At 67.5% G+C, this 54,024-nt stretch carries 59 protein-coding genes and 2 tRNA genes (2 of these 61 running past the window's edge); 25 read left to right on the forward strand and 36 right to left on the reverse strand.

Going from position 1 to position 54,024, the window contains the following annotated elements:
- The 5 genes from QP045_RS09100 to QP045_RS09120 form a co-directional block, all read right to left on the reverse strand.
- A protein-coding gene (locus QP045_RS09100; RefSeq protein ID WP_422514668.1) for a fimbria/pilus outer membrane usher protein crosses the window boundary here: on the reverse strand, positions 1 to 1,338 show its 5' portion. The gene continues 1,095 nt to the left of window position 1, outside the view; only the first 1,338 of its 2,433 coding nucleotides appear in the window; the start codon lies at positions 1,336 to 1,338; its stop codon lies off the left edge, out of view.
- Positions 1,301 to 2,029: a molecular chaperone gene (locus QP045_RS09105; protein ID WP_422514669.1), complete on the reverse strand. Its 729-nt coding sequence runs from the start codon at positions 2,027 to 2,029 to the stop codon at positions 1,301 to 1,303. The genes QP045_RS09100 and QP045_RS09105 overlap by 38 nt, the downstream gene beginning before the upstream one ends.
- 11 nt (positions 2,030 to 2,040) lie before the next feature.
- Positions 2,041 to 2,556, reverse strand: a complete 516-nt coding sequence (locus QP045_RS09110) for a spore coat U domain-containing protein (protein WP_422514670.1) — start codon at positions 2,554 to 2,556, stop codon at positions 2,041 to 2,043.
- A 355-nt stretch (positions 2,557 to 2,911) separates the two neighbouring features.
- Positions 2,912 to 2,987, reverse strand: a tRNA-Ala gene (locus tag QP045_RS09115).
- A 150-nt stretch (positions 2,988 to 3,137) separates the two neighbouring features.
- Complete coding sequence (locus QP045_RS09120; RefSeq protein WP_422514671.1) at positions 3,138 to 3,458, reverse strand: FYDLN acid domain-containing protein; 321 nt, start codon at positions 3,456 to 3,458, stop codon at positions 3,138 to 3,140.
- A gap of 214 nt (positions 3,459 to 3,672) precedes the next feature.
- Between QP045_RS09120 and QP045_RS09125 the strand changes: the two genes are divergently transcribed.
- The 6 genes from QP045_RS09125 (at position 3,673) to QP045_RS09150 (ending at position 8,798) form a co-directional block, all read left to right on the forward strand.
- A complete protein-coding gene (locus QP045_RS09125; RefSeq protein ID WP_422514672.1) occupies positions 3,673 to 4,296 on the forward strand; it encodes a (d)CMP kinase in 624 nt (207 codons plus the stop codon).
- A gap of 265 nt (positions 4,297 to 4,561) precedes the next feature.
- Positions 4,562 to 6,271: a 30S ribosomal protein S1 gene (rpsA, locus tag QP045_RS09130; protein WP_422514673.1), complete on the forward strand. Its 1,710-nt coding sequence runs from the start codon at positions 4,562 to 4,564 to the stop codon at positions 6,269 to 6,271.
- A gap of 138 nt (positions 6,272 to 6,409) precedes the next feature.
- Positions 6,410 to 6,688, forward strand: coding sequence for an integration host factor subunit beta (locus QP045_RS09135; RefSeq protein ID WP_422514674.1), 279 nt, complete (start codon positions 6,410 to 6,412; stop codon positions 6,686 to 6,688).
- 69 nt (positions 6,689 to 6,757) lie between these two features.
- Positions 6,758 to 6,843, forward strand: a tRNA-Leu gene (locus QP045_RS09140).
- 39 nt (positions 6,844 to 6,882) lie between these two features.
- Positions 6,883 to 8,358, forward strand: coding sequence for an ABC transporter substrate-binding protein (locus QP045_RS09145; RefSeq protein WP_422514675.1), 1,476 nt, complete (start codon positions 6,883 to 6,885; stop codon positions 8,356 to 8,358).
- 5 nt (positions 8,359 to 8,363) lie between these two features.
- On the forward strand, positions 8,364 to 8,798 hold the full coding sequence (locus tag QP045_RS09150; RefSeq protein ID WP_422514676.1) for a DUF4112 domain-containing protein: 435 nt from the start codon (positions 8,364 to 8,366) through the stop codon (positions 8,796 to 8,798).
- 22 nt (positions 8,799 to 8,820) lie between these two features.
- Here the strand turns inward: QP045_RS09150 and QP045_RS09155 are convergent, their stop codons facing one another.
- From QP045_RS09155 to QP045_RS09170, 4 genes are all read right to left on the reverse strand, one after another.
- On the reverse strand, positions 8,821 to 9,549 hold the full coding sequence (locus QP045_RS09155; protein ID WP_422514677.1) for a ribonuclease T2 family protein: 729 nt from the start codon (positions 9,547 to 9,549) through the stop codon (positions 8,821 to 8,823).
- Entirely contained in the window at positions 9,546 to 9,980 is a 435-nt protein-coding gene (locus QP045_RS09160) for a hypothetical protein (RefSeq protein ID WP_422514678.1), read from the reverse strand. Before QP045_RS09160 ends, QP045_RS09155 begins: the two co-directional genes overlap by 4 nt.
- Positions 9,981 to 10,042: 62 nt before the next feature.
- Positions 10,043 to 10,888, reverse strand: coding sequence for a carboxylating nicotinate-nucleotide diphosphorylase (gene nadC / locus QP045_RS09165; protein ID WP_422514679.1), 846 nt, complete (start codon positions 10,886 to 10,888; stop codon positions 10,043 to 10,045).
- 329 nt (positions 10,889 to 11,217) lie between these two features.
- On the reverse strand, positions 11,218 to 11,880 hold the full coding sequence (locus QP045_RS09170; protein WP_422514680.1) for a murein L,D-transpeptidase catalytic domain-containing protein: 663 nt from the start codon (positions 11,878 to 11,880) through the stop codon (positions 11,218 to 11,220).
- A gap of 287 nt (positions 11,881 to 12,167) precedes the next feature.
- Here QP045_RS09170 and QP045_RS09175 point away from each other — a divergent pair, with 287 nt between their 5' ends.
- Positions 12,168 to 12,800, forward strand: a complete 633-nt coding sequence (locus QP045_RS09175) for a L,D-transpeptidase family protein (RefSeq protein ID WP_422514681.1) — start codon at positions 12,168 to 12,170, stop codon at positions 12,798 to 12,800.
- A 143-nt stretch (positions 12,801 to 12,943) separates the two neighbouring features.
- Here QP045_RS09175 and QP045_RS09180 read toward each other — a convergent pair whose 3' ends face one another.
- From QP045_RS09180 to QP045_RS09195, 4 genes are all read right to left on the reverse strand, one after another.
- Positions 12,944 to 14,656 (reverse strand): DEAD/DEAH box helicase, encoded by a 1,713-nt coding sequence (locus QP045_RS09180; protein ID WP_422514682.1) that lies wholly within the window; start codon positions 14,654 to 14,656, stop codon positions 12,944 to 12,946.
- A gap of 120 nt (positions 14,657 to 14,776) precedes the next feature.
- Positions 14,777 to 15,787, reverse strand: a complete 1,011-nt coding sequence (gene nadA / locus QP045_RS09185; protein ID WP_422514683.1) for a quinolinate synthase NadA — start codon at positions 15,785 to 15,787, stop codon at positions 14,777 to 14,779.
- Positions 15,788 to 15,909: 122 nt separating this feature from the next.
- Positions 15,910 to 16,383, reverse strand: a complete 474-nt coding sequence (locus QP045_RS09190) for an AtaL-like protein (RefSeq protein WP_422514684.1) — start codon at positions 16,381 to 16,383, stop codon at positions 15,910 to 15,912.
- A gap of 21 nt (positions 16,384 to 16,404) precedes the next feature.
- Complete coding sequence (locus QP045_RS09195; RefSeq protein ID WP_422514685.1) at positions 16,405 to 17,268, reverse strand: SDR family oxidoreductase; 864 nt, start codon at positions 17,266 to 17,268, stop codon at positions 16,405 to 16,407.
- Between the two features lie 100 nt (positions 17,269 to 17,368).
- Here QP045_RS09195 and QP045_RS09200 point away from each other — a divergent pair, with 100 nt between their 5' ends.
- Positions 17,369 to 18,262: a LysR family transcriptional regulator gene (locus QP045_RS09200; RefSeq protein WP_422514686.1), complete on the forward strand. Its 894-nt coding sequence runs from the start codon at positions 17,369 to 17,371 to the stop codon at positions 18,260 to 18,262.
- Here the strand turns inward: QP045_RS09200 and QP045_RS09205 are convergent.
- The 3 genes from QP045_RS09205 to QP045_RS09215 all read right to left on the reverse strand — a co-directional run bounded on the left by QP045_RS09205 (position 18,259) and on the right by QP045_RS09215 (position 20,316).
- Positions 18,259 to 18,972, reverse strand: a complete 714-nt coding sequence (locus tag QP045_RS09205; RefSeq protein ID WP_422514687.1) for a DUF4230 domain-containing protein — start codon at positions 18,970 to 18,972, stop codon at positions 18,259 to 18,261. The genes QP045_RS09200 and QP045_RS09205 overlap by 4 nt on opposite strands.
- The gene (locus tag QP045_RS09210) at positions 18,957 to 19,811 is read right to left on the reverse strand and encodes an MBL fold metallo-hydrolase (RefSeq protein ID WP_422514688.1); all 855 of its coding nucleotides are present in this window, start codon (positions 19,809 to 19,811) and stop codon (positions 18,957 to 18,959) included. Before QP045_RS09210 ends, QP045_RS09205 begins: the two co-directional genes overlap by 16 nt.
- A 106-nt stretch (positions 19,812 to 19,917) precedes the next feature.
- Positions 19,918 to 20,316 (reverse strand): RidA family protein, encoded by a 399-nt coding sequence (locus QP045_RS09215; protein ID WP_422514689.1) that lies wholly within the window; start codon positions 20,314 to 20,316, stop codon positions 19,918 to 19,920.
- Between the two features lie 123 nt (positions 20,317 to 20,439).
- On the opposite strand from QP045_RS09215, the gene QP045_RS09220 reads away from it, so the two are divergent.
- The gene (locus tag QP045_RS09220; RefSeq protein WP_422514690.1) at positions 20,440 to 21,393 is read left to right on the forward strand and encodes a LysR substrate-binding domain-containing protein; all 954 of its coding nucleotides are present in this window, start codon (positions 20,440 to 20,442) and stop codon (positions 21,391 to 21,393) included.
- A 122-nt stretch (positions 21,394 to 21,515) separates the two neighbouring features.
- Here the strand turns inward: QP045_RS09220 and QP045_RS09225 are convergent, their stop codons facing one another.
- Entirely contained in the window at positions 21,516 to 21,863 is a 348-nt protein-coding gene (locus QP045_RS09225; RefSeq protein WP_422514691.1) for a hypothetical protein, read from the reverse strand.
- A 121-nt stretch (positions 21,864 to 21,984) separates the two neighbouring features.
- Here QP045_RS09225 and QP045_RS09230 point away from each other — a divergent pair, with 121 nt between their 5' ends.
- Positions 21,985 to 22,644 carry an adenosylcobinamide amidohydrolase gene (locus QP045_RS09230; RefSeq protein ID WP_422514692.1) on the forward strand — a complete coding sequence of 220 codons (660 nt, stop codon included), beginning with the start codon at positions 21,985 to 21,987 and terminating at the stop codon, positions 22,642 to 22,644.
- Positions 22,645 to 22,688: 44 nt separating this feature from the next.
- Here QP045_RS09230 and QP045_RS09235 read toward each other — a convergent pair whose 3' ends face one another.
- The 7 genes from QP045_RS09235 to leuC form a co-directional block, all read right to left on the reverse strand.
- The gene (locus tag QP045_RS09235) at positions 22,689 to 24,209 is read right to left on the reverse strand and encodes a M56 family metallopeptidase (RefSeq protein ID WP_422514693.1); all 1,521 of its coding nucleotides are present in this window, start codon (positions 24,207 to 24,209) and stop codon (positions 22,689 to 22,691) included.
- Positions 24,206 to 24,574, reverse strand: coding sequence for a BlaI/MecI/CopY family transcriptional regulator (locus tag QP045_RS09240; protein ID WP_422514694.1), 369 nt, complete (start codon positions 24,572 to 24,574; stop codon positions 24,206 to 24,208). The genes QP045_RS09235 and QP045_RS09240 overlap by 4 nt, the downstream gene beginning before the upstream one ends.
- A gap of 479 nt (positions 24,575 to 25,053) precedes the next feature.
- The gene (grxD, locus tag QP045_RS09245; RefSeq protein WP_422514695.1) at positions 25,054 to 25,383 is read right to left on the reverse strand and encodes a Grx4 family monothiol glutaredoxin; all 330 of its coding nucleotides are present in this window, start codon (positions 25,381 to 25,383) and stop codon (positions 25,054 to 25,056) included.
- Positions 25,384 to 25,388: 5 nt separating this feature from the next.
- Positions 25,389 to 25,628, reverse strand: a complete 240-nt coding sequence (locus QP045_RS09250; protein WP_416461192.1) for a BolA family protein — start codon at positions 25,626 to 25,628, stop codon at positions 25,389 to 25,391.
- A gap of 3 nt (positions 25,629 to 25,631) precedes the next feature.
- A complete protein-coding gene (locus tag QP045_RS09255) occupies positions 25,632 to 25,955 on the reverse strand; it encodes a DUF1476 domain-containing protein (RefSeq protein ID WP_422514696.1) in 324 nt (107 codons plus the stop codon).
- Positions 25,956 to 26,150: 195 nt separating this feature from the next.
- Positions 26,151 to 26,768, reverse strand: a complete 618-nt coding sequence (gene leuD / locus QP045_RS09260; protein ID WP_422514697.1) for a 3-isopropylmalate dehydratase small subunit — start codon at positions 26,766 to 26,768, stop codon at positions 26,151 to 26,153.
- 150 nt (positions 26,769 to 26,918) lie between these two features.
- On the reverse strand, positions 26,919 to 28,355 hold the full coding sequence (gene leuC, locus QP045_RS09265; RefSeq protein WP_422514698.1) for a 3-isopropylmalate dehydratase large subunit: 1,437 nt from the start codon (positions 28,353 to 28,355) through the stop codon (positions 26,919 to 26,921).
- A 152-nt stretch (positions 28,356 to 28,507) separates the two neighbouring features.
- On the opposite strand from leuC, the gene QP045_RS09270 reads away from it, so the two are divergent.
- Positions 28,508 to 29,407 (forward strand): HNH endonuclease, encoded by a 900-nt coding sequence (locus QP045_RS09270; protein ID WP_422514699.1) that lies wholly within the window; start codon positions 28,508 to 28,510, stop codon positions 29,405 to 29,407.
- Between the two features lie 63 nt (positions 29,408 to 29,470).
- Here QP045_RS09270 and QP045_RS09275 read toward each other — a convergent pair whose 3' ends face one another.
- Genes QP045_RS09275 through QP045_RS09285 form a run of 3 tightly spaced genes read right to left on the reverse strand, consistent with a single transcriptional unit; the run spans position 29,471 to position 32,002 of the window.
- Positions 29,471 to 30,106, reverse strand: coding sequence for a CoA transferase subunit B (locus tag QP045_RS09275; RefSeq protein WP_422514700.1), 636 nt, complete (start codon positions 30,104 to 30,106; stop codon positions 29,471 to 29,473).
- 4 nt (positions 30,107 to 30,110) lie between these two features.
- Positions 30,111 to 31,295 carry a 5'-nucleotidase, lipoprotein e(P4) family gene (locus QP045_RS09280; RefSeq protein ID WP_422514701.1) on the reverse strand — a complete coding sequence of 395 codons (1,185 nt, stop codon included), beginning with the start codon at positions 31,293 to 31,295 and terminating at the stop codon, positions 30,111 to 30,113.
- Positions 31,295 to 32,002 carry a CoA transferase subunit A gene (locus tag QP045_RS09285; protein WP_422514702.1) on the reverse strand — a complete coding sequence of 236 codons (708 nt, stop codon included), beginning with the start codon at positions 32,000 to 32,002 and terminating at the stop codon, positions 31,295 to 31,297. Before QP045_RS09285 ends, QP045_RS09280 begins: the two co-directional genes overlap by 1 nt.
- Positions 32,003 to 32,167: 165 nt before the next feature.
- Between QP045_RS09285 and QP045_RS09290 the strand changes: the two genes are divergently transcribed.
- Positions 32,168 to 33,967: a diguanylate cyclase gene (locus tag QP045_RS09290; protein WP_422514703.1), complete on the forward strand. Its 1,800-nt coding sequence runs from the start codon at positions 32,168 to 32,170 to the stop codon at positions 33,965 to 33,967.
- Positions 33,968 to 34,072: 105 nt separating this feature from the next.
- On the opposite strand, the gene QP045_RS09295 is transcribed toward QP045_RS09290, so the two are convergent.
- Both QP045_RS09295 and thiS read right to left on the reverse strand, forming a co-directional pair.
- Positions 34,073 to 34,243, reverse strand: a complete 171-nt coding sequence (locus QP045_RS09295; RefSeq protein ID WP_422514704.1) for a CsbD family protein — start codon at positions 34,241 to 34,243, stop codon at positions 34,073 to 34,075.
- Between the two features lie 111 nt (positions 34,244 to 34,354).
- A complete protein-coding gene (gene thiS / locus QP045_RS09300) occupies positions 34,355 to 35,359 on the reverse strand; it encodes a sulfur carrier protein ThiS (protein ID WP_422514705.1) in 1,005 nt (334 codons plus the stop codon).
- A gap of 118 nt (positions 35,360 to 35,477) precedes the next feature.
- On the opposite strand from thiS, the gene aroQ reads away from it, so the two are divergent.
- From aroQ to QP045_RS09325, 5 genes are all read left to right on the forward strand, one after another.
- A complete protein-coding gene (aroQ, locus tag QP045_RS09305) occupies positions 35,478 to 35,912 on the forward strand; it encodes a type II 3-dehydroquinate dehydratase (protein ID WP_422514706.1) in 435 nt (144 codons plus the stop codon).
- Between the two features lie 30 nt (positions 35,913 to 35,942).
- Positions 35,943 to 36,446: an acetyl-CoA carboxylase biotin carboxyl carrier protein gene (gene accB / locus QP045_RS09310; RefSeq protein ID WP_422514707.1), complete on the forward strand. Its 504-nt coding sequence runs from the start codon at positions 35,943 to 35,945 to the stop codon at positions 36,444 to 36,446.
- A 4-nt stretch (positions 36,447 to 36,450) separates the two neighbouring features.
- Positions 36,451 to 37,806 carry an acetyl-CoA carboxylase biotin carboxylase subunit gene (gene accC, locus QP045_RS09315; RefSeq protein ID WP_422514708.1) on the forward strand — a complete coding sequence of 452 codons (1,356 nt, stop codon included), beginning with the start codon at positions 36,451 to 36,453 and terminating at the stop codon, positions 37,804 to 37,806.
- Positions 37,807 to 37,890: 84 nt separating this feature from the next.
- Complete coding sequence (gene arsC / locus QP045_RS09320) at positions 37,891 to 38,235, forward strand: arsenate reductase (glutaredoxin) (RefSeq protein WP_422514709.1); 345 nt, start codon at positions 37,891 to 37,893, stop codon at positions 38,233 to 38,235.
- A gap of 3 nt (positions 38,236 to 38,238) precedes the next feature.
- Entirely contained in the window at positions 38,239 to 39,813 is a 1,575-nt protein-coding gene (locus tag QP045_RS09325) for a phospholipase D-like domain-containing protein (RefSeq protein ID WP_422514710.1), read from the forward strand.
- Positions 39,814 to 39,842: 29 nt separating this feature from the next.
- Here the strand turns inward: QP045_RS09325 and QP045_RS09330 are convergent, their stop codons facing one another.
- Both QP045_RS09330 and QP045_RS09335 read right to left on the reverse strand, forming a co-directional pair.
- Entirely contained in the window at positions 39,843 to 41,243 is a 1,401-nt protein-coding gene (locus QP045_RS09330; protein WP_422514711.1) for a hypothetical protein, read from the reverse strand.
- Positions 41,244 to 41,572: 329 nt separating this feature from the next.
- Positions 41,573 to 42,100 carry a hypothetical protein gene (locus QP045_RS09335; protein ID WP_422514712.1) on the reverse strand — a complete coding sequence of 176 codons (528 nt, stop codon included), beginning with the start codon at positions 42,098 to 42,100 and terminating at the stop codon, positions 41,573 to 41,575.
- A 202-nt stretch (positions 42,101 to 42,302) separates the two neighbouring features.
- Between QP045_RS09335 and purL the strand changes: the two genes are divergently transcribed.
- The 8 genes from purL to QP045_RS09375 all read left to right on the forward strand — a co-directional run bounded on the left by purL (position 42,303) and on the right by QP045_RS09375 (position 50,155).
- Complete coding sequence (gene purL, locus QP045_RS09340; protein ID WP_422514713.1) at positions 42,303 to 44,522, forward strand: phosphoribosylformylglycinamidine synthase subunit PurL; 2,220 nt, start codon at positions 42,303 to 42,305, stop codon at positions 44,520 to 44,522.
- A gap of 56 nt (positions 44,523 to 44,578) precedes the next feature.
- Positions 44,579 to 44,977, forward strand: a complete 399-nt coding sequence (locus QP045_RS09345; RefSeq protein WP_422514714.1) for a hypothetical protein — start codon at positions 44,579 to 44,581, stop codon at positions 44,975 to 44,977.
- 76 nt (positions 44,978 to 45,053) lie between these two features.
- Positions 45,054 to 46,310: a DUF418 domain-containing protein gene (locus tag QP045_RS09350; protein WP_422514715.1), complete on the forward strand. Its 1,257-nt coding sequence runs from the start codon at positions 45,054 to 45,056 to the stop codon at positions 46,308 to 46,310.
- Positions 46,311 to 46,385: 75 nt separating this feature from the next.
- A complete protein-coding gene (locus tag QP045_RS09355) occupies positions 46,386 to 46,556 on the forward strand; it encodes a (2Fe-2S)-binding protein (RefSeq protein WP_422514716.1) in 171 nt (56 codons plus the stop codon).
- Positions 46,557 to 46,661: 105 nt separating this feature from the next.
- A complete protein-coding gene (bfr, locus tag QP045_RS09360) occupies positions 46,662 to 47,153 on the forward strand; it encodes a bacterioferritin (RefSeq protein WP_422514717.1) in 492 nt (163 codons plus the stop codon).
- Positions 47,154 to 47,429: 276 nt separating this feature from the next.
- Positions 47,430 to 48,296, forward strand: a complete 867-nt coding sequence (locus QP045_RS09365) for a CDP-alcohol phosphatidyltransferase family protein (protein ID WP_422514718.1) — start codon at positions 47,430 to 47,432, stop codon at positions 48,294 to 48,296.
- A gap of 7 nt (positions 48,297 to 48,303) precedes the next feature.
- Positions 48,304 to 49,392 carry an inositol-3-phosphate synthase gene (locus tag QP045_RS09370; protein WP_422514719.1) on the forward strand — a complete coding sequence of 363 codons (1,089 nt, stop codon included), beginning with the start codon at positions 48,304 to 48,306 and terminating at the stop codon, positions 49,390 to 49,392.
- Position 49,393: 1 nt separating this feature from the next.
- A complete protein-coding gene (locus tag QP045_RS09375) occupies positions 49,394 to 50,155 on the forward strand; it encodes an NTP transferase domain-containing protein (RefSeq protein WP_422514720.1) in 762 nt (253 codons plus the stop codon).
- A 47-nt stretch (positions 50,156 to 50,202) separates the two neighbouring features.
- On the opposite strand, the gene QP045_RS09380 is transcribed toward QP045_RS09375, so the two are convergent.
- The 5 genes from QP045_RS09380 to panB all read right to left on the reverse strand — a co-directional run.
- Complete coding sequence (locus QP045_RS09380; protein WP_422514721.1) at positions 50,203 to 50,397, reverse strand: sulfurtransferase TusA family protein; 195 nt, start codon at positions 50,395 to 50,397, stop codon at positions 50,203 to 50,205.
- The gene (gene der, locus QP045_RS09385; protein ID WP_422514722.1) at positions 50,394 to 51,752 is read right to left on the reverse strand and encodes a ribosome biogenesis GTPase Der; all 1,359 of its coding nucleotides are present in this window, start codon (positions 51,750 to 51,752) and stop codon (positions 50,394 to 50,396) included. The genes QP045_RS09380 and der overlap by 4 nt, the downstream gene beginning before the upstream one ends.
- An 18-nt stretch (positions 51,753 to 51,770) precedes the next feature.
- The gene (locus QP045_RS09390) at positions 51,771 to 53,105 is read right to left on the reverse strand and encodes a PQQ-binding-like beta-propeller repeat protein (RefSeq protein WP_422514723.1); all 1,335 of its coding nucleotides are present in this window, start codon (positions 53,103 to 53,105) and stop codon (positions 51,771 to 51,773) included.
- A complete protein-coding gene (locus tag QP045_RS09395; RefSeq protein ID WP_422514724.1) occupies positions 53,102 to 53,824 on the reverse strand; it encodes a tetratricopeptide repeat protein in 723 nt (240 codons plus the stop codon). Before QP045_RS09395 ends, QP045_RS09390 begins: the two co-directional genes overlap by 4 nt.
- A 68-nt stretch (positions 53,825 to 53,892) precedes the next feature.
- A protein-coding gene (panB, locus tag QP045_RS09400; RefSeq protein WP_422514725.1) for a 3-methyl-2-oxobutanoate hydroxymethyltransferase crosses the window boundary here: on the reverse strand, positions 53,893 to 54,024 show its 3' portion. Its footprint extends 729 nt past the window's final position; the window shows 132 of its 861 coding nt (coding positions 730-861); its start codon lies beyond the right edge, outside the window — the gene reads right to left on this strand; it ends in the stop codon at positions 53,893 to 53,895.

The raw sequence follows: 54,024 nt of genomic DNA on the forward strand, positions 1-54,024 counted from the left end.
GGCGATGTCCTGATAGCGATTGCTGGTATCCTCGACCCCGGCAAACAGGTTGACCCCGGCAACGCGGGCCTGGACGTCGAACCGCCGACGTATGCCCGTTCTGCCAAGAAATCGGCTGAGAGCGATACCGGCGGTTAGCGAGCCCCAGTCCCCGAGCCTGGTGGTGCCGCCGACGCTCGCGTTCCAGAGATCGCGGGTGGTTTCAGCATGGCCCACCAGCGTGAGACGGTTGGAGACGCCGTAGGCGATTGTGCCGGACGCCGCGAAATCGGGATAATAGTCGAAGGAACGCAGGCCGTAGTTTCGCCTGGGGAAGCCCGCTTCGAAGGAGAAGCCCAGACGCCCTTTCGGAAACAGGTTGGGAACGAAGAAGATCGGCTTGGTGATCCTGGTTTCGCGGCCGCTGGGATCGGTCAGGACGATGGTTGCGGTCGCTCCACCGCCCAGGTTGGGGAGCGAGCGGAATTCGAACGGGCCCCGTCCGACTTGGCCTGAAAAATAGCGCAGCCCGTTCAGGTACAGGTCGACGCTGGACGGCACGGCGGCAGACGCGGTCAGGATCGGCAACGCCGTAGCAACGAGGTCGGCACGCTCGTTGTAATTGCGGCGGATCTGCACGCCCGCGAAGCGATAGGCGGTGGCGAGCCGCCCCCCGTCCGCAATCGTGTCGCCCAGGGTCATCGACAGCACCCGCCGCACGTCGACATAGCGCCACTGCGTATCGAGCCGCACATGGTCGAATCCGCCCTGGCTGCGCGGTCGCCAGTTCGCAAAACCCGTGGTCTGTCCAACACCATAGGGGCTGATGAAGCGCAGGTCGTACTGGGCGGAAGCACGGACCCCCGCGCGCGACGCGTCGACGAAGAGGCCATAGTTCAGAAGCGCGCCGGTACTGGTTTCGACCGTATCGGGGTTGATCGGCGTCGGCGGCGAACTGTCATCGAGCACGACGGGGATCAGCGCCGCGTCCGCCGCCTCGAACGCCAGCGACTGCGTGGCCTCCGTGTATCGGAACCGCACCCCGGGGAGATCGGAGAGCCTCACGAGCATGTCCCCTGGCCTGATGCCAAGACGGCGAAGGTCAAAGCCGAGCAGCCTCAGTCGTTCGGCGGTCATCGCGAGCGAACCGTCGGGAAGCAGCGTTACCTGCCACAACAAAGGCGAAGCCCTGCCGTTCACGCTCACTGCAAGGATCAACTCGACATCCTGCCTCCCCGGAGCTTCCTGTCCTGCGCGGGCAGTGGCCGGAACCACGATCAGGCAGACAGCAACCGCGACCTCGATCCGGAAGACGAACCGCTTACCGGGCGGCGATCGTGGTCGCTTGCCTGATCTCACGACCGCCCACTCCCGCCATGACCGTCACATTGGCATTCGCGGCGGGAAGCGGTGCGCCGGTCGGGGCCACCCAGCGCCGGGTGGCCCCGGGCAGGACATAGCCGTTGAGCCCTCTCCCGAAGCTGACGGTGCCCTGCCCGTCTTCGAGGCGGAGGCCTTCGACACGGGCGTGCCCGGCTCCACTGTTGGTTGCCTCGACGACGAGCTGGCCGCCGCTGCGATAGGCGCGCCAGTTTAGGCTGGACTGCGGGTCTCCGGCCCGGAAGAAGGCGGGCAGGTCGTAGCGTAGTCGGACGTCGACCTCGCCACCGCCCGCCGGCATCGACCGGGCCGGCGGCGGGAGTTCATCGATCCACAGCCGGTAGCTCTTTTCCCCCGATGTAACCGCGCCCGCGGTGCGGGCTAGCCGGATCGTATAGCTCTGCCCGGGCGGGATCGTCATGGCAGGCGGGCTGGCGACGACGTCGGTCGTGGGCACCACCTGATCCTGACCATTGGCCTGCGACCAGTCGAAGACACGGACCTGCAGGGTCATCGGGCGGGGCCCGCGATTTTGCAAGTTGATGGCCGAAGCCTGTGAGGGGGACGTTACCTCCACCGTCAGCGGCTGCACTCGAAGCGCGGTCTGCGCGAGCACGGGCGCGGGGAAAGCGGCAATCGCGAGGAGCAAGGTCGCCGATAGCGGACGCATAGTCATTCCCCTCAAAAGGTCACGGTCACGGTAACGACGTCGCGATAGGTACCGGGCGTCGGCGCCGCCTGGGGCGGGACGCGGCCGAACACCTGGATCGCCTCTGGCGTCCCGGTGCCGACGCCCGTCAGCGTCGAGAGGACGTTGGCACGCGCGGCGTCCGAATAAATCTGGTAGCGGACAAGCTCTGTTCCGCCCTCCAGCTGCATCGCGCGATCGGCAATCGTGGAGGCATGCTGCCCGGCGTCGAAAGCGACCGAATAGCTGACGCCCGGATTGCACAGCACTTCAAGCGCATTGACGCCCGATGTACCGGTGTCCGCGTCGATCGCTGCGAGCAGCAAGTCCGTGGAGCCGAAATCGAGCAGCGCGGTGCCGATACCTCCGGTCGACGAACCCGACACTTCACACGAAGCGGTGACGAGCAGCTTGACCTGAAGCTCTCCAGTCACCGTCCCCCTCACCTGCGCTTCCGCGGTTCCGCACCAGAACAGGGCTGGCGCCGCGAGCAGAGCATATCTGAACATTCTCCGATCCTCCTGCCGCCGGCATCGCCCAGCGCCGATGTTCTCGCCGGCAACGCCGTGAGCGAGGCCATGCGAAGGAGCGGGTGTCGGGATTTCAGAGAGGCTCTGCGATACGCAGTTTACCGAAGGGTCAGGTGCCAAGGTCTCTGCGAGGGCTTCTCGGCGGCCTGCTTGGCTGCTTGGATGTCGACGCGATACGCGGGACTAACGGGCAGCAAGCCGCCGAAAGCGGCGACAGGATCAGCCGCCCGCCGTCTTCAGGTGACACGCGCTCGCCCGCAATGGCGGAAAGGCCACAATCGCAGATCGACTAGTTCAGATTTAAGAGTGAGTGCCCCCAAAGAGGGACTTGAAATGGTGGAGCCGAGGGGGATCGAACCCCTGACCTTCGCAATGCCATTGCGACGCTCTCCCAGCTGAGCTACGGCCCCACGCCGTTTTTCCGATCCGTTTCCGGTCCGGTTCCGGGATCCCCTCATCGGGGAAGGCGCCCTCTAATCGGGCCCTTTTGGTTTGGCAAGCGCCTATTCGACGCTTGCCGCACCTTTTTTCAGAACACCGGCTGAAAGCCGGCGCGAGGATCAATTCTCCTCGTCTTCGTCCTTGGTGTTGACCCCCAGATCGTCGTCGCCGCCGAGATCGACGTCATCGTCGGCCGAAGGCTCGTCCTCACCGTCGATGTCCAGATCCTCGTCGCCGAGATCGGAGTCCTTGTCCGCCTCCTTCTCGCTGACGGGCTTGGCAACTTCGAACGGAAGCGGCTGCTTGGACTTCAGTATCGGCTCGGGGTTCCACGTCACGCCGCACTCGATGCAGGTGACGGGATCTTCCTTGCCAAGATCGTAGAAGCGCGTCGCGCATTTCGGGCACGTCCGCTTCGTGCCCCATTCCGGCTTCACCATGTGCCGCTCTTGCCTTTCGGTGTGGGATTTTGGGTATCGGGAGTGGTCCCGAGAAGTGGCGGGCGCATTGCCATAGCGCAAGGGCGCTGTCAAAATCCGCGACCATTTCCGACTTCTTGGCTGTGCTGCGAGGCGACCCGGATCTGCGACCTGCCGTGCGCGCCCTTCCCGTCCGCGGCTTGACGCCCCGCATGGTTGCGGCAAGGGGTCGGCCATGATCATCGCCGTCGACGGACCCGCCGCATCGGGCAAGGGCACCATCGCCCGGGCGCTCTCGCGCCACTATAATCTTCCGCACCTCGACACCGGGCTGCTGTATCGCGCCGTCGCCGCAACGGTGCTGCGGGATGCCTTGACGCCTGAACGGGAGGCCGACGCAATCGCAGCCTGCGGGTTCGAGGATCACCTTCTGGAAGATCCCTGGCTGCGCACCGACGAGGTCGGCAAGGTTGCCTCTATCGTATCCGCGCATGCGCTTGTGCGTGCCGCCCTGCTGCAGCGGCAGCGTCGATTCGCCGCGCAGCCGGGGGGCGCCGTCCTCGACGGCCGCGACATCGGGACCGTCATCGCGCCCGACGCCGACGCCAAGCTGTTCGTGAAGGCGACGCCCGCCATCCGCGCACGCCGCCGCCACCTGGAGCTCCAGCGGCAGGGTTCGTCGACGACCTACGACCGCGTGCTCGCCGACATCCGCGCACGCGACGAACGCGACGCGAGCCGGGCGAATGCGCCCATGATGATGGCCGCCGATGCCGCCCCGCTCGACACCAGCTTCCTCTCGGTCGAGGCAGCGGTGCAGAGGGCGATCGAGCTCGTCGACGCCCAGGTCGCGGCCTGAACCACGCGGGCGGAGCGGCCCCCTGCGCCAGCTTGCGGTCTCCCTTGCCCTGCGGTATATATGGATGGTTCGACGAGCGTTGCTCGCGGGGCCCGGCGCGGAGGTGATTCCTCACGCGCCCTTTTTCGCATCTCCAATGTGAAGGCTCTTGCTAGTGCCGCGCGCCGAATGCCGCGACCGGCATCCGGCCGCCGCGGCAACGCCGGTCAAAGACCGCCGGACCCAACCGGCCGGCCGGAAAAACGTACAGGAACCAGGAACTCTAATGGCCTCTTTGGCAAACCCGAGCCGCGACGACTTCGCGGCAATGCTTGACCAGACCCTGGGTCAGGCAGACAGCTTCGAAGGCCGTGTGGTCATCGGGACCGTCACCGGCATCGAGAACGACCTCGCGGTCATCGACGTAGGTCTGAAGTCCGAAGGCCGCGTGCCGCTGCGCGAGTTCGCAGCGCCGGGCCAGAAGGCGGACCTGAAGGTCGGCGACGAAGTCGAGGTCTATGTCGACCGCGTCGAGAACGCGAACGGCGAAGCGATGCTCAGCCGCGACCGCGCCCGCCGCGAAGCCGCCTGGGACAAGCTGGAAACCGAGTTCGCCAAGACCGCACGCGTCGAGGGTGTGATCTTCGGCCGCGTCAAGGGCGGCTTCACCGTCGACCTGTCGGGCGCCGTGGCGTTCCTGCCGGGTTCGCAGGTCGATATCCGTCCGGTGCGCGACGTCACGCCGCTGATGGACATCCCGCAGCCGTTCCAGATCCTGAAGATGGACCGCAAGCGCGGCAACATCGTCGTGTCGCGTCGCGCAGTCCTGGAAGAGACCCGCGCCGAGCAGCGTTCGGGCCTGATCCAGTCGCTGGCCGAGGGCCAGGTGATCGACGGCGTCGTCAAGAACATCACCGATTACGGCGCGTTCGTCGACCTCGGCGGCATCGACGGCCTGCTGCACGTCACCGACCTGAGCTACAAGCGCGTCGGCCATCCGTCCGAGATGCTCAACATCGGCGACACCGTGCGCGTGCAGATCATCCGCATCAACCGCGACACGCAGCGTATCTCGCTGGGCATGAAGCAGCTTGAGAGCGATCCTTGGGATGGCGCATCGGTCAAGTATCCGGTCGGCGCGAAGCTGACCGGCCGCGTGACCAACATCACCGAATATGGTGCGTTCGTCGAGCTGGAAGCAGGCATCGAAGGCCTGGTTCACGTCTCGGAGATGAGCTGGACCAAGAAGAACGTCCACCCGGGCAAGATCGTGTCGACCAGCCAGGAGGTCGAGGTCATCGTCCTCGAGGTCGATCAGGAAAAGCGCCGCATCTCGCTGGGCCTCAAGCAGGCACAGGCGAATCCGTGGGAGCGTTTTGCCGAGCAGCACCCGGTCGGCTCGACCGTCGAGGGCGAAGTCAAGAACGCCACCGAGTTCGGTCTGTTCGTTGGCCTGGACGGCGACGTCGACGGCATGGTCCACATGTCCGACATCGCTTGGGGCATCTCGGGCGAGGACGCCCTCAACCTGCACCGCAAGGGCGAGATGGTTCAGGCCGTCGTGCTCGCAGTGGAGCCGGACAAGGAGCGTATCAGCCTTGGCATGAAGCAGCTCGAGCGCGGTGCACCCGCGGTTGGCGTTGCGACCTCGGGCGATCGCCTGAACAAGAACGCGATTGTCACGGTCACCGTGCTTGAGGTCCGCGACGCGGGTCTCGAAGTGCAGGCTGGCGACGATGGCGCGACCGGCTTCATCAAGCGCACCGACCTTGGCCGCGACCGCGACGAGCAGCGTCCGGAGCGTTTCCAGGTCGGTCAAAAGTTCGACGCGATGGTGTCGGGCTTCGATCGCTCCAAGAAGCCGACCTTCTCGATCAAGGCGATGCAGATCTCCGAAGAGAAGCAGGCCGTTGCGCAGTATGGCTCGTCCGACTCGGGCGCGTCGCTGGGCGACATCCTCGGCGAGGCCCTCAAGGCCCGCAACGAGCAGCGCTAAGACATGTGCCGCGGCGGGATTCATCCCGCCGCGGCAATGTTAAGAAATATTGCACGCAGTTCCATCCGGCAGTAGCTGTCCGTTTCACCCGCGTACCGTATACTATCGCCAATTCCGGCGGGATGGATGAGACTGAAAATGATTCGATCTGAACTCGTACAGCGCCTGGTAGCCGACAACCCCGGCCTCTCTGCGCGTGACGTGGAACGGATCGTCACCGTCTTCTTCGACGCTATCGTCGAGCAGTTGAAGGAAGACGGACGCGTCGAGCTTCGTGGCTTCGGCGCTTTTTCGACCCGCGCGCGTGATGCGCGCACCGGTCGCAATCCGCGCACTGGCGAGACCGTCGATGTCGATGCCAAGCGCGTCCCGTATTTCAAACCCGGCAAGGAAATGCGGCTGCGCCTGAACGTCTGACGTTCGGATGGCGGCGCGGGCACGACGTCGCTTGACGCGGCCGCCGCGTTGCGGTTCCCGTCCTTTCGTGCGGACGTGGCGAAACCGGTAGACGCAGCCGACTTAAAATCGGCTTCCGAACAGGAGTGCGGGTTCGAGTCCCGCCGTCCGCACCACTTGTGGCGCTCCGCCGCTGTCGATGGCAGGAAGGAGCGATGACGTTCCTGCCCCCCTTCCGCACCTCGTGCCTGTTGCTTGCCGCAGCGGTGCTGACGCTTGCCGGATGCGACCGCCGCCCCGACGATTCGGCCGTGGCGGTAAGCGTCGTCGGCGGAGCCGCACGGACCGCGGACCCCTCCCGAGCAGAACTCGCCCCTGCGGAGCGCGTGCTGATGGGCGCAACCGCGCAGGGCCTCGTGCGCTTCGATGCCGCGGGTCAGGTGGAGCCGGCGCTGGCCGACCGCTGGATCGTCATCGACGACGGACAGAGCTACATCTTCCGGCTGGGCGAAGCCCGGTGGCCGGATGGCAACCCCGTCACCGCCAGTGATATCGTAGCCACCTTGCGGCGGGCGGTCCGGCCCGCACACCACAAGCCGCTCGCCACGGCGCTGCAGCTCGTCGACGAGATCGTCGAGATGACCCCGGAAGTCGTCGAGATCCGGTTGCGGCGGCCGCAGCCCGAGTTCCTCAAGCTGCTCGCCCAGCCGGAGCTGGCGATCTTCCAAGCTCGGACGCTGCGTGGCACCGGGCCGTTCGAGCTGGAGCGGCCGGCGAACGGCGCCCAGCTTCTCCGCCCGGTCCGCGGACCCGGCGACGAGGATGCAGAGAACCCGGTCCAGAGGGCGGAGCTGGTGGAGCTGCGCGGGGAGACGGCGGCGCGGGCGGTGCTGCGCTTCAATCGCGGTGACCTTGACCTGGTGCTTGGCGGCGGCGTGGTGGACTGGCCGCTGCTCGCGATCGCGCAGGTGGCGCCGGCCAGCATCCGCGTGGACCCGGCAACCGGGTTGTTCGGCCTCGCCGTGGCGCGCCGGCAGGGCTTCCTTGCCGTGCCGGCCAATCGCGCTGCGATCGCCGCGGCGCTCGACCGGAGCGCGATCACGGCTGCGGTGCGAGAAGAGTGGCCCGCCGCGACGGCGGTGCTGCCCGCCCAGCTCGATTCGGGGGCGTCCCCCGCCGCCTTCCCCTGGCCCACCATCCCGAGCGAGGAGGCGATCTCCCAGGCCCGTGCGCGGGTGTCGGTCTGGATGGCGGACCACCCGGACATGCCGCCGCTGCGGGTCGCCCTGCCCAAAGGACCGGGCGGCAACCTGTTATGGGGCGCCATCGCGCGGTCGCTTCGTGCGATCGGCCTGCCCGTCGAGCGCGTGCCGGAAGATGCCGCCAATGCGGACCTGCGGCTGGTGGACAAGGTGGCACCGCTCGATTCGGGGCGGTGGTTCCTCGACAATGCCTGTGTCGCCTGCGAGCCGGCGATCCGCTCGATCATCGATGCGGCGGGCGATGCCCCCGATGCCGCGACCCGTGCGCGGTTGCTGGCGGAGGCGGATGCGGCGCTGGCGGCCGATGCCAGCTACATTCCGATCGCCTTGCCGCTGCGCTGGTCGCTGGTGTCACCCCGGCTGAGGGGCTGGACCGGGAACCCGCGCGCCTGGCACCCGTTGAATCACCTCCGTGGGGACCCCAGCTAATGCCGATGAACCGCAGCTCCCGCATCCCCCCCGAAGCGTTCGACCGGCTGGCCGAAGTGCTGCCTGTCGGCCGGGACCCCGCCGCCGTCCGCAAGCGGCTGGTGGCGCTGGAGCGGCTGTTGGAGCGCAGCTTCGTGATCCCGGGCATCAACGTGCCCGTCGGGCTGGATCTGGTCTTCAACCTGCTGCCGGTGGGCGGCAGCTTCATCGGCGCAGCGATGGGCAGCTACATGGTGTGGGAGGCCCGCAACCTGGGCATGTCCAAGCTGCAGATGGCCCGCATGGCCGGCAACGTCGGCGTCGACTGGGCGCTGGGCTTGATCCCGATCGTGGGTGCGGTGCCCGACCTGCTGTTCCGGTCGAACACCCGCAACCTGCGCATCATCAAGCGCCACCTGGACAAGCACCACCCCGGCACGGCCACGATCGACAACCCGTAACCGCGCCGGGAAGGCATTACCGTCAGCGGCCGGTGCCGCTGCCGCCCCGCCAGATCTTGAGCGGGGCACTAGCGGCAAGGCCCCCCTGGTGCGCCGGGCAGGCACGAGTGCGAAGCCGCTTGTCGAGGCAGAGCCAGACCTCGTCCAGCCAGCCCTGGCGCGTCGCCGTGACCCGCATCATGTTGGCCGAGATCCCCGGGTTCACCCGGGCGATGGCCTGGGCCAGCTGCCCCGCCGTCAGCCCACGCCGACGCGAGAGCGCATCCATGTCGGGGAAGCGCAGCTTGCGGTAGAGGGCTTCGGACCGGGCGAAATAGGTCGCGGGGGTCACGCCCATGCAGCTTCCGTGCTTGGCATATTCATGCTGGAGCAGCTGGACCGAGGGCGTCGAGCACAGATGCTTGCGCACCACCGCCTGCGGCAGCAGCGCGACGGGCTTGCAATATTGCGGCCACGTCTTCCCCGACCCGTCCGGCCACAGGCCGTGGAGGGTGAAGCCGAAGCGGTTGCCCTGCCCGCACTGGAAGCTGTCGTCGCGCCCGCCCTTCTCGCGGCAATATTGCGGCGACCAGGTGAGCGCGAGCGTGTAGCTGGCGATCGGGATGTCGCGCCGCGGCTGCTGCGGGGTCGGCAGGTCCGGCCGGGGGCGCGGCAGGACCGAGGGCACGCTGCACTGGGTGCTCTGCGCGAGGGCGGTGCCCGGAAGGGCGGCGGCGAGGAGCATCGCCGCCGATTGCCAGAGGCGGATCATTCGAACGGCCTTGCCGGATCGCCGGCCTGCTCGCCCCGGAACCAGGCGACCGCGTCCGGGCGGAACAGCATCACGACGGCTGCGACCTGCAGCACGGTCGAGACGATGCTGAGGATGCCGGGGATGCCGGCTGGGGCCGCGCCGTTCAGCATCGGGAACACCAGCGACAGCACGCCGATGACAGAGAAGATGGTCAGGATCCACTTGGCGATGGTGCTGCGCATGCGCGAGGTGAAGAACCACAGCAGCAGCGAGATGCCGAAGCCGATGATCACGCTGCCCACCATCACCGGCGTGGCGACCGCGGCGGTCAGGGGATCCGCCTGCATCCCCTCCTTCATGGTGTTCCAGCCGATGGCGGTGCTGACGAGGCCGAGCGCGATCGCGCCCAGATAGAGCATGTCGAAAATTTGCATGGACTTGGGACGCATCGTGTTTCCCCCTTGATGTCCCGGGAACCTAGCCGAGCGGCCTTGCCGGGCAAGCGGCAATTCTAGGCCGTAATGAAGTCGAGCCCGATGTCGGCGGCGGGCGCGGACTGGGTCAGCCGGCCGACCGAAACATAGGTGACGCCGGTGGCCGCGATCGCCGCAATCGTGTCGAGCCGGACACCGCCCGACGCCTCGGTCGGCACCCGCCCGGCGACCTCCGCCACCGCCGCGCGCAACATCTCCGGATCCATGTTGTCGAGGAGCAGATGGGTGGCGCCGCCGGCGAGCGCGGGCGCGATCTGGTCGAGCCGGTCGACCTCCACGATGATCGAGGCGATACCGGCGTCGGCAGCGCGGCGCGCCGCCGCCTCGACCCCGCCCGCGACCGCGACATGGTTGTCCTTGATCATCGCGGAGTCCCACAGGCCCATGCGGTGGTTGGTCGCACCGCCCATCCGGGTGGCATATTTCTCCAGCCGTCGCAGCCCCGGCAGCGTCTTGCGCGTGTCGAGCAGGGTGGCGCCGGTGCCGCGGATCGCATCGACATAGGTCGCCGTCAGCGTCGCAATGCCGGACAGGTGCTGGACGGTGTTGAGGGCAGAGCGCTCCGCCGTCAGCAGCGCGCGCGCATTGCCGCGCAGACGCAGCAGCTCCGAGCCGGCCGGCACGCGGTCGCCATCCTGCACCAGCGCCTCGATCTCCACCTCCGGATCGAGCGCACGGAAGAAAGCCTCGGCAATGGGCAGGCCGGCGACGGTGATCGCGTCGCGGCTGTCCATGACACCGACGAACCGCGCATCGGCCGGGATGACCGCCGCGGAGGTGATGTCGCCCCCCTCCCCCAGATCCTCGGCCAGCGTGTCGCGGACGAAGCGTTGGAGATCGAAGCCTTCGAGCGACCAGTGCATGCGCGTTCTCCGCCGGACCTTTGAGGAAGCGCGGGCGGTAGCGTGCCGCAGCGCGCCACCGCAAGGCGGAAATTCAGGCTAAGGTGAGGCCAGGAACGCTGGCCGCAGCGGCGCCGGGGAGGTGCGCGGGCCCCGGGCGGGCGCGGAAGGTGAGGCTAAGGTGAGGCCAAGAAGCGGCCGTGCACCGCATGACACCCGAACCGGCCGGCGCGACATATGAGACAGGTGCGATAGTGGTCATGGCGGTCCTCCCCGGCGGAACGGGAACGACCCTGGCAAAGCCCGGCCGTGTAGGACAGCCCCGAGCGCGTGGCCCGGGGCAGCAAGCATCAGACCTTGGCGGCGTAGAGCAGCCGGTCGTTGCCGAGGTGGCCGAACACCTGCGCCAGTTCGCTCTCGCCGACCGCGAAGCAGCCCTGGCTGCGGCCGAGCTTGCCATGCTTGCTCAGCATCGAGGCGTTGGAATACCAGGCGCCGTGAATCACGATCGCACGGGCCAGTGCGTTGTTGTTGGTCGGATCGAGCCCGATCAGCCGCTGCGACCGCCCGTGCTTGCCGACATAATAGTTCGACGTGAGATAGGCGCCCGAGCTCGAGGCATTGGAGCCGTTCTGGTTGGAGAAGCGCTGCAAATAGCCGGTGTGCGCCGGATCCGATCCGCTGCCATGCGCAACCAGCAGGGTCGTCGTCTTCCCGCTGATCAGGTCGACGAGGTGGAACCGCGGCACGCCCGAGGATGCGGCGAAATCGGCGATCGCCATCCGGTCCCGGTTTACGATCCGGCTGCTGTGCGACTGAAGCGAGGCCATTGCTTCCCGGAACAGTGCCGGGCGTACCATGCGCGGCGACGTGAGCGGCGCGCGTGCCTGCGCCGGGACGGCAGCAAGCGCCGGCTTGGCAAACGCGGTGCTCGCGACGGCGACCCCGGCGACGGTGAGACCTGACGTTAGGAATGCACGGCGCGACGGCGCCTTTTCGACGATGGTGTTCACGTGGATTTCTGCCCTCAGCCCGCTCGAGCAGCGGCGATCCGCTGCCCAGGACCCTTTTAGCGTGGAAATCCAAACAGTTCCTGTCCGCTGGCGCCGTTCGCCCCGGCAGCGGCCCGGTTCATCTCACGGTTTCGGAAAGGCCACCGGTCGAAAGGTTCCAGATCGGGACGGCAGATTCTTTGCAGCATGTCAATGGCACAAAAGTGCGAAGACAACGTTAATACCGACATGGAGCGGCACGGCGAAGGTTGTTTCCCGCTACCGCATAATGTTGTTCGAGGGTTGTCATGAAGATCGGAACTTGCCGCGAATGGCTCGCGGCTGGAGCGCTGGCACTTTGCCTTCCTGCATTGCCCGCGATGGCACAGGACGCCGTCGCCCCGTTCAAGATATCTTCGAGTGAAGAGCTGAAGCCGGGCCATTATGTTTGGCAGGACGTCGCCGATACTTCAGGCCCCGTGACCGTGACCGTGAGCCTGCCGCTCCAGCGCGCCTATGTGTATCGTGGCAGCACCCTGATCGCCGTCTCGACGGTTTCGACCGGGAAGCCCGGCCATGAAACGCCCGTGGGCCAGTTCGAGATCCTTCAGAAGAAGGTCGACCACAAATCGAACCTCTATAACAATGCGCCGATGCCGTTCATGCAGCGGCTGACCTGGGACGGAATCGCGCTGCACGCCGGGAATATCCCGGGGCGCCCGGCCTCGCACGGCTGCATCCGCCTGCCCGCCTCCTTCGCCAAGAAGCTGTACGCTGCCACCACGATGGGCGCGACGGTGACGATCAACAACGACAGCTATGACCCGCTGTCGTCGCCGCCGCTGCCGGCCGAGAACTTCGGGGATTCGATGGGCGGCACGCTGACCGCGTCGCAGGACGTTGTGCCCGGCCGCGCCATCCGCACCGCGACTGCCCCGTAACGGCCACCCTCTGCCCCAAGCAGCCGGCGCCAGCCCCCTGCCGTTGAAGGAGCGGCCGGGGCTGGCCGAGGCGGCGCCTGAAGAAACGATGCAGTCGGTCCGCGATCGACACAAAAAAGGGGGCCGAGGCCCCCTTTTCCGGTTCAGCCGCGCGGGCCGCCGCGGGGGCGGAACGGGCGTGCCTGATGGCGGTGCTGCGGCGGGCCGCCGCGATGCGGACGCGGACCGCCGGTGCTGCCCGGGGGCGGCGGGCCGTCCATCGGCAGCACGCGCAGGTCGTCGTCACCCTCGCCCGCGGTGCGCTTCAACGCGGCCACGAAGCGGCTGGCGACAGCGCGCGGGATCTGGAAGGCGGTTTCGTCCGCGGCGATGCGGATCGCGCCGACTTCACCCTTGGTGATGTGGCCGCGACGGCAGAGCAGCGGCAGCAGCCAGCGCGGGTCGGCGTTCTGGCGGCGGCCGACGTTCATGCGGAACCAGACGCTGTCCTCGAAACCGGGGCGCGGGCCGTCGTCGCGGGGACCGCGTTCGCCACGATCGCCGCCGCTGCCGCCGACGAGCTCCTCTGCCGCAGGCAGCTTGGCGCGATAGGCGCGGACCAGCATGGCCGCGATATCGGCGGGCTCACGCCCTTCGAGCAGGCGCGCGCCCAGTGCGCGATCCTCTTCGTCCAGCTCCACCGTGTCGCTGAGCTTGGCGAGCAGGCGCTCGCGATCCGCCTCGCGGATGGCTTCGGGGGTCGGCACTTCGACCCATTCGGCGTTGATCTTGGCACCGCGCAGCATCATCTCGACGCGGCGGCGCTTCTGATAGGGGACCACCAGCGCGGCGATGCCCTTCTTGCCCGCGCGGCCGGTACGGCCTGAGCGGTGCTGGAGCGCTTCGGCATCGCGCGGCAGCTCGACGTGCACTACGAGGCTGAGCGACGGCAGATCGATGCCGCGCGCGGCAACGTCGGTGGCGACGCAGACGCGGGCGCGGCGATCGCGTAGCGCCTGAAGCGCGTGGTTGCGCTCGTTCTGGCTGTGCTCGCCCGAGAGCGCGACGGCGTCGAAGCCGCGCTCGACCAGGCTGGCGTGGAGGCGGCGGACCGCTTCGCGGGTCGCGCAGAAGAGGAAGGCGGTGTCCGGCTCGTGAAAGCGCAGCAGGTTCACCACCGCGTGCTCGATGTCGGACGGGGCGACGGTGACGCACTGATAGGCGATGTCGCCGTGGCCGCGATCGGCCGAAAGCGTCTCGATGCGGAGCGCATCGCGCTGGTAGCGCTTGGCAAGGGCGACGATCGGGCGCGGCATGGTGGCCGAGAACAGCAGCGTGCGGCGGCCATCCGGCGTCGCGTCGAGGATCTGCTCCAGATCTTCGCGGAAGCCCATGTCGAGCATCTCGTCGGCTTCGTCGAGGATCGCGGCGCGGATCGACGAGAGGTCGAGGGCGCCGCGCTCAAGATGGTCGCGTAGGCGGCCGGGCGTGCCGACGACGATATGGGCGCCGTGGCTCAGCGCGCGGCGTTCGCGCGACGGATCCATGCCGCCCACGCAGGTGGCGATGCGGGCGCCGGTCTGGCCATAGAGCCAGCCGAGTTCGCGCGCGACCTGGAGCGCAAGCTCACGCGTCGGTGCGATCGCGATGGCGAGCGGTGCGCCGGCGGGGCCGATCGAGCCGTCCTCCCCCAGCAGCTGCGGGGCCATGGCGAGGCCAAAGGCGACGGTTTTACCGGAGCCGGTCTGAGCGGAGACGACGAGGTCGCGTCCTTCGGCTTCGGGCTGGACGACGGCGGCCTGGACGGCCGTGGGTGCTTCATAGCCACGCGCAACAAGCGCCGCGGCGAGCGGTTCGGGAACTTTACCAAAGGGCATATGGCCCCAAATGGCGCTTTCCGCCGCAATGCACAAGGCGGTTGCGCCAAAAGCCCGGCGATTCCCGCAAATCCCCTCCCTCCGGTCGCGCTGGCGGCCGGAGGGAGGGGCTTGTTCCGATCAGTCGCCGGTGACGCGTACCGGACCCAGATCGCCCATGCCGATGGTGCCGCTGGCCATGCCGAGCATGCGGTCGAGCGAGACCTTGGCCTTCAGGCGCAGGCTCTCCTCGATCTCGATCCGCGGCTCCAGGTCGCGCAACGCCAGGTAGAGCTTCTCGATCGTGTTGAGCGCCATGTACGGGCAGATGTTGCAGTTGCAGTTGCCGTCGGCCCCGGGCGCGCCGATGAAGCGCTTCTCCGGCATCGCCTTTTCCATCTGGTGGATGATGTGCGGCTCGGTCGCGACGATCAGCGTGTCGCCGGTCACGGTCTGCGCATATTCCAGGATGCCGCGGGTCGAGCCGACATAATCGGCGTGGTCGAGGATCACCGCCGGGCATTCCGGATGGGCAGCAACCGGCGCGCCGGGATGCTCGGCCTTGAGCTTGAGCAGCTCGGTTTCCGAGAACGCCTCGTGCACGATGCACACGCCCGGCCACAGCAGCATATCGCGGCCGGTCTTGCGCGCCAGATAGCCGCCCAGATTGCGGTCCGGGCCGAAGATGATCTTCTGGCTGGGCGGGATCTGGCTCAGGATCTTTTCCGCCGAGGACGAGGTGACGATGATGTCGCTGAGCGCCTTCACCTCGGTCGAGCAGTTGATGTAGGTGAGCGCGATATGGTCCGGGTGCTGCGCGCGGAAGGCGGCGAACTGCTCGGGCGGGCAGCTGTCCTCCAGGCTGCAGCCGGCGGCCATGTCGGGGAGCACCACGATCTTTTCGGGGCTCAGGATCTTCGCGGTCTCTGCCATGAAGCGCACGCCGCAAAAGGCGATCACCTCGGCATCGGTGGCCGCAGCCTTGCGCGAGAGATCGAGGCTGTCGCCGACGAAATCGGCGAGGTCCTGGATCTCCGGCTTCTGATAATAATGGGCGAGGATGACGGCGTTGCGCTCCTTGCGCAGCCGGTCGATCTCTCCGAGCAGGTCGACGCCGGCCAAGGTGCCGCCGATGCCGTTGCGTGCGTCCATTCCAACTCCCCCGCGCCCGATACGGGCGATCAAGCCGCCCACATGGCCATTTGCGGCGGGTGCGGCAAGATGCTGCGGCGCGCCGAAGGGCAAGGAGCGCCCCCCGGCGCGCCGGACGGTGCTCAGAGCGAGCCCTCGGCCAGCAGCTCACGGGTGCGCTTGAGGGTAGATAGGAGCGCCGCCTTGTAGCCGGTATCGCCGTCGAACTGCGCCTGCTCGGCCTGCTCCTCGGCCCCGCCCGGTGCCCGGTCGCGCAGGCCCAGGTAGCAGTAGAAGCGCAGCTGCAGGGTGCCGTCGGGAGCCTCGATTACTTCGTTGATGATCGCCCCCTCGCGCGGGCCGGTCGCCTGGAAGAAGGTCACCTTGCGTTGCGGCTCCAGCACGATGATCTCGCGCAGGTCGTCCCCGGCGATGGTGGCTTCGCGAACGAAGTGCGTGGCGCTTTCCTCGGTGACGTCACAGCGGGTGCAGACGCCGGGCGGGAGGAACAGGCGGGCGTCGCGGGCCTTGCGCTCCAGCCCCTTCCACAGCTGTTCGCGGGTGAGCGGGCGTTCGTCGGGCGGGTTCACGGCGACGGTGGCGGTCGAATAGATCATGGCGTGTCTCCTTTGGGCGGGTCAGGCGGCGATGCGGGCGGCGAAGTCGCGGTAGGAGCGCAGCGGGCGGCCGAGCAGCGCCGTCAGGCGATCGACGTCGCCGGCATCGGGGATCATGCCGTCGGTCAGGAAGCGCTCGGCCATCAGGCGCATGTCGAGGGCCATCCACCCCGACATCGACTGACGCAGGGTCTGTTCGAAGGCAGCGGTGTCGTTGCCGGGATAGGCGATCGGGCGGCCGAGCACGTCCGACCAGATCGCGGCAATGTCCGTGCCGGTGAGCGTATCCGGGCCGACCAGGTTGATGCGGGTGAGCGGCAGCGGGGCCGACGCCCGTTCGCGGCGGACCAGCTCGATCGCGGCAACCTCCCCCACGTCATGCGCCTCGACCATGGCGAGGCCCTTGTCGCCGACGGGCATGGGGTAGATGCCATAGCCGGTCACCACGTCTTTGATCGTGACGTCGTTGTCCATGTAATAGGCCGGGCGCAGGATGGTGGCGTGGAAGCCCATCTGCTCAAGCATGCGCTCCACCCCGAACTTGCCGGCGAAATGGGGCACGTTCACATAGAGGTCGCTGTGGATGACGGAGAGGTAGACGATCCGCTCGATCCCCGCCTCGCGCGCGATGGCGAGCGTGACCAGCGCCTGGGTGAATTCATCCGGAACCACGGCATTGAGCAGGAACAGCGTCGAGACGCCGGCAAAGGCGCTGCGCAGCGAGTCCACGTCGAGGAGGTCGCCCTGGACCACATCGACGCCGGGCGGGAAACTGGCCTTTGCGGGATCGCGGACGAGCGCGCGGACATCGGCATCGCGACGGACGAGCTGTTGGACGACATGGCGGCCGATGGTGCCGTTCGCTCCGGTTACGAGAATGGTCATGGGGGTCACTCCTTGCGCCACTTGGCACTCCCGAAATTAGTGATCCACGACGGCCCCAATAGAGGCTATATGTGGACGCATCGTCTCACTGGTGGAACACATGGACCTGCTTGCGCTTGCCGACTTCAACCTGGTCGCTCGTCATGGCGGGTTCGGAAAGGCGGCGCGCGCGAGCGGCCGGCCCAAGGCGACGCTGTCGCGCCGGGTGGCGGAGCTGGAGGCGAGGCTGGACCTGCGCCTGTTCGAGCGCGGCGCCCGCGACCTGAAGCTGACCGAGGAAGGTCGCGCCCTGTTTGAGCGCACGGCCACGCTGCTGACCGAGATCGACGAGACGGCAGCGGCGATCGCGTCGGGCGGCGCCCGGCCGCGCGGGACCATGCGGATCAGCGCGCCGCTGCTGTTCTCGCAGATCGCGATGGGGCGGCTGGCGGCCGGATTTGCGCTTCAGTACCCGGAGGTTCGGCTGGAAGTCACGACCGAGGATCGCGCCGTCGACATGGTCGAAGAAGCGTATGACCTGGTGATCCGGGTGAACCCGGCGCCCGACGACAGCCTGGTCGGCCGCGCGTTCCTGCACGACCGGCTGGTGGTGGTAGCGAGTCCCGAGCTGGCGCGCCCGGCGGGCGACGTGGCGGCGCCGGCGGTGATCCGGGGCGCTGCCGATCGCGCCGGCAGCTGGACCCTGTCGACACCGGCGGGGAGCAGCCGGATGGCGGTGGAACCGGTGCTGCGCCTGTCGTCGCTGACGATGGTGCGGGACGCGGTGCTGGCGGGCGTCGGCGCCGGACGGCTGCCGGTGTCGCTGGTCGGGCACGACCTGACCGCCGGCAGGCTGGCGCATTGGGGCGATGTCGAGGGATCGGAGATTTCGCTCTGGGCGCTCTATCCCTCCCGCCGATTGTTGAGCGCTCGGGTCTCGGCGTTCCTCGACCATCTGAAGGCGGCTTTCCCCAGGGGCGCGCCCGAGGAGCTGGCCGCGTTCATCGCCGCCTAGCGACGGTTGGCGAGCACTTCGTCGATCGGGGCGGTGACGTCCCAGCGCTCGTTGTCGCGGGCACGGCGTTCGTTGGGAAAGGTCACCAGCACGCGCGCGTCGCCATAGCCGACGCTTTGCAGCGGGGCGCCGAGCAGCCGGGCGAGCGCGGCGCGCGCCTTTTCACGGGCCTGAGCCATGCGCTCGGGCGAGCGGGCCTCCGCCTGGGCCTTCGTCTGGGCGGCTTGCGATGTGCGGCGGGCGAGGTTTTCGCCGGCCTCGCGGGTCACGAACACGCCCTGGGTGCGGACAAGGCTGCGCTGCGATTCATCGACATTGGGCTTGGCCACGGTCACATCAGGGGCATCGACGATCAGCGTGCGCGAGCCTTCCGACCATTGCAGGTCCGCCGGGCCGATCTGCGAGACGTCGACGAAATAGTCGACCGAGAACGGCACCTTGATGACCTGGTTCGACTTCAGCATGCCCATGCCGCGCACATCGGTGGCGGTGCTCTGAAGCGTGCCGGAAAGTTCGGCAACCTTGAGGGTGGAGGCGCCGGACAGGCGGGCGGTGATGAGGCGGGTGACGGCGGTGCCGTCCTTCTCCTCGGTCACCACATAATTCTCGGTATAGCGCTGGTAGAACAGCACGCCTGCCAGCGTCAGCGCGGCACCGGCGACCAGCACCGCAACGGCGCGCACGAACTGCGGTTTCAACTGCGTCGCCATTCGCCAGCCTCCATCGCGAGCCCCCGCCCCTCCAGGTCGATCAGGTGCGCAAGCACCGAACGCTCGGCGGCGGGGAGCAGCCGCGCGTCGAGCCCGACATACATGCGCGCGACCATCGCCGGCACGGCGCCCACCCCCTCGTCGAGCAGGCGCAGGATCTGGCCCTCGCGCGAGCGGCGATGGCCGAGCAGGCCGCGCACGAAGCGCTGGGGATTCTCCACCGCCTCGCCATGACCGGGGTAATAGATGCGATCGGTGCGACCCATCAGCTTTTCGAGGCTGGCCATATAGGCGCGCATGTCGCCGTCGGGCGGCGAGACGATGGTGGTGGACCATCCCATGACATGGTCGCCGCTGAACAGCGCGCCGCTTTCGGGAAGCGCGAAGGCAAGGTGATTGGAGGTGTGGCCGGGGGTCTCCACCGCGACCAGCGACCAGCCGTCGCCGGACACCCCGTCCCCCTCCGCCAGCACCCGATCTGGCGCATAGCCGGTGTCGAAGGCGGCATCGGCACGGGGGCCGGCATCCTCCATCGTGAGCGGCGTGCAGCCGACCACGGGCGCGCCGGTGCGCGCGGCAAGCGGCGCGGCGGCGGGGCTGTGGTCGCGGTGGGTGTGGGTACACAGGATCGCCACGAGCCGGCGATTGCCGACCGCGGCGACCAGCGTGTCGAGGTGCGCCGCGTCGACCGGACCCGGATCGATGATGGCAGCATCGACGGCGCCGCCGACCACATAGCTCTGCGTGCCGGTGTGCGTGTAGGGCGAGGCGTTGGGGGCAAGGATGCGAAGCACCAACGGCTCCAGCGCGATCGGAACACCGGTCGGGGGATGCGTCATGCCCCCGACATGGCGGCTCGGACGGCGCGGCACAAGCTTTGCGGGGGATTGGGGGGCGGCGCGTGGGGGTCCGCGCCAAGGCCGAGGGAATACGGAAGTGCTTATGTCACTTCACCTCAGCATCACGGATCGCCGCAATCGCCTCTATTTCGATCATCGCCTCAGGATCGTAGAGCGCGTTTACTTCGGCGATAGTATCTGCCGGATATGGCTTGGTGAAGAATGTGCGTCGGAGCTCGACCACCTCCTGGAAATTCCCCATGTCGGTGACGAAGATCGTCACCTTGATCACGTCCTTGAGGCTCGACCCTCCAGCTTCCAGAGCGCGTCTGAGATTGGCAAACGCCTGCTCGCCCTGCGCACGGAAGCCACCTTCGACGATTTTGCCGTCGTCCGCTGCGCCGGCCTGACCGGAAATGAAAAGCAGATTGCCGAACTTGATGCCCTGCGACAGCAGGAAGGGTGCGTAATTGTCGGGGTCGGTGTGGACACGTTCAAGTTCCATTGTTTCACTCCATCGTTGCGGGCGACGGTGAACAAAAACGAACCGGTCCCTTGGGCTGATGGTCGAAGAATTGATATGATGATGGCTTGGCGACAAACTCCAAATTGTCATTCGACAGATTAGGTGAGTTCATCGATGGTCCGACGCCTCCCTTCGCTGTCCTCGCTGCGTGCTTTCGAGGCGGCGGCGCGCCATGGCAGCTTCAAGCGCGCGGCTAGCGAACTGGCGGTGACGCCTACGGCGGTGAGCCATCAGATCCGCGCGCTGGAAGCGCATGTCGGCTTCTCTCTGTTCGAGCGACGGACGCGCCAGGTGATACTGACCGAACCTGGCGCGAAGCTCTATCCGGTGCTGCGTGATGGCTTCGACGCGTTTGCGGAGACAATCGAGCGGCTCACGGGCCGCCGCAGCCGTGCGCAAGTGACGATCTCGGCGACGATCGCCTTCACGGCGTGCTGGCTGGTGCCGCGCGTTGCGGCGTTCCGCGCGCTACATCCCGACATCGATCTTCAGCTTCAGGCATCCGACGAAGTGGTCAATATGGAAGAGGCTGGAGTGGATATCGCTATTCGCTACGGTTCCGGGCCTTACCCGGGTTTTGCCGTCACACCTTTGTTCGCGGATCGCTTCGCGCCGGTTTTCAATCCTATGCTGAAGCTTGCCGGCGTCGAAGACCTCTCGCGTTGGCCGCTGATTGATTTCCAGTGGAAACGACGCAGCCCCGACAATCCAACTTGGTCCCGCTGGTTCGCAGAGGCGGGACTGGACGAACCAGCAGAGCCTGCCCAACTTCGCTTTTCTGATGAAAGCCACGCAATTCAAGCAGCAGTGGCCGGCCAGGGAATTGCGCTCGCCAGTCTGGCTCTGGTTCAAGATGACCTTGCAGCGGGGCACCTAATCCAGCCGTTTGGACCGGCGATCTCGGGCTTCCGGCATCATTTGCTGCGACGAGAGACGCAAGCCGGTCCGGCCGTGACGGCGGTCGCACAATGGTTGCAATCGGAGGCTGAGGTGACGGCGCGGCCCTTTAGCGTGAGCGCCCGCCGCAAAGCTCTGGCCGGACCGTCATCGATTTGATGCGTCCCGTTCGATTGCAGCTTGTCTTGATCCGACGATCGCTTTCGGAACGTTTGTGAGCGGCCTCAAATTACCGGGTGTGGGGCGCAAGCGGACTGGCGGCCTTATGCTACGGTTCGGGTTTAGCCGCCGCTCGTTCCTGTAAGGCGATCGAGCCATGCCTGGGCTTGCTTGGGCTCGCCGACCGCTTCCGGCCCGACCGGCCCGCGGGACGCGACGAACTGCTGGTGAAGATCGAACGGTGGCATTCCCAGTCGGTCCCGTGCCCCATCAATTGCGTCGCCAAGCTCGTTGAGATTGTCGACCGTTGGAGCGACCGCCGCGCGCATCGTACGGTCGCCATTATGGTCGAAGAGACCCCATTTCCCCGAAGCCGTCACCCGCAATGCCGCGATCAGCGCCACGGTATATTCGGTTTCGAGTTCAGCCCTGTGCTCGTCGAGGCGAGCAAGACGGTCAGCCTTTGCCATGGGGTTCCCTAGATCGCCGCACCTTCGTCTGCAATCATGGCCCCGCCCCTTGCCGCCGCGGGCTTTTGCCGCGAGTTGGCGGACGCTCGACGTTTTACTGCCGCATCGAGGTACTCGCCCCATGATTGAGGCTTCGGCCTTTTCCGTTCGCTGTGGTGACGGGTTTCTCGTCGCCGGCTTTGCCCGGGACCATGCGATCCTGAGCTGGTCGCTCACGCGGCCGGGCTTCACCCGGGCGCGGCGGGTGGCGTGGCTGCACGTCCGGGACGCGGAATTGTCGCTGGAGCGCGATCCCGCGGACCTGCTGGAGGCGCGGATGGCGGCGGCGGGGCTGGAGGATGCGGTGCATCTGATGACGTCGCGGGATGTCCGCCACCACCATGTGGGGCGGGCCTGCGTAGGCAACGCCGTCGCGACGTGCCTGGCGACGGTGGGCCTGGGCAATGCGGTGCGGATCGGCGCTCCGCCGCATGCGCATCGGGGTGCGGGGACGATCAATCTTCTCGTCCATGTCGACCGCCCGCTATCCGGGGCGGCGCTGGTCGAGACGATCTCGATCGCCGCACAGGCGCGGACGGTGGCGATTGTCGACCTGGACTGGAAACCCCGCGGGGAGGTCGTGACCGGTACCGGCACCGACTGCATCGTCGTCGCGACGCCGCTGGGATCCCCGACCGAGCAGTTCGCGGGGCTGCATACCGATGTCGGTGTGGCGGTGGGGCGCGCCGTTCATGAGGCGGTCGCGGCGGGCGGGAAGCTCTGGATCGAGGAGCAGGCCTGAAGGGCGAGCCGTGCGGCCCGCCCTTCGCTTGCGTGCGCCGCGGCTTAGTCCAGGTCGGGGTGGGCCATCTGCTGTTCGAGTTCGGCGATGCTCTGGTCGATGTCGGCGACGGCCTGCTTGCGGTCTTCGGCGGGAATGTCGGGATTGGTGGCCAGCGTCGCGCGAGTGCCGCGCAGGCCGGCGAGCGCACCGGTGAGAGCGTTGCGCTGGATCGCGGCCACGTCGATATTCGCGGCAGCCTGGGCGGCAGTGGCTGCCGCCGCCGCGCGGGCGCCGGTTGCCACCGCAGCCTGGGAAACCGCGTTGATGCGGTCCTGGCAGATGACCATCACGGTGCCGTTGCCCTGGCGACGGTTGATGACAAAGGCGCCGGGTTCACCCTGCTTGCCGCAGGTGCCGTCGATGACGGACGGACCGGCGTTGATGACCTGGACGCGCGGGACCGGCGGCACCGGAGGAACCGGCGGGGCGAAGGTCGTCGGCGGCAGCGGTGCTCCGGGCGCGGCCGGCGGCAGCGGCGCCATGGGTGCGGCGGGCGCGAGCGGCGCGGCAGGTGCGGCAACCTGCAGCAGCTGCGGCTTCGGGAGTTCGATGCGGGCGATGTCGACGCCGGTGGAATGGCTGACGCGGGTGCGCAGCGTTTCCGCGGCCTGGGTACCCGATGCGGTGAGGCCCAGTGCGCCGAGCGCGATGCCTGCGATTCCGGCGGAGCCTGCGACACGACGGAACGGCGACACGCTGCGGTGCTTGGACAACATCTTCAATCTCCCCTTGATCTCGTTGACGGTGTGGAGGTGGCAGGCGGCCGATACCGCGCCCCCATGCGCCGACTTCACGATCGCGCGGCCATAGGCGTAGCGGACACCCGGACGGGCGCGGGCGAGCACCATGGCGTCGCAGGCCATTTCCTGATCGGCGCGAAAGGCGCGGAAGGCGCGCCAGGCAATCGGATTGAACCAGTGGCAGGCGAGCACCGCGAGCGCGATCCAGTTGGCGAGCAGGTCGCCCCGGGCGTGGTGGCCAAGCTCGTGCGCGAGGGCGAGCGTGCGCTCCTGCTCGTCATAGCGTTCGGCAAAGTCGCGCGGAAAGGCGACGTAGCGGCGCCATACCCCGAAGGCGAGCGGGCCCGAGGCGGCGTCCGTCTCGAACACGCGGACCTTGCCCTGCGCCACGTCATAGCCGCGGCCGGACGCGAGCACGCGGCGACAGAACCGGTCGTGCCGCACGACATGCCAGCAGAAGAAGATCGCGGCACCCGCGAACCAGAACAAGACAGCCAGCCCCGGCACATCGGCCATGCCCCAGCCCTGCGGCACCGCCGGGATCGCGGCGACCGGCTGCATCAGCATCAGGGTGCCGGGAGGGATCGGAGCGCCGATCGGGCTCGTCTCGACCAGCCGCAACGGCGACGGCAGCGGCGGCAGGGCCATGCGCAACGCCGGCAACAGCCACAGCGCATAGGCGACACCGGGGCCGAACGCGCGGCGCGTGGGCGCGCGCATCGCCAGCACCAGCAGCATCAGCAACGTCGACGCGACCAGCGTCTCTACCGCCCAGGCGATCATTGCTTGAGCTCCTTCAACAGGGACTCGATTTCCTCGATCTCGCGGCTGCTGAGCTGGTCGCGGCGGGCGAGATGGGCGACGAGCGGCGTAAGGCTGCCGCCGAACAGGCGGTCGATCAGCCGCTGCGATTCGCCGGTGACGTAATCCTCCCGCGCGACGGCCGGGCGATAGCGATAGCGGCGGCCGTCCTCCTCATGCGCGACGACCTGCTTTGCGAGCAGGCGGCCGAGCAGGGTCTTGACCGTGTTGGCGCTCCAGGCGCGATCCTGGGGCACGCGCTCGACCACCTCCTGGGCGGTGAGCGGGCTTTCGTCCCACAGCACCTCCATCACGACATGTTCGGCATCACTGATCCGTTCGGCCATAACGCAACTCCCTGACTACGTGTGTAGTCTACCCGTTTACACGCGTAGTCAAGAGCGGCGGATTACCTACGCCAGTGGCGAACGGGATCCTTCAGCGGAGGCAGCGCAAACTGTCGGTAGGCTTTACAGATGCAACTACATCCGAACCGGCGTTAACCAAGGGAAGCCCCGGGTTTCTACCTATTGCGGGAAGTGGCACGGTCGCTGCATCATTGTAGCCGTACCGCGCGATCGCGCGCTTCAACGGGCGGGCCCAGGCACCTTCGGGTGCGGGTCCGCCCACCCGGTACTTCCAGACAGATCGATGGACTGGAGCTCAAGGGGCTTGGGGCCGGTGGCGAGTCGCGGCGTGCGCAGACGGGCGCTTTGGCCAGGGCGCGTGCTGGCGAGGGGTCGCGGCGCGAAATCGGACCGGCGGCAGCGGCATTGCGCGCGTGTCCGAGGCGCCCGCCCCCCGTAGGGAGCGGGCGCACGAAAGGTCAGGCGGTAGCGGGGCGCTCGGCGCCGAAGAGCTGGGCGAGCTCGCCGCTCTCGTACATTTCCATCATGATGTCGGAGCCGCCGACGAACTCACCATGGACATAGAGCTGGGGGATCGTCGGCCAGTCGGAATAGGCCTTGATACCCTGGCGAATGCCCTGGTCCTGGAGCACGTCGACGCTCTCGAACTCGACGCCCAGGTGGTTGAGGATCGCGATCGCGCGGCTGGAAAAGCCGCACTGCGGGAACAGCGGGCTGCCCTTCATGAACAGCACGACGTCGTTGTTCTTTACGAGCTGGTCGATGCGGGCCTGGGTGTCTTCGCTCATCATTCTTACTCCTGTACGGGCGCGGCCGTAGTCAGCTGCAATGCATGGAGGACGCCCCCCATGCGGCCGCCAAGGGCGGCGTAGACTGCCTGGTGCTGGCGCACCCGGGGCATCCCGCGAAAACTCTCGGACACCACCCGGGCGGCATAATGATCCCCGTCCCCGGCGAGATCGGTGATCTCGACCGTCGCGTCGGGAATGCCGGCGCGGATCAGCGCTTCAATTTCGGCGGCAGGCATGCCCATCGATTACTGCGCCTCGAACAGCTGGCGGCGCGCCTCGATCGTCAGCTCCTCGAGCGCCTTGCGCACGGTCGCCTCGTCGGTCGCGACGTCGGCTGCCGTGAGGTCGCCGACCAGCTTGCGGATCACGTCACCGTCGCCGGCTTCCTCGAAATCGGCCTGGACCACCGCCTTGGCATAGGCATCGGTTTCCTCGGGCGTGAGGTTCATCTTGGCCGCCGCCCACTGGCCGAGCAGGCGATTGCGACGCGCGGTCACGCGGAAGATCATTTCCTCTTCGCGGGCAAACTTGTTTTCGAACGCCCGTTCGCGATCGTCGAAGGTGGTCATGCTGGTCCCCTAATCTGGTTTGTCGGAGATAGGATGGCCGATGCGGCAAGGCAACGGGCGTGGCCTCAACCCGAACCGTACGCCCTGCAAGGGCAGGGGCGCGACCGGACGACGCGCAAAACCGGGCCCGGAAGCTTTTCCTTCCGGGTGCACCGCCTTGGTCGAACGATTGCGGCCGGTGGCGCCGGCCGGCGATCAGGCCGCGGCCTGCCCCGGTGCGTTGCCGGCGGTGGCGGTGAGCCACGGCCGTGCCTTGCCGACGTTCGCCTCATAGCCGCCGATCGCCTCCCCGCGCGCCAGGGTCAGGCCGATCTCGTCGAGCCCCTGCATCAGGCAGGCGCGGCGGAACGGGTCCATTTCGAACGTGAACCGGTCCTGGAACGGCGTGGTGACGGTCATCGTCTCAAGATCGATGGTGACGGGATTGTTGCGGGCGACCTCCACCAGCCGATCGACCGCCTCCTGCGGGAGCACGACCGCGACGATGCCGTTCTTGAACGCGTTGCCTGAGAAAATGTCGGAGAAGCTGGGCGCGATCACCGCCTTCACGCCCATGTCGCCCAGTGCCCAGGCCGCATGTTCGCGGCTGGAGCCGCAGCCGAAATTCTCGCCCGCGATCAGCACCGGCGCGCCCGCATAGCGCGGATCATCGAACACATTGCCGGGTTCGGCGCGGACGCTTTCGAACGCCCCCTGCCCCAGCCCCTCCCGCGTGGTGGTCTTCAGCCAGCGCGCGGGAATGATGATGTCGGTGTCGATGTTCTTCGCGCCCCAGGGATAGGCGCGACCTTCAACGCGGGTAACGGGTTCCATGGTCTGCTTTCGCGAGGATGGCGCAGATCAGCGCTGCGCGGTGACCGGGGCCGGTCTGGAAGGTGAACGTTCGGCACTTGCGGCATAGGCGGCGGCCAGACCACTCAGGACTGCGCCACCCACCAGCGCCATCAATGCTCGTTTCATCCGTTATTCCCCCATCAGGTTTCGTACATCGGTCAACCGGCCCGTTACCGCCGCCGCCGCCGCCATTACCGGAGAAACGAGGTGGGTGCGAGCGCCTGGACCTTGCCGCCCCACAAAATTGCGGTTCGACGTCGAGGCACAACGCTCTCCCGCAGGAACTCGATCCGGGTTCATGCCCAGACACATCGAGCAGCCGGGTTCGCGCCATTCAAAGCCGGCGTCGGTGAACACGCGGTCGAGTCCCTCTGCCTCGGCCTGCCGCTTCACCAGGCCGGAGCCGGGGACGACGAGCGCCTGGCGGACGCCGTCCGCGATCCGACGACCGCGCAGCACTTCGGCTGCGGCGCGCAGATCCTCGATCCGGCTGTTGGTGCAGCTGCCGATGAAGATGTTCTCGACCGGAATGTCCTGCATTCGCGTGCCCGGCTCCAGGCCCATATAGTCGAGCGACTTGCGGGCGGCGATGCGCTTGGCCGGATCGGCGAAGCTGTCGGGATCGGGCACAGCGCCGGTGATGGAGACCACGTCCTCGGGGCTGGTGCCCCAGGTGAGCGAGGGCGAGATCTCGTCCGCGTCGATGACGATCGTCGCATCATAGCGGGCGCCCGGATCGGTCGCGAGGCTGCGCCAATAGGCGACCGCCTGATCCCACTCTTCTCCCTTGGGCGCCATCGGGCGACCCTGGAGATAGGCGAAGGTCTTGTCGTCGGGGGCGATCAGGCCCGAGCGCGCGCCCGCCTCGATCGACATGTTGGCGACGGTCAACCGGCCTTCGATCGACATGTCGCGAATGACGCTGCCGGTATATTCGAGCACATAGCCGGTGCCGCCGGCGGCTCCCAGCCGGCCGACGATGGCGAGCGCCACGTCCTTGGGACCGACGCCGAAGCCGAGCTTGCCCTCGACGCGGACTTCCATCGTCTTCGACTGCTGGAGCAGCAGCGTCTGGGTGGCGAGCACATGCTCGACCTCGCTGGTGCCGATGCCGAACGCGAGCGCACCCAGGGCGCCATGCGCGGAGGTATGGCTGTCACCGCAGACCAGCGTCGTGCCGGGCAGCGTGAAGCCCTGTTCCGGACCCACGACATGGACGATGCCCTGTTCGGCCGCGACCGCATCGATATAGCGGATGCCGAACTCCGGCGCGTTGCGCTCCAGCGCGGCAAGCTGGCTGGCGCCCGCGGGATCGGCGATCGGCAGGCGCTTGCCGTCGGCGTCGACCCGCGCGGTGGTCGGCAGATTGTGGTCGGGCACCGCAAGGGTGAGGTCGGGCCGGCGCACGGGGCGACCGGCGGCGCGAAGCCCGGCAAATGCCTGCGGGCTGGTCACCTCATGGACGAGGTGGCGGTCGATGTAGACAAGGCAGGTACCGTCGTCGCGGCGCTCCACGACGTGATCGGCCCAGATTTTTTCGTACAGAGTGAGAGGACGACTAGCCATTGCGGGCGAGTAACAGTTTCTTTCGCCAAAGCAAGGGTTTCAGCAAGGATCGGATAGTGGGAGGCAGCGGCTTGGCCACGTTTATGGGGCCGGGCCGAGTTTGATCATTAATCCCATTCCCGTCCGTCGCCGCTTCGGATTATCAACCTTGCATGGGGTTCGGCGTTTTCATCCACCGGTCTGATTCGATCTACGACGACACACCGGCTGAGCGTTACCAGTTTCCGAGACAATATCTCGAGCGCGCCCGGGCATGTGTCGGCGACTGGATCGTCTACTATGAGCCAAGGAAAGTGGCGGAGACTCGCGGCTATTATGCGGTGGCGAAGGTGGAGCGGGTTACGCCCGATCCCGCAGCGCATGACATGTTCGTCGCCCTGATCGAGCCTGGCAGCTATCTCGACTTCGCAACGCCGGTCCCGTTTTCTGATGAAGACGGACCAATTGAACGAGGCGTTCTCAACGAGCACGGGCGCATTTCCGGACGCGCCCAGGCCGCCGTTCGGGGGTTGTCACCAAACGACTTCACCCGGATTGTGGAAGCGGGCCTCGCCGATGACAATCCGCTTCTGCCTCGAACAGGTTTCGGGATCGACGAACCACGTCTTCGCGAGGAGCGAGCTCCCTTTGTGTTCGATGAAGTACGAGAGCGCGTTACTACCCTTGTATCGCGCGTCGTGCGCGATCGCGTGTTTCGGCGAATTGTTTTGCGCGCCTATGATGAGCGCTGCGGCGTCACCGGACTAAAGCTCATCAACGGCGGCGGGCGGGCCGAGGTGGAGGCCGCTCACATCCGCCCCGTCGAGGCGGGTGGCCCCGACATAGTGAGCAATGGCTTAGCGCTTTCCGGAACGGCGCACTGGATGTTCGACCGCGGCCTGATCGGCCTCGCTGATGACATGCAGATAATTGTCTCGCGGCAGGCCAATGACCCGGACAGCATCCGATCGGTCATCAATGCGAGTGGCCGGCTTTTATTGCCGAAGCGAGAGGCCGACCGGCCGCATCCGCAATTCGTTCGGTGGCACCGGGAGCATTGCTTCAAGCATTGAGATGCTTGCTACACGCGGCTCTCCGACTCTCAAACTCAGGCGGTCGCCATTGGGGCCCGGCCCCTACCCTTCGTAGGCGGCGGTGGTTTTTGCGCGGACTTCTTCGGGGGTTACGCCGGGGGCGCATTCGACCAGGCGGAACGGGGTCTGGTGGTCGGGGCGCTGGAAGACGGCGAGGTCGGTGATGATCATGTCGACCACGTTCCTGCCGGTGAGCGGCAGGGTGCAGGCGGGGATGAACTTGGGGTCGCCGTTCTTGGAGCTGTGCTCCATCACGACGATGATCTTCTTGACGCCCGCGACCAGGTCCATGGCGCCGCCCATGCCCTTGATCATCTTGCCCGGGATCATCCAGTTGGCGATGTCGCCGTCCTGGCTGACCTCCATCGCGCCCAGCACCGTCAGGTCGATGTGGCCGCCGCGGATCATCGCGAAGCTCTGTTCCGAACCGAAATAAACGGACTGCGGCAGTTCCGAAATGGTCTGCTTGCCGGCGTTGATGAGGTCGGGATCCTCCTCGCCGGCATAGGGGAACGGGCCGATGCCGAGCATGCCGTTTTCGGACTGAAGGGTGACCTCCACGCCTTCGGGAATATGGTTGGCGACCAGCGTCGGGATGCCGATGCCGAGGTTCACGTAGAAGCCGTCTTGCAGCTCGCGGGCGGCGCGGGCCGCCATCTCGTCGCGGGTCCAGGGCATGGGGCTACTCCTTTGGGGTGCCGGTCGCGGCGCGGACGGGCGCCGCGGGGACGGCGGCCGGATCGGTCCAGCGGCGGTTGGCAGGAAAGACGTCGGCGACGCCGCCCTTGAGGGCGGTGCCGTAGACGGGGTTGGGAAGGACGAACCAGCCGGCGCCCCACAAGGGCTCGATCTGCACGCTGCTGGCAGCCGCACGGCGGGCGGCAGGCGTCATGCCGGGCGCCGAGAAGAGATCGCTGAAGTCGCCGAGCTGGTCGCCGACGAGGGCCACGACGCAGTATTTCGCCGTCACCTGCGCGCGGCGCGCGTCCTTGCTGCCGTCCGTGCCGTCCTGCTTGAGCAGCAGCGTCTCCCCCGGCACCGCCTTGCCGAGGCCCGCGCCTTCGAGTGCGCGTGCGGTGGCGAGCGCGCTGCCGGCGGTGCGGTTGGAGATGAAGATCACCTCGACCCCCGCCTTGCGCGCGGCGGTCAGCGCCTTCACCGCGCCGGGGACGGCATCGACCATGGCGGCCCCGGTCGCTTCCCAGCGGCGCCAGCGGGCGTCGTCATAGGAGAGGCCGCGTTCCGCCTCGTCCGCTTCATAGCCGAGGTTGAGGAGCACGGTCTCGTCGATGTCCAGGACGATCGCGAGCGGCTTGGTGCCGCACTCGGCGAACCTCGGTGCGGCGAGCGTCGATCCCGGGGCGAGCGCGACCGAAATCGCCCCGATCCCCGCCTGGCGATAGTCGACGTTGATGCGGACTTGCTGGGAGAGCGCGCGATAGGCTTGCGCCGACAGCGCCGCGGCCTCGCCCGAGCCATAGAGGAATTGCATGCCCGGCGGCGCGGTCGCCCCACCGGGGCCACGGCCGCTTGCAGGCGGAAGTGGGGACATCGGCGCGGCAGGCGGCGCCTCGGTCCCGGTCGGGGGCGGCAGCGGGCCCGAGACGATGGTGATGCCCTGCTTGCGGGCCTTTTCGCGAAGCTCGGCCTGGCGCTTGGCGTCGCGACGCTGGGCACGCTCCTGCGCGCGTGCCTGCTTGCGGGCGGCCCTGGTCTGGCCGCCGGCGTTGTCGTCGCCGGACGATACCGCGTTCCTGCCGATCACGGCGGCCGCACCCAGCGGCAGCGCCGCGACGCATCCCGGCAGCAGCAGCGCGATCGCCGCCGCGCCGGCCACCGCCAGCCGTTGTCCGCCCCGCAAGGTCATCATGCCGCCGGACGCTCGCGCACGGTGCGGAATTCGATCTTCTTGTCGTAGGGCGCGCCCACGATCATGCGCTTCACATAGATGCCCGGCAGGTGGATGCAGTCGGGATCGAGGCTGCCGACCGGCACCACTTCCTCGACCTCTGCCACGCAGATGCGGCCGGCGGTCGCCATCGGTTGGTTGAAGTTGCGCGCAGTCTTGCGGAACATCAGGTTGCCGGCCTCGTCGGCCTTCCACCCCTTGATGATCGCGAGGTCGGCGCGGATGCCGCGCTCGAGGATATATTCCTCGCCGTCGAAGACCTTCACTTCCTTGCCCTCGGCCACCTGGGTGCCGACCCCGGTCTTGGTGTAGAAGCCCGGGATCCCCGCCCCGCCCGCGCGGCAGCGCTCGGCAAGGGTGCCCTGGGGGCAGAACTCGACCTCCAGCTCGCCCGAGAGATACTGGCGCTCGAACTCCTTGTTCTCGCCCACATAGGAGGAGATCATCTTCTTCACCTGGCGCGAGCGCAGCAGCTTGCCGAGGCCGACGCCGTCGATGCCGGCATTGTTGCTGGCGATGGTGAGCCCGGTGACCCCCGACGCCTCGATCGCGTCGATCAGCCGTTCGGGAATCCCCGAAAGGCCGAAGCCGCCGGCGCAGATCAGCATGTCGTCGTGGAGCAGCCCGTCGAGGGCGGAGGCCGCATCGGGGTAGAGCTTGTTCATCGGCACCTCTCTTCGTCCCGTCGATAGGAGGAGCCGGGCAGCGGGGTCAAGCGGCGGCCAGAACCCTGCATCGGCCGCACAGCAAGTTCACGCAAACCCTTGCACAAAGGTGCAATACCGGCGAACCTAAGTCGTTATTAACCGATCTCGGCCATTTATATCCCCGTGACTGCTGCCCTGCCTGTTTCAGCCAAGTTCGGCGGAGCCGTAGGGCTGAGTCTTGCCTCCTTCGCCTTGTCGACCTTGAGCCTCATGCTGACGAGGTTCGATGGCAATATCGCGTACATCTGGACGAATACTGCCTTGGTCATCGCCGCGCTTTCGCTGCGGCCGCCCGCGCAATGGGGGTGGATGCTGCCGGGGTTCGGCATCGCGATGTTCACCGCCACCGTCTTTTTCGGCATGGGCCTGGCCGCGGCCGGGCCGCTGCTGGCGGCGACCATGACGGAGGCCGTGCTTCCCGCCTGGCTGCTGCGGCGGTGGAAGGGCAAGTATCTCGACCGGGTGTCCGGGGTCGCGACATTCCTGCTCGTCGCGGGAGTCGTGGGACCTTTGGTCGGCAGCTTCATCGCGGCGCCGGCCGTGAGCCTGCTCACCGGGGTCAGTTGGAACGTGACCGCAGCCCGCTGGTTCGCGAGCCACGGGCTGGGCACCATCACCTTTACGCCCCTGATGCTGCTGCTGCTGCGCGGCGAGACGTCGCGGTGGCTGAAGGCGCCCTCACGCGAGCTGCTGGGTGCGCTCGGCATGCTGTCGCTGGTTGCGGCGGTAGTGGCAGGCGTGTTCACCCAGGGCATCGCCCCGCTCCTGTTCCTGCCGCTGCTGCCCATGCTGGCCGCGACCATGCTCTATGTGCGGGTCGGCGCCGCGGGATCGATCGTGCTGCTGGTGGGGATCGCGGGCGCCCTGTCGCTGAACGGACAGGGGCCGATCTATGCCATGCCGGGCACGCCCCTCAACCGCCTCCTGTTCTTCCAGTTCTACGTGGCGTGCGCGGCACTGCTCGTGCTGCCGGTCGCGGCGCTGCTCAAGCAGTACAAGCAGGCGATCCGCAACCTGTCGGAAAGCGAGGCTCGGTTCCGGATGCTGTCGGAACGATCAGCGGACGTGATCCTGGAAGTCGCGGAGGACGGCACAATCCGCCACGCCTCTCCCTCCGTGTCGCAGGTCGCGGGCAAGCCGCCGGAATTCTACCTGGGGCAGCACGGCTTCACCCTCGTCCACCCCGACGACCAGTCGGTGGTGTGGCGCGCCCATCGCGAGGCGATGGCGAATCCGGACATCGCCCATATCGCCCAGTTCCGCAGCGCCCGCGACGACGGGGAGCCGGTGTGGTTCGAGGCGGCGATCCGCGGCCTGTCTTCCCCCGAACGCGCGCACGGCGGGTTGATCGTGGTGCTGCGCGACATCTCTGCCCGCAAGGCGACCGAACAGGCGCTGGCGATCGCGGCGAGTACCGATGCCCTCACCGGCCTCGTCAACCGACGCACCTTCCTGGCGCGGCTGGACGAGCACGTCGGCCGGATCCGCAAGGGACGCGGGCGCGGACACGGGCATGGCTGCGTGGCGCTGATCGATCTCGACCACTTCAAGTCGGTGAACGACCGGTTCGGCCACGCCACCGGCGACCGGGTGCTGCAGGCATTCGCCCGCACCGCCAGTGCGGCCCTGCCCGCGCATGCGTGCATCGGCCGGATCGGCGGGGAAGAATTTGCGGTGCTGCTGAGCGGGCTCGACCGGGAGCAGGCGCTCACTGCCTGCGAACGGCTGCGCGTGGCGATCGAGGAACTGGAAGTCGGCTTGCCCTCGCTGGCGCCGGGTTCCGAAGGCCCGCGGGTCACCGCCAGCATCGGCCTGGCCACCATCGATCCCGCCAGCGATCCGGCGGCGATCCTCAACCAGGCGGACCAGGCGCTGTATGAGGCCAAGGCCGAGGGCCGCAACTGCCTGCGCGTGGCCTGCTGAGCGCCGCCCTTCCGACTGGCTGTGCGACGTTCCCGGATACGCAAAGGGCCACCCCGGTCTCCCGGGGCGGCCCAATGCCTCCGCTCTCGCGGAACTGGTTGCGGCTTAGATGTCGTCGCCCAGGGCGCCCTTCACCTTGCCAGCGAACTGCTGAACCTTGCCCTTGCCTTCCTGCACCGCGCCTTCGTCGCGGGTTGCGGGATTGGCGCTCTGCTGCTTCACCTTGCCAACGGCTTCGTTGACATTGCCTTTGATCTTGTCGGTGAGCTCACCCATGATCGTCTCCTCTGCGGCATCGGCGGCGCCGGGGCAGCGCGCCGTACAGCCATCTCAAGAAAGAACGGCCCGCGTCAGCAGCGGTTCCACGACCGGGGCAGCGATGCTGCTTTAGATCAGTCCGGCGAGCGGGCTCGAAGGATCGGCGTAGCGGCGCTTGCCCATGCGGCCGGCGCGATAGGCGAGCCGCCCCGCCTCCACCGCAGAGCGCATCGCATGGGCCATCAGGATCGGATCCTTCGCCTCGGCGATCGCGGTGTTCATGAGCACGCCGTCGCAGCCGAGCTCCATCGCGGCTGCCGCGTCCGACGCGGTGCCGACGCCGGCATCGACCAGCACGGGCACCTTGGCACCCTCCACGATCAGGCGGATGGTCACCTTGTTCTGGATGCCCAAGCCCGAGCCGATCGGCGCGCCCAGCGGCATGATCGCGACGGCGCCCACATCCTCCAGCCGCTTGGCGGCGATGGGATCGTCGACGCAATAGACCATCGGCTTGAAGCCTTCCTTGGCCAGGATCTCGGTCGCGCGCAGCGTTTCGACCATGTCGGGATAGAGGGTGCGCGCTTCCCCCAGCACTTCCAGCTTCACCAGGTCCCAACCGCCGGCTTCCCGTGCCAGGCGCAGCGTGCGGATCGCGTCTTCTGCCGTGAAGCAGCCCGCGGTGTTGGGCAGGTAGGTGATCTTCTTGGGGTCGATGAAGTCGGTCAGCATCGGCGCGTTGGGATCGGTCACGTTGACCCGGCGCACGGCGACGGTAACGATCTCGGCCCCCGACGCTTCGACGGCGGCCGCGTTCTGGGCCATGTCCTTGTACTTGCCGGTGCCGACGATGAGGCGCGAGCGGAAGCTCTTGCCCGCGACCTGCCAGCGGTCCTCGTCCACCGTGACGGCATGATCGCCGCCGCCGACGAAATGGACGATCTCCAGCTCGTCGCCGTCGTGGAGCTTGGCCTCGTGCAGCGTGGAGCGGGGCACCACCTCTAGATTGCGTTCCACCGCGACCTTTTCCGGCACCAGGCCGATCTCTGCGGTGAGTTCGGCGATGGTCTGGCCTGCGCGGACGCGCTTGTGCTCGCCGTTGACGATGATCGAGATGGTGCCGTCGGTGTGCATTCGGGTTCGCCCTTGATGTCGTCGATCCCGCGGCGCGTCTCGACTTCGTTCGGCGCTCGGGGCTATGGCCGGCGCATATAGGGTGCCGGCAACCCGGCCCGCAACCGAAAGGCAGCGCATGGCGGATACCGTCTACGTCCTCAACGGCCCCAACCTGAACCTGCTCGGGCTGCGCGAGCCCGAGATCTATGGCCACGACACGCTCGACGATATCGCCGGCATGCTCGAAGACCGCGCCCGCGAGCTGGACCTGGAGATCGACCTGCGCCAGTCGAATCACGAAGGTCACCTGGTCGACTGGCTGCACGAAGCACAGGCCGAAGGTGCGCGTGCAGTATTGCTGAACGCAGGCGGCTTTACCCACACGTCCGTCGCGCTGCATGATGCGATCAAGTCGGTGAAGACGCCGGTGATCGAAGTGCATCTTTCGAACCCGCATGCACGCGAACCTTTTCGCCACATCAGCCTGGTCGGACAGGCGGCGAAGGGAACCATCGCCGGATTCGGGGCGCTTTCGTATCTGCTTGCGCTTGAAGCTGCGGCGCGCATCTGACAGGAGCGCGGTTTTTCCCCTGGGGGTTCAATGGCAGAAGATAAGCAACCCGCCACCATGGCGATCGACATCGAACTGGTCCGGCAGCTTGCCGAGGTTCTGGACCAGACTCAGCTGACCGAGATCGAAGTGGAAGACGGCGACCGCAAGGTCCGCGTCGCCCGCAAGGCAGCGCCCGTCGCACAGATGTCCATGCCGATGCCGCAGGCTTATGCGCCGCAGCCGGCACCCGCGGCAGGCGGCCCGGTGTCGCCGGCAATCGCGCCCGCCGAGGCCGGCGGCTCCGCACCCACGGCGACCGCCGACGCGGTCAAGTCGCCGATGGTCGGCACCGTCTACCTCGCCGCCGAGCCCGGCGCGAAGCCGTTTGCGTCGGTGGGCCAGAAAGTCGCGGCCGGCGACACGCTGGTGATCATCGAGGCGATGAAGGTCATGAACCCGATCCAGGCCCCGGCAGCCGGTACCGTCACCGCGGTGCTCGTCTCCAACGGCCAGCCCGTCGAGTTCGACCAGCCGCTCGTCGTCGTCGAGTAAGCCTGTGGCCGAGATCAAGAAGCTGCTGATCGCCAATCGCGGCGAGATCGCGCTCCGCATCCATCGTGCCTGCCACGAAATGGGCATCAAGACGGTCGCGGTCCATTCGACCGCGGATGCCGATGCGATGCACGTGCGGCTGGCAGACGAAGCGGTGTGCATCGGCCCGCCGTCGGCGACCGAGAGCTACCTCAACATCCCCAACATTATCTCGGCAGCCGAGGTGACGGGGGCGGACGCGATCCACCCGGGCTATGGCTTCCTGTCGGAGAACGCCAAGTTCGCCGAGATCGTCGAGTCGCATAACCTGATCTTCGTCGGGCCCAAGCCCGAGCACATCCGCACGATGGGCGACAAGGTCGAGGCCAAGCGCACCGCCGGTGCCCTGGGCCTGCCGCTCGTCCCCGGATCGGACGGCGCGATCAGCGACGTGGCCGAGGCGAAGGCACTGGCCGAAGAGATCGGCTATCCCGTGATCATTAAGGCCGCCTCGGGCGGCGGCGGCCGCGGCATGAAGGTGTGCACCAGCCCCGACCAGCTCGAGACGCTGATGCAGCAGGCCGGGACCGAGGCGAAGGCCGCGTTCGGCGACGCCACCGTCTACATGGAAAAATACCTCGGCAACCCGCGCCACATCGAGTTCCAGGTATTCGGCGACGGCAATGGCAACGCCATCCACCTGGGCGAGCGCGACTGTTCGCTGCAGCGCCGCCACCAGAAGGTTCTGGAGGAGGCGCCCTCCCCCGTGCTTTCCACGGAAGAGCGCAACCGCATGGGTGCGATCGTCGCCAAGGCGATGGCCGACATGGGCTATCGCGGCGCCGGCACGATCGAGTTCCTGTGGGAAGACGGCGAGTTCTACTTCATCGAGATGAACACCCGCCTGCAGGTGGAGCATCCGGTGACGGAGATGATTACCGGCGTCGACCTGGTGCGCGAGCAGATCCGCGTCGCCGAGGGGCACCCGCTCTCCGTCAAGCAGGACGAGATCGAGTTCCGCGGCCACGCGATCGAGTGCCGCATCAACGCCGAGGATCCGCGCAGCTTCATGCCGTCGCCGGGCACCGTTGCCGCCTATCACGTCCCGGGCGGCATGCACGTCCGCGTCGATAGCGGCCTCTATGCCGGCTACAAGGTGCCGCCTTATTACGACAGCATGATCGCCAAGCTGATCGTCTATGGCCGCACCCGGGAAGGCTGCCTGCTCCGCCTGCGCCGCGCGCTGGAGGAGTTCGTGATCGAGGGGATGAAGACCACCATCCCCCTCCACCAGGCGCTGCTCGACGACCCCGAGTTCCAGGAGGGGGCGTACACGATCAAGTGGCTGGAGGAGTGGCTGGCCAAGCAGCCGGTCGCATGATCGCGGGCGGGGCCGATACCGGGACATTCCGGACGGCCCCGCCCCGGCCGGCGGCCTGATGAAGAACGGCGGGGGAAGAACGCGTTGAAAGCGACCATCTGGCATAACCCGCGCTGCTCCAAGTCGCGCGAGGCCCTGGCATTGCTGGAAGCCGCACCCGGCGTCGACGTCACGGTGCGCGAATATCTGAAGAACCCGCCGAGCCGCGAGGAACTCGCCGCGCTCTATGCGCGCGCCGGGATGACGCCGGCGCAGGGGCTGCGGCGGGGGGAAGCCATCGCGAAGGAACTGGGGCTGGCGACGGCCACCGACGACGCGATCCTGGATGCCATGGTCGCCCACCCGATCCTGATCGAGCGGCCGCTGGTCGAGACCGACAAGGGCGTCCGGCTGGGTCGCCCGCCCGAAGCCATCCGCGAGATCCTCTGAACGATGGCAAAGGCCACTCCACCGCTCGAACCCGGTCGCAACTGCTGGCGGATCGAGAAGGCGACCCGCGCGGCCGTCATCATCGATGCCGACGCCTATTTCCGGCTGGCGCGCGCCGCGATGCGCAATGCCGAGCAGCAACTGCTGCTGATCGGCTGGGACTTCGACGGTCGCATCAAGCTGGTCACCGAGGAAGAGGATGACGCGCCCGCGCGGGTCGGCGCGTTCCTGGAGTGGCTGGTGGAGGCGCGCCGGGGCCTGCACGTCCACATCCTGCGGTGGGACAAGGGCGCCATCAAGTCGATGTTCCGCGGCACCACCATCTTCACGCTGCTGCGGTGGATGGCGCACCCGCGCATCAAGACCAAGCTCGACAGCTTCCACCCGCCCGCCGCATCCCACCACCAGAAGATCGTGGTGATCGACGATTGCCTCGCCTTTTGCGGCGGCATCGACATGACGGCGGACCGCTGGGACACGCGCGACCACCGCGCCGAGGAGCCTGCGCGGATCGAGCCCAACGGCAAGCCGTACGGGCCGTGGCACGATGCGACCACCGCCCTCGCCGGCCCCGTGGCCAAGGCGCTGGGCGAGCTGTGCCGCACCCGCTGGGAACTGGCTGGCGGCGATGCGCTGCCCGAGCCCAGCGACGACGCGACACCGCCCTGGCCCGAGGGGCTGGACGCGCATTTCCGCGATGTCGAGGTCGCGATCTCCCGCTCCTCGCCCGAGATGCCGGACCAGCCGCCGGTGCGCGAGATCGAGGCGCTGTACCTGGACCTGATCGGACGCGCCGAGCGCTGGATCTATGCCGAGAGCCAGTATTTCGCGTCCCGCAAGATCGCCGAGGCGATCGCCCGCCGGCTGGACGAGCCCGACGGGCCGGAGGTCGTGATCGTCAACCCCGTGTCCGCGCAGGGCTGGCTGGAGCCGATCGCAATGGACACCGCGCGCGCCCGGCTGATCGAGGCGCTGCGCCGGCGCGACAAGCACGGGCGCTTCCGCGTCTATCACGCCGAAAACGACGCAGGCGACCCGATCTACATCCACGCCAAGGTCACCGTGATCGACGGCGAGATCCTGCGGGTGGGATCGTCCAACTTCAACAACCGGTCGATGCGGCTGGACACCGAGTGCGACGTGACGATCGATTCGACGCGCGCCGGCAACGGGCACGCCGCCGGGGCCATCGCCGATGTCGCTCACTCGCTGGTGGCCGAGCATACCGGCACCGAGCCGGAGACGGTGGCGGCGCGCCTGGCCGAGACCGGGTCGCTGATCGCCACCATCGAATCGCTGAGCCCGGCGAGCGGACGGCGGCTGCGGCCTTATGCGGCGCCTGACCTCAGCAGCGTCGAGGAATGGCTGGCGGACAATGAAGTCCTGGACCCCGAGGGGCCCGACGAGATGTTCGAGGCGATTGCCGACCGGGACGGCCTGCTGCGCCGGTTGCGGCCGGGGCATGAGACCGAGGCACCCACCGTCCTCTATGCGGCGGGTGCGGCGGCTGCCGCAGTTGCGGTCGGCGGCATCGTCGGCGTGGCGCTGTGGCGGCGGCGCGGACGGGGCGAGAAATAGGCTTCGCCTTCCCAGCGGCGTTCTGGCCTTCAGGGCACGATCACGAAGAAGCGCGCGGTGGTGAAGTGGCCGAGGTCGTCCTTCACGACATAGTCGAAATGGGCGATGCCCCTGAAGCCCGGCAGCGCGGCATAGGCCAGTTCGGTCGGCCCCTTTGCCGATGCCGTGATCTTGCCCGCGAACTGGGAAGGCACCGAGACGCTGACGATGGTGGCGACACAATGGTCGTTGTCGAAGACGAGGGTCTTGGGATTGAAGGTGAAGTCGTTCTCTGCCCAGCCGTAGGTGGGGCGGGTGCCGCCGCCCAGCCGGCCCTGGTCGAAATTGGGTCGGGAGCCGCTTTCGCCCGGCGCCAGGAAGGCGAAATCGGGGCCGGCGAAGAACCGGCCGCCCGCCTCGAACGCGGGCATCTCAAGGCCCAGGACGCAGCTGACGACATAGGCGACGGTCAGCGCCTGCGCCCGGGCAGCAAAGCTCGGATCGCCCTGGTTCACCCGTAGCAGCCGGATCTGCTCGTCGAGGAAGCCCGTGATGCCGAGCATGTAGCGGGTCGCCTGTGCGGGATCGGTGCTGATGGCGGTGGTGGCCTGCGCATAGATCGCCACCAGATGCGCCATCGCGCGGACCGTGGCGTCATCGATCCCGCGCACGCCGGTGGCGCGCAGCAGCTGCTCGGCGCCCGCCTCCGTATAGAGTGCAACGCCGGGATGGGCGCGGATGAGCGCGGCGATGGCCTCGTTCCGGTTCACCAGGTTGAACGGGGTATAGGCCTGGGGCGACGCGCCGGGATCGACCATCGACGCATCCACCATCCGCCACAACAACACGGTGCGGACATTGGCGGCGAGGATCGGGCCGGCCCCTGCCCCGCGTCCGGAGGTCGTCAGCAGATCGGCGGTGGCGGACACCGCGAACGGCGCATTGTTCAATTGCAGGGCAGCGCGCGTGGCCTGCTGGCTGCCGACCTGGTCGATCAGCCCCGTCAGAGGCGACACCAGGGTCGCCCCGGCAGGCGCGGTGGAGGATAGCAGCAGCCGCGTGTCCCGCTCGATGCCGATCGCGGAGAGCGCATAGCCGGCGCGGGCATAGTCCGGCGTGAAGCCGGGCGAGAGGATGCTGTCGGGAGCCAGCCAGCCGTTGGTCGGCGGGAAGCGGCCATCATAGTCGGTGGCCCAGCGCGCCGTCTGGCCCGCACCGCCCCTGTACTCGAGCGTGCCGATGAGCGGGGACGTCGACTCCGTCAGGATCGCGACCCCGGCCGGCGCCGTGGGGGTCGGCGACGGCGTTGGCGTGGGAGTCGGCGATGGCGTGGGGGTCGGAGTGGGTGTCGCTGTCGCGGTCGGCGTCGGAGATGAATTGCCCTCGCTGTTCATACAACCGCCCAGCGTTATGGCCGAGGCGAGCAACATCATTCTCGTCGCGAGTTTCATGAAATACCCCCTGGCGTGCCCCGTCGTCCAATTACCCCGCCACACCGCGTTGACTTGCCCGCAAGACTTCGCGCCGGAGTAATACTTGCATCACACAAGCCGGGGCGGCGGCTCTATTCAAGCCCTCTAGGTATTTTAACTTGTTAGACTTCCATCGCGCGACGATGCGTTCGGGGGCACGGCCCAGTCGTGCGACACCCACATGGCTCCTGCGCAGGGCGGAAACGACGAAGGGACGGCATCGCGCAGACCGGAGCCCTTGCGATACCGTCCCTCCATTATGGCGAATGACACGGCCGGCTACGCGCCGGCCTGCCGCCCGCTTCGGCTTACAGGGTAGCCGTCGTGGTCCGGGCCTGGGACGTGTTGTGGCCGCCGTTGCGGTAGAGCACTTCGCGGATCTCCACGTCGCCGGCGCTGTCGCTCTCGACCGCGACGAGCACGCCGCCGGTCTTCAGGCGATCGCTGTAATAGGACGCGTCTTCCTTGCTGATGCCGTGCTTGGTGAGCACCTCGTTCAGCGAGCCGCCGATGGCGCCGACCACGGCACCGATGCCGATCGCTTCGGGAACGGCCGAGGCGGCGATCGCGCCGGCTGCGGCCAGCGGCCCGACGCCCGGGATGGCGAGCGCGGCCACGCCGAGGCCCGCGCCCAGCGCGCCGCCGCCGAGGATCCCGCGGATCACGTTGCGATGGTGCTCATCGGTGATTTCGCCATCGCCGGAACGCGTGGTGGTGGTGCCGCCGTGGTGGGCGATCACGGACAGGTCGCTGTCGGTGATGCCCAGAGCCCGCAGCTCGGACACGGCACGCTCTGCTTCTTCGTGCGTGTCGAAAAGCGCTGATGCCTGAGTCATGGAATTTCCTCTCTGATGCCGCCTTTGTGCGGTCTGGAAAGGAAACCGCCCGGCGTGCGGGCATGTTCCGCCCCGGGGAGCCGCGACGCCCATTCCATCGGGCAGCAGGCACCGCCTGCCGTTGCGCAAAAATGACGATGGCCCGCCCGGAGTCGCGCGCGCCCCCTAGCCGCTACGCGCCTGGGTCGCTAAGGGCTCGCCCATGACCCAGATCACGCCCGCGATCGTCGCCGAGCACGGCCTTTCCCCCGAGGAATATGAGCGCGTCCTGCACGCGATGGGCCGCGAGCCCAATCTGACGGAGCTCGGCATCTTCTCGGTGATGTGGTCCGAGCACTGCTCGTACAAGTCCAGCCGCATCCACCTGAAGAAGCTGCCGACCGAAGGCCCGCAGGTAATCTGCGGTCCGGGCGAGAACGCGGGCGTCGTCGACATCGGCGACAACCAGGCGGCGATCTTCAAGATGGAGTCGCATAACCACCCCTCCTACATCGAGCCCTATCAGGGTGCGGCGACGGGTGTAGGCGGCATCTTGCGCGACGTGTTCACGATGGGCGCGCGCCCGGTCGCGAACCTGAACGCGCTGCGCTTCGGCCGGCCGGACCATCCCAAGATGCGCCACCTGATCGCGGGCGTGGTCCACGGCATCGGCGGCTATGGCAATTGCGTCGGCGTGCCGACGGTGGGCGGCGAGGTGAACTTCCACCCGGCCTATGACGGCAACATCCTGGTCAACGCGATGACCGTGGGCGTCGCCGACCAGGACAAGATCTTTTATTCGGCCGCATCGGGCGTCGGCAATCCGATCGTCTATGTGGGGTCGAAGACCGGCCGCGACGGCATCCATGGCGCGACCATGGCCTCGGCCGATTTCGGCGAGGATTCGGAGGAGAAGCGTCCCACCGTCCAGGTCGGCGACCCCTTTACCGAAAAGCTGCTGATCGAGGCGTGCCTGGAACTGATGGCGTCCGACGCGATCGTGGCGATCCAGGACATGGGTGCGGCCGGCCTCACCTCCTCCTCGGTCGAAATGGCGTCCAAGGGCGGCGTCGGCATCGAGCTGGTGATGGACGATGTTCCCCAGCGCGAAGAGGGCATGACGCCCTATGAGATGATGCTGTCGGAGAGCCAGGAGCGCATGCTCATGGTGCTGAAGCCCGGCCGCGAGGCGTTCGCCGAGGCGATCTTCCGCAAGTGGGAATTGGACTTCGCGATCATCGGCCGCGTGACCGACACCGGCCGCATGGTGCTGAAGTGGAAGGGCGACACGGTCGCCGACATTCCGCTGGCACCGCTTGCCGACGAGGCGCCGCTCTACGACCGGCCGCACGTCCCGACGCCCAAGCCGGCGGAACTGACCGACGTGCCGCCGTGCGGCGACCCGGCCGCGGACCTGCTCAAGCTGATGGGTTCGCCCGACATCGCCAGCCGGCGGTGGATCTGGGAACAGTACGACCACATGGTCGGCGCCGACACCGTGCAGCGCCCGGGCGGCGACGCCGCGGTCGTGCGCGTCCACGGCACCCAGAAGGCGCTGGCGATCACCACCGACTGCACCCCGCGCTATTGCTTTGCCGACCCGGTCGAGGGCGGCAAGCAGGCCGTGGCCGAGGCATGGCGCAACCTGACGGCGGTGGGCGCGACCCCGCTGGCGATCACCAACTGCCTGAACTTCGCCAACCCGCAGCGGCCGGAGATCATGGGCCAGATCGTCGGCTGCCTGGAAGGCATGGGCGAGGCCTGCCGCGCGCTCGACTTCCCGATCGTGTCGGGCAACGTGTCGCTCTACAATGAGTCGAAGGCGACCGGCGGTGGCTCCGCCATCCTGCCGACGCCGGCGATCGGCGGCCTGGGGCTAATGGCCGACTGGACCAAGTCGATGACCATCGCCTTCAAGCAGACCGGCGACATCATCATCGCGCTCGGCAATCGCAGCGGCCACCTAGGCCAGTCGCTGTGGCTGCGCGAGATCCACGGCCGCGAGGAGGGCCCGCCGCCGCCGGTGGACCTGGATGCCGAGCGCCGCACCGGCGATTATCTGCGCGCCGCGATCACCGCGGGCGCGGTGACGGCGGCGCACGACGTGTCGGACGGCGGCCTGGCGGTCGCACTCGCCGAGATGGCGCTGGCCGGCAACATCGGCGCGATCCTCGACAAGAAGCAACCCTACGACCACGCCTGCTCCTTCTTTGGCGAGGACCAGGGCGTGTATCTGGTGACGGTGCACGACCATGCGCTGCTCGACTTCCTGAAGGGCGCGGAAGCGGCCGGCATCGAAGCCGAGCCGATCGGCCGCACCATCGGCAGCCGGCTGATCTTCGAACTGCACGACGGCGATTTCGTCGTGCCGCTGCAGGCGCTGCGCGAGGCCCATGAGGGCTTCTTCCCGAACCTGATGGGAAGCGACGCCGCCCTCGCCTGACGGAACCGGGGGCCCGTGCGGGCGTCTCCTTGAGGTAATCGCCTCAGGAGGCACCCATGACCCCCGATCCGGCAAGCCTTGCAAAGCAGTTGAACCTCGTCCGCGGCATGCGCTTGTGGATGCGGGGTGTGCCGGACGAGATCGCCCAGGCGCTGGACACGGCGCTGTCGGGGCTGTCGATCGAGGCGGCGCCTTCGGCCGGGCTCGACGCTGCCCTGATCGCCGTGCCGACCCGCGACGCGATCACGGCCGCGCTGGCGCCGCTTGGCGAATTGCTCACCAACAGCGGGTTCGTGTGGATCGGCTGGCGAACCGGCACGCTGGAACTCGATTCGGCCGGACTCTGCGACCTGATCGGGCCAGCGTGGCGGATCGACGTCGAGCCGAACGCGATGGTGCCGGGCTGGTGCGCGACCAAGCTGGTCCCGCATCGATGCGAGCCCAGCGCCGGCTGAGGCCATCGCCCGGGACATTGCTTTAGCGGCGATCCAACTTGCTCTAGCATTGCCGCGGGGCGAACCGGGGGAACGGATGGCGACGACGCAGGCGGACCGGATCGCGACGCTCGACACGCTGCGCGGCGTGGCGGTGCTCGGCATCCTGATGATGAACATCATCGGCTTTGCGATGCCCGACGCCGCCTATCTGAACCCGAGGGCCTATGGCGGCGACCAAGGGATCGACCTCGCCGTCTATCTCCTCAACTTCGTGCTGATCGACGGCAAGATGCGCGGGCTGTTCAGCTTCCTGTTCGGCGCGTCGATGCTGCTGGTGATCGATCGCGCGGTCGCCAAGGGGGAGAGTCCGGCCCGCGTGCATTTTGCGCGGATGGCGTGGCTGTTCGTGTTCGGCATCGCCCATCTGCTGCTGCTGTGGTGGGGCGACATCCTCAATCAATATGCGGTTATCGGGGCGATCGCCTACGCCTTTCGCAAGGCGAGCGTGAAGTCGCTGCTGACTACGGGCGTGCTGCTGGTGGCGCTGGAGTGCGTGATCCTGACGATCATGCCGCTGGGAGTGATGGCGCTGCTGGCCGGCGTCCATGACGCGAACCCTGCCCGCGCCGCCGAGAATGCCCGGTCGCTGCGCGCGTTCATCGACACCATGGGGGTTCCCAGCCCCGCCCATATCGCCACGGAGCTGGTGCTCCACCGCGGCAGCTGGACCGGGCTGGTCGCCGAGCGCTGGAGCGAGCTCGGCCGTTCGCTGTCCGCCATCTGGTTCGTGGGCGCGGAGACGCTGGGCTATATGCTGTTCGGGATGGCGGGGTTGCGATCGGGGATGCTGACCGGCGCCTGGCCCCGCCCCCGCTATCGCCGGTGGATGCTCGTGGGCTTCGGGATCGGCATCCCGGGCTATGCGCTGCTTGCCTGGTGGCTGGTCAAAAGCGACTTCGAACTGGTGGTGGTGGCGGCCGCCGTCATGCCGCTGGCGGCGCCGCTCAGGCCGCCAATGATCGTCGCCTGGGCGTGCCTGATCCTGCTGCTGGCGCGGCCCGGCGGCGCGCTGACCGAGCGGCTGGCGGCGGCGGGGCGGATGGCCTTCACCAACTATCTGGCGACCAGCATCGTCCTGACCACCCTCTTCTATGGCTATGGGCTGGGCTGGTACGGCACCTTGTCGCGGGCGCAGCTCTATCCGGTCGTGGCGGCGATGTGGGCCGCGATGCTGCTGTGGTCGCCGCTCTGGCTCTCCCGGTTTCGCTATGGCCCTTTCGAATGGCTGTGGCGGTCGCTGGCCCGATTCGAGTTGCAGCCGATGCGGCTGGCCGCAAACAGGATCGCCTGATTGCGAATGCGTCGCAAAACAGTTGCGACTTATTCGCAGTGACGCTAGTCGGTTCCCACCAACAAGGAATCGGCAATGGTCGTCTGCGTTTGCAATGCGATACGGGAAGATGAAGTTCGGCGGGCCGCACGTTCGGGCGCGATGAGCGCCTGCCAGGCCTATCGTGCGCTGGGGCGCCAGCCCAAGTGTGGTCAATGCGTGCCATTCGCACGCGAGATCATCGACGAAGAACGCGCGATTGCGTAACGCTCGCAGCTAGAAAAACCGCAGAATTCCGCGGTTTTCGGCCTGTTCAAAGCCCGGTTTGCACCCTAGATTCACGCTCTGGAATTTCAAAAAAGGGCCTGTGGCGTGAAGGGTGATCCCAAAGTCATCGAGTTTCTCAACGAGACGCTCAAGAACGAATTGACGGCGATCAACCAATATTGGTTGCACTATCGCATGTTCGATCACTGGGGTGTCCACAGGCTCGCCAAGTTCGAGCGTGAGGAATCGATCGAGGAGATGAAGCACGCCGACAAGCTGGCGGAGCGCATCCTGTTCCTCGACGGCTTGCCCAATTTCCAGCTGCTGGGCCGCCTGCGCATCGGCGAGACGGTGGTCGAGGCGATCAAGGCCGATCTGGCCCTGGAGCTGGAGGCCGTCGCCCAGCTGCGCGAGGCGATCGCCCATTGCGAGAGCGTGCGCGACTATGTCAGCCGCGACCTGTTCGCCGAAATCCTCGAGAATGAGGAAGAGCATGTCGACACGCTGGAGCGCCAGTTCGAGATGATCGAGCGCATGGGCCTGGAGAACTACATCCAGCTCAACGCCAAGTCGGAATATGACGTCAAGGAAGGCTGAGGCCGTCCTGTCGTGATGCAAGAAGGGTCGGCGGCGACGCCGGCCCTTTTTCTATGCCCGGCAGCTTTTGCGGTCCCGTTTCGGTGCCGCGACTCGCAGCTGCCGCCGACGCGCGAACCTGAAGGAAAGTGCGGCTGATCTGGTAAAATCACCGCCCCGAAAAGTCCTTGCCCGCCCGTAACTTGCCCCTTTACCTACGATCTGTCTTCACTTGGGGCTGGCCCCCATCGCAAACTGCTTGCTGAACAGGCCGACACGCTTGTACGTGGCAGTTTCATGACTCCTCCTCCGCCGGACCAGTCACGAGATCGCCGGATCGAGGATCCGACGAACCTGTGGGTCGTACATCCTGCAGCTCGCCTGCTCCTGCCGTGGTTCCTCACGCGCGGGATTTCGGCGAATGCGGTTTCGCTCGGCGGCTTGACGCTCGGCACGCTGGCGGCGCTTGCCTATAGCCAGTGGGACGAACCGGCCTTTGTGGTCGCGGGATTGCTGCTGTCGATCGCGTGGCTGGTGGCCGACGGACTCGACGGCATGATCGCCCGCGCGACGGGCACGGCAAGCCCTCTGGGCCGCGCGCTCGACGGCCTGTGCGACCACGGCGTGTTCGTCCTCATCTATGTAGTGCTGGCCAGCTCGATCGGGACCGCCGAGGGCTGGGCGCTGGCCGTGGCGGCCGGCGCCGCGCATGCGCTGCAATCCAACCTGTATGAAAGCGAGCGCGCGCGCTTCCATCGCCGGTGCAAGGGCGTGGCAGCCGCGGTACCGGCACCGAGCCACAACCCGCTCGTCCGCTTCTACGATCGCATCGCGGGCACGCTCGACCGGTTTGCCCGGCCATTCGACGCGGCCCTGCAGCGGCAGGACAATCCCGCGCCCCTCGCCCAGGCCTATGGCCGGGAGGCAGCCCGGCCGATGCGGCTGATGCGCCTGCTGACCGCCAACACCCGGGTCGCCGCGATCTTCATCGCCTGCATGGCCGGGAACCCGCGCATCTTCTGGTGGCTGGAACTCGTGCCGCTGACCGCAATCCTGCTCGTGGGACTGATCTGGCATCGTGCCGTCGAACATCGACTGGTGCGAAACCCGACCGCCCACGCGCGCCCTGCAACCTCTACCCAATCACCCAGTCGAAGGACGTGAAGAAGTAATGCCGAGCATCAACATCGCCCTCGTCGGCGTCGGTAACTGCGCCAGCTCCCTCGTGCAGGGCCTTTCCCACTATCGGGACGGTGCCAACGAGCGGATCGGACTGATGCACTGGGATCTGGGCGGCTACCGTCCGAGCGACATCAAGGTCGTCGCTGCCTGGGACGTCGACCGGCGCAAGGTGGGCAAGGACGTCGCCGAGGCGATCTTCGCCAAGCCCAATTGCACCGCGATCTTCTGCGAGAACGTCGAGCCCAGCGGCACCAAGGTGCAGATGGGCAAGATCCTGGACGGCGTTGCCGACCACATGTCCGAGTACAAGGACGACCGCACCTTCCTGGTCGCCAATGACGCGGAGCCGAGCAAGGAAGACGTCGTCGCGGCGCTGCGCGCCAGCAACACCGACGTGCTGATGAACTACCTGCCGGTCGGATCGCAGGAGGCCACCGAATTCTACGCCGAATGCGCGCTGGAAGCCGGCGTCGCCTTCGTGAACAACATTCCGGTGTTCATCGCGAGCAACCCGGAATGGGCGCAGCGTTTCGTGGAGGCGGGCGTGCCGATCATCGGCGACGACATCAAGGCACAGCTGGGCGCCACCATCGTCCACCGCGTGCTGACCGACCTGTTCGCCAAGCGCGGCGTGAAGCTGGAGCGGACCTACCAGCTCAACACCGGCGGCAACACCGACTTCCTCAACATGTCGAACCACCGCCGCCTGGCTTCCAAGAAAATCTCCAAGACCGAGGCCGTGCAGTCGGTCGCGGCCGAGCGCCTGGATGAGGACAATGTCCACATCGGCCCCAGCGACTATGTGCCGTGGCAGAACGACAACAAGGTCTGCTTCCTGCGCATGGAAGGCAGCATGTTCGGCGGCGTTCCGATGAACCTGGAACTGCGCCTGTCGGTGGAGGACAGCCCGAATTCGGCCGGCGTCGCGATCGACATGATCCGTTGCGCCAAGCTCGCCAAGGACCGTGGCCTGGCCGGGCCGATCGACGCGGCCTCGGCCTATTTCTGCAAGCACCCGCGCCTGCAGATGACCGACGACATCGCCCAGCAGGCCGTTGAAGACTTCGTAGCGGCCTGACGTGATCGACACCGCGATCCTGCTCGCCGCGGGGGAAGGCAGCCGCCTTCGCTCCGCGGCACCGTTCAAGCCACTGTGCAGGGTCGCGGGAAGGCCGTTGATCGCCCATGCGCTCACCGGGCTGGCCGAGGCCGGCCTGACGCGCGCCGTCGTGGTGCTTGGCTATGGCGCCGCCCAGATCGAGGCCTATCTCGCCACCCAGCGGTGGCGGATGCGGCTGGAGACCGTACGGGTTGCCGATTATCGCAAGCCCAACGGCAGCTCCGTCCTGGCGGCCGAGCCGTTCGTGTCCGAGAAGGGCGCGCTGCTGGCGATGTGCGATCATCTGGTCGATCCGGCGCTGTATCGACGCATGGCGACGGCCGGCGCGCCCGCCGGGGGCGCACGGCTGGGGATCGATCGGCGGCTGGACAGCGACTGGGTCGACCTGGACGACGTCACGCGAGTCGAGACGGCGGGCGAGCGCATCGTCGCGATCGGCAAGGGCATGGAGCCCTATGACTGCTACGATACCGGCGTCTTTGCCATCGGCCCAAAGCTGATCGCGGCGCTGCGCCAGTTCGACGCACCTTCGCTGACCGAGGGAATGCGCCTGCTCGCCCGCGATGGTGATGCGCTGGTCACGGATTGCAGCGACATCGACTGGATCGACGTCGATGACGCCTGGGCGCTGGACAAGGCCGAGCAGTGGCGAGCCGAGCAGTCGCAGGCCGAGCGGCAGGAGCTGGAGTCGGCCGAGCTGGAAGCACAGCGGCTTTCGTGATGCGGCGGGGCCAGGGCTGAGGCCCTGCCCGTGGCTCCGACTGGCTTTTAGCGAATTTCGAAGTGGTGGTCCGCGCGGCGGACCAGTTCGCGGCCCGCAGCCTCGGCCACGGCGCGCATCTCGCGTTCTGCATTGGGATCGTCGGCGAGCACTTCAAAGCGCTCGCCATGTTCCCCCGTGCGCAGCGCCCGCGCCAGCCGCAGCGCCGGCCACGGGCAGCGCAGGCCGCGGGCGTCGATCATCCGTCCTTGTGGTCGAACGGGTTCGAGGGCGCGCGCATCGTCAGGCGTACCGGCACCGCGCCGAAGTCGAACTCACGGCGCAGGCTGTTGAGCAGGTAGCGGCGATAGCTTTCGGGCAGCAGGTCGACGCGGGTTCCGAACAGCACGAAGCTGGGCGGGCGGCTCTTGATCTGGGTGAGATAGCGCGGCTTGATCCGCTTTCCACCGGGCGCGGGCGGCGGGTTCGCCTCCAGCGCGCGTTCGAACCAGCGGTTGAGCGCGCCGGTGGAAACGCGGCGGCCCCAGGCCTCACGCGTTTCGAACGCGACCTTGATCAGCGTGTCGATGCCCTTGCCGTTGATCCCGGAGACGGTGAGCAGCGGCACGCCCTTGGCCTGGGCCAGACCCTCGTCCAACGCCCCCTTGACGCCGTTGAACAGGCTGGAGGCGTTCTCCGCCACGTCCCACTTGTTGAGGGCGATGATGAGCGCGCGGCCTTCCTGAAGGACGCGGTCCGCGATCTTGATGTCCTGCACCTCGAGCCCGCGGGTCGCGTCGAGCAGCAGCACGACGACCTCTGCGAAATCGACCGCACGCAGCGCATCGGCGACGGAGAGCTTCTCGAGCTTTTCCTGCACCCGCGCGCGCTTGCGCATGCCGGCGGTGTCGATGAGGCGGACCGGGCGGCCCTCCCACTCCCACTCGATGGCGATGGAGTCGCGGGTGATGCCGGCTTCCGGGCCGGTGATCAGGCGATCCTGGCCCAGCATGCGGTTGATGAGTGTGGACTTGCCGGCGTTCGGACGCCCGACGATCGCGAGCTTGAGCGGCGCGTCGGGGGATTCGGGATCCTCCTCCGGCTCTTCCTCGGCATCGGGACGGTCCACGAAGGGGCGCAGCGCGTCGAACAGGTCGACCATGCCCTCGGCATGCTCGGCCGAGAACGGCACCGGATCGCCGAAGCCTAAGGCCATCGCCTCGATCACGCCGGTTTCGCCGGCGCGGCCCTCTGCCTTGTTGGCGAGCACCACGACCGGGCGGTCGGCGGCGCGCAGCCAGCGGGCGATTTCCTCGTCGAGCGGGGTCACGCCGGCGCGGGCATCGATCATGAACAGCGCGACGTCTGCCTCGACCACCGCGGCTTCGGTCTGCTGGCGCATGCGCCCGGGCAGCGTGTGCGGATCCTCATCCTCGAACCCGGCGGTGTCGATGATGCGGAACTCGAGCCCGAGCAGGTTCGCGTCCCCTTCCCGCCGATCCCGGGTCACGCCCGGCTGGTCGTCGACCAGCGCTAGTCGCTTGCCGACAAGCCGGTTGAACAGAGTGGACTTGCCCACATTGGGGCGTCCGATGATGGCAACGGTGGGAAGTGGCATGTTCGTTTTCAGCAGCGATCAGCGCCAGGCGCTGATCGTGCCCGAGTCGTCGAGCAGGTACAGGGTCGAGTTGGCGACGACAGGCGACAGGCCGATCGCGTTTTTGGACGCGTCCACCGTGGCGCTGACGCTGCCATCCTCGGGCGAGGCATAGGCCACTTGGCCTTCTGAGTTGGCGAGCACCAGGCGATTGCCGGCGAGCACCGGGCCAACCCACAGGATCGGGCCCTTCTTCTTCTTTTCGTTGCGGTAGCGCGGCAGCTGGTGGATCCAGCGGATCTTGCCGCTGCTGCGCGCGACGCAGATCAGGCGCGCGTCGTCGGTGACGACGAACAGCCATTCGCCCGCAACCGCCGGCGTGGCGATGCCGGCGAGATTCTGTTCCCACATCCGCTGGCCGCTGGTGACCTCGAGCGCGACCATGCGTCCACCCTGGCCGACCGCATAGGCCTGGCCCGAGTCGATCACCGGCTCCGCATCGATGTCGGCAAGCGACGACACCGAGGTCGAGGCGCTGGTGCGCGACAGGCTGTCTGCCCAGAGCGAGCGGCCGTTCTCGTAGCGGTACGCGTTGAGCTCTCCCGAGGAGAAGCCGGCCACCACCGTGCCCTGTGCCGAGGCAGGGGCTGCGGCGCCGAACACGCCCTGGCTCTCGACCGAACCGGCCTGGGTCCAGACCACCGTGCCGTCGGTCTGCGACAGCGCGAACAGCTGGTTGTCCTGGCTGACGACATAGACTTGGTCGTTGGCGACCGTCGGGGCACCACGCAGCGGCCCGCCCGGCTTCGCGCGCCAGATCTCGGCACCGTCGGCGACATTGAGCGCGACGACGTCGCCCAGGCCGTTGGTGGCGAACAGCCGGCCTTCGCCGATGCTGACGCCGCCGCCGAAGCGCGCGGCCTGGTTGCCCTTGTCCGGATCCTTGACGGTGCTGGCCGTCCAGCCGGCCGCGCCGGTCGCGGCATCGAACGCGTGCACGACGCCGTTGACGTCCATCACATAGAGGCGGCCGTCGGCGACGACGGGTGCCGCCGCGAGGCGGACGCGGGTGGTGCCGCCGGGGATGCGGGCGGTCCAGACGCGGCTGGGCGAGGCGCCGAGCGCGAGATGGCCCATCGACTTGGACTCGTTGCCGCCCGGCTGGGTCCATTCGGGGTTCGCGACCGCGGGCGGCAGGAGCACCTGCACCACCGCGAGCGAGGGATCGACGGTGACGTCGTTCTCGGCCGCCAGGATAGGCACGCGCTCGCCAAGGATCGGCGTCTTGCGCTTGCCGTCACCCTTGAAGATGCCGCAGCCGCCGAGCAGCGAAAGCGCTGCTACGGCCGTCATCAGCTTCGCGCTGGTCCTCATCCTGCGTTCTTTTCCTCTGAGGTATGGGTCGTCGGCGCCTTGGGAGCAGCCGGTTCAACCCCAAGAGCACTCGCCATCTGAACCGCACGTTGCCGGATCGATTCGGGCACGCTCTGGGTCTCGGCGATCTCGCCGAACATCTTGCCGGCCAGATCGCGACGGTTGAGGCGGATATAGGCGATGGCGACCATTTCGCCAGCGCTGCCGAACCAGGGGCTCTGCTTGGTGGCAAGGCCGCGCAGCCGGTCGACGACCGCCTGCGGCTGCAGCGTGTCATATTCGGCCGCGGTCTGGCGCACGAGTGCCAGGTCCCGGAACTCGACGGGCATCGAACTGTCGTTGGCCACTTCGGCGAACTTGGCTGCTGCGCCCTTCAGGTCCTGCTTGTTGAGCAGGATGTCGGCCTGGACGAACTTGGCAGAGGCGCGATAGCCGTCCCGGTCCGAGTTCGCGAGGGTGGCGAGCGGCGCGGCTGCGGCGTTCACCCGGCTGGCGCCGAGGTCGTCCATCGCCTGCTGCAGCAGCATGCCCTGTTCGGCCGCCTTCTCGGTCTGATGGTGCTGCCACCACAGCCAGCCGCCGAAGCCCGCGAGGAGCAGCACGATCGCGAGCGCGATCCACAGCCCATAGCGGCGCCCGAGGTGCGCCACCTGGTCGCGCCGCAATTCCTCGTCGACCTCGCGCAGGAAGGCCTGGTTGTTCTGGGGGGTGAGCGCCAAGTCCTACTCCATGCGTGCGGCGAACGAAGCGCGCTATCTAGCCGCGCGCGAAGGGAAACGAAAGCGGTTCAGACCCGGGGCTGATAGAGGTGTTCGGCGCCGGGGAAGGCACGCGACCGCACTTCGCCCGAATAGGCGGCAACCGCGGCCGAAATACGGCCGGCGAGATCTTCATAGCGCTTCACGAACCGGGCGGTGCG

The organism is Sphingomonas sp. 3-13AW (assembly GCF_049311085.1).
In the GTDB taxonomy this organism is placed as follows: Bacteria; Pseudomonadota; Alphaproteobacteria; order Sphingomonadales; family Sphingomonadaceae; genus Sphingomonas.

Excerpts from the sequence above, each read along its gene's own strand:
- QP045_RS09105 (WP_422514669.1), bottom strand. The coding sequence starts at position 2,029 with ATGCGTCCGCTATCGGCGACCTTGCTCCTCGCGATTGCCGCTTTCCCC.
- QP045_RS09110 (WP_422514670.1), bottom strand. The coding sequence starts at position 2,556 with ATGTTCAGATATGCTCTGCTCGCGGCGCCAGCCCTGTTCTGGTGCGGA.
- QP045_RS09120 (WP_422514671.1), bottom strand. The coding sequence starts at position 3,458 with ATGGTGAAGCCGGAATGGGGCACGAAGCGGACGTGCCCGAAATGCGCG.
- QP045_RS09125 (WP_422514672.1), top strand. The coding sequence starts at position 3,673 with ATGATCATCGCCGTCGACGGACCCGCCGCATCGGGCAAGGGCACCATC.
- rpsA (WP_422514673.1), top strand. The coding sequence starts at position 4,562 with ATGGCCTCTTTGGCAAACCCGAGCCGCGACGACTTCGCGGCAATGCTT.
- QP045_RS09135 (WP_422514674.1), top strand. The coding sequence starts at position 6,410 with ATGATTCGATCTGAACTCGTACAGCGCCTGGTAGCCGACAACCCCGGC.
- QP045_RS09145 (WP_422514675.1), top strand. The coding sequence starts at position 6,883 with ATGACGTTCCTGCCCCCCTTCCGCACCTCGTGCCTGTTGCTTGCCGCA.
- QP045_RS09150 (WP_422514676.1), top strand. The coding sequence starts at position 8,364 with ATGAACCGCAGCTCCCGCATCCCCCCCGAAGCGTTCGACCGGCTGGCC.
- QP045_RS09155 (WP_422514677.1), bottom strand. The coding sequence starts at position 9,549 with ATGATCCGCCTCTGGCAATCGGCGGCGATGCTCCTCGCCGCCGCCCTT.
- QP045_RS09160 (WP_422514678.1), bottom strand. The coding sequence starts at position 9,980 with ATGCGTCCCAAGTCCATGCAAATTTTCGACATGCTCTATCTGGGCGCG.
- nadC (WP_422514679.1), bottom strand. The coding sequence starts at position 10,888 with ATGCACTGGTCGCTCGAAGGCTTCGATCTCCAACGCTTCGTCCGCGAC.
- QP045_RS09175 (WP_422514681.1), top strand. The coding sequence starts at position 12,168 with ATGAAGATCGGAACTTGCCGCGAATGGCTCGCGGCTGGAGCGCTGGCA.
- QP045_RS09180 (WP_422514682.1), bottom strand. The coding sequence starts at position 14,656 with ATGCCCTTTGGTAAAGTTCCCGAACCGCTCGCCGCGGCGCTTGTTGCG.
- nadA (WP_422514683.1), bottom strand. The coding sequence starts at position 15,787 with ATGGACGCACGCAACGGCATCGGCGGCACCTTGGCCGGCGTCGACCTG.
- QP045_RS09190 (WP_422514684.1), bottom strand. The coding sequence starts at position 16,383 with ATGATCTATTCGACCGCCACCGTCGCCGTGAACCCGCCCGACGAACGC.
- QP045_RS09195 (WP_422514685.1), bottom strand. The coding sequence starts at position 17,268 with ATGACCATTCTCGTAACCGGAGCGAACGGCACCATCGGCCGCCATGTC.
- QP045_RS09200 (WP_422514686.1), top strand. The coding sequence starts at position 17,369 with ATGGACCTGCTTGCGCTTGCCGACTTCAACCTGGTCGCTCGTCATGGC.
- QP045_RS09205 (WP_422514687.1), bottom strand. The coding sequence starts at position 18,972 with ATGGCGACGCAGTTGAAACCGCAGTTCGTGCGCGCCGTTGCGGTGCTG.
- QP045_RS09210 (WP_422514688.1), bottom strand. The coding sequence starts at position 19,811 with ATGACGCATCCCCCGACCGGTGTTCCGATCGCGCTGGAGCCGTTGGTG.
- QP045_RS09215 (WP_422514689.1), bottom strand. The coding sequence starts at position 20,316 with ATGGAACTTGAACGTGTCCACACCGACCCCGACAATTACGCACCCTTC.
- QP045_RS09225 (WP_422514691.1), bottom strand. The coding sequence starts at position 21,863 with ATGGCAAAGGCTGACCGTCTTGCTCGCCTCGACGAGCACAGGGCTGAA.
- QP045_RS09230 (WP_422514692.1), top strand. The coding sequence starts at position 21,985 with ATGATTGAGGCTTCGGCCTTTTCCGTTCGCTGTGGTGACGGGTTTCTC.
- QP045_RS09235 (WP_422514693.1), bottom strand. The coding sequence starts at position 24,209 with ATGATCGCCTGGGCGGTAGAGACGCTGGTCGCGTCGACGTTGCTGATG.
- QP045_RS09240 (WP_422514694.1), bottom strand. The coding sequence starts at position 24,574 with ATGGCCGAACGGATCAGTGATGCCGAACATGTCGTGATGGAGGTGCTG.
- grxD (WP_422514695.1), bottom strand. The coding sequence starts at position 25,383 with ATGAGCGAAGACACCCAGGCCCGCATCGACCAGCTCGTAAAGAACAAC.
- QP045_RS09250 (WP_416461192.1), bottom strand. The coding sequence starts at position 25,628 with ATGGGCATGCCTGCCGCCGAAATTGAAGCGCTGATCCGCGCCGGCATT.
- QP045_RS09255 (WP_422514696.1), bottom strand. The coding sequence starts at position 25,955 with ATGACCACCTTCGACGATCGCGAACGGGCGTTCGAAAACAAGTTTGCC.
- leuD (WP_422514697.1), bottom strand. The coding sequence starts at position 26,768 with ATGGAACCCGTTACCCGCGTTGAAGGTCGCGCCTATCCCTGGGGCGCG.
- leuC (WP_422514698.1), bottom strand. The coding sequence starts at position 28,355 with ATGGCTAGTCGTCCTCTCACTCTGTACGAAAAAATCTGGGCCGATCAC.
- QP045_RS09270 (WP_422514699.1), top strand. The coding sequence starts at position 28,508 with ATGGGGTTCGGCGTTTTCATCCACCGGTCTGATTCGATCTACGACGAC.
- QP045_RS09275 (WP_422514700.1), bottom strand. The coding sequence starts at position 30,106 with ATGCCCTGGACCCGCGACGAGATGGCGGCCCGCGCCGCCCGCGAGCTG.
- QP045_RS09280 (WP_422514701.1), bottom strand. The coding sequence starts at position 31,295 with ATGACCTTGCGGGGCGGACAACGGCTGGCGGTGGCCGGCGCGGCGGCG.
- QP045_RS09285 (WP_422514702.1), bottom strand. The coding sequence starts at position 32,002 with ATGAACAAGCTCTACCCCGATGCGGCCTCCGCCCTCGACGGGCTGCTC.
- QP045_RS09295 (WP_422514704.1), bottom strand. The coding sequence starts at position 34,243 with ATGGGTGAGCTCACCGACAAGATCAAAGGCAATGTCAACGAAGCCGTT.
- thiS (WP_422514705.1), bottom strand. The coding sequence starts at position 35,359 with ATGCACACCGACGGCACCATCTCGATCATCGTCAACGGCGAGCACAAG.
- aroQ (WP_422514706.1), top strand. The coding sequence starts at position 35,478 with ATGGCGGATACCGTCTACGTCCTCAACGGCCCCAACCTGAACCTGCTC.
- accB (WP_422514707.1), top strand. The coding sequence starts at position 35,943 with ATGGCAGAAGATAAGCAACCCGCCACCATGGCGATCGACATCGAACTG.
- QP045_RS09325 (WP_422514710.1), top strand. The coding sequence starts at position 38,239 with ATGGCAAAGGCCACTCCACCGCTCGAACCCGGTCGCAACTGCTGGCGG.
- QP045_RS09330 (WP_422514711.1), bottom strand. The coding sequence starts at position 41,243 with ATGAAACTCGCGACGAGAATGATGTTGCTCGCCTCGGCCATAACGCTG.
- QP045_RS09335 (WP_422514712.1), bottom strand. The coding sequence starts at position 42,100 with ATGACTCAGGCATCAGCGCTTTTCGACACGCACGAAGAAGCAGAGCGT.
- purL (WP_422514713.1), top strand. The coding sequence starts at position 42,303 with ATGACCCAGATCACGCCCGCGATCGTCGCCGAGCACGGCCTTTCCCCC.
- QP045_RS09345 (WP_422514714.1), top strand. The coding sequence starts at position 44,579 with ATGACCCCCGATCCGGCAAGCCTTGCAAAGCAGTTGAACCTCGTCCGC.
- QP045_RS09350 (WP_422514715.1), top strand. The coding sequence starts at position 45,054 with ATGGCGACGACGCAGGCGGACCGGATCGCGACGCTCGACACGCTGCGC.
- QP045_RS09355 (WP_422514716.1), top strand. The coding sequence starts at position 46,386 with ATGGTCGTCTGCGTTTGCAATGCGATACGGGAAGATGAAGTTCGGCGG.
- QP045_RS09365 (WP_422514718.1), top strand. The coding sequence starts at position 47,430 with ATGACTCCTCCTCCGCCGGACCAGTCACGAGATCGCCGGATCGAGGAT.
- QP045_RS09370 (WP_422514719.1), top strand. The coding sequence starts at position 48,304 with ATGCCGAGCATCAACATCGCCCTCGTCGGCGTCGGTAACTGCGCCAGC.
- QP045_RS09380 (WP_422514721.1), bottom strand. The coding sequence starts at position 50,397 with ATGATCGACGCCCGCGGCCTGCGCTGCCCGTGGCCGGCGCTGCGGCTG.
- der (WP_422514722.1), bottom strand. The coding sequence starts at position 51,752 with ATGCCACTTCCCACCGTTGCCATCATCGGACGCCCCAATGTGGGCAAG.
- QP045_RS09390 (WP_422514723.1), bottom strand. The coding sequence starts at position 53,105 with ATGAGGACCAGCGCGAAGCTGATGACGGCCGTAGCAGCGCTTTCGCTG.